General features: G+C 67.3%; 51 protein-coding genes, 1 tRNA gene and 1 riboswitch (2 of these 53 only partly in view). Of the genes, 26 read left to right on the top strand and 26 right to left on the bottom strand.

Annotated features, from left to right (window positions below; all coding sequences use genetic code 11):
• Positions 1 to 282, top strand: the 3' portion of a protein-coding gene (locus O2K97_RS03520; RefSeq protein WP_269220470.1) for a TadE/TadG family type IV pilus assembly protein. Its footprint begins 270 nt before the window's first position; 282 of the gene's 552 nt are visible here — the last part of the coding sequence; its start codon lies off the left edge, out of view; its stop codon occupies positions 280 to 282.
• On the opposite strand, the gene O2K97_RS03515 is transcribed toward O2K97_RS03520, so the two are convergent.
• The 7 genes from O2K97_RS03515 to O2K97_RS03485 form a co-directional block, all read right to left on the bottom strand.
• Positions 279 to 1,592, bottom strand: coding sequence for an anthranilate synthase component I family protein (locus O2K97_RS03515; RefSeq protein ID WP_269220469.1), 1,314 nt, complete (start codon positions 1,590 to 1,592; stop codon positions 279 to 281). The genes O2K97_RS03520 and O2K97_RS03515 overlap by 4 nt on opposite strands.
• The gene (locus O2K97_RS03510) at positions 1,589 to 2,368 is read right to left on the bottom strand and encodes a tyrosine-protein phosphatase (RefSeq protein ID WP_269220468.1); all 780 of its coding nucleotides are present in this window, start codon (positions 2,366 to 2,368) and stop codon (positions 1,589 to 1,591) included. Before O2K97_RS03510 ends, O2K97_RS03515 begins: the two co-directional genes overlap by 4 nt.
• A 21-nt stretch (positions 2,369 to 2,389) precedes the next feature.
• Complete coding sequence (locus O2K97_RS03505) at positions 2,390 to 2,692, bottom strand: winged helix-turn-helix domain-containing protein (RefSeq protein ID WP_017506148.1); 303 nt, start codon at positions 2,690 to 2,692, stop codon at positions 2,390 to 2,392.
• Between the two features lies 1 nt (position 2,693).
• Positions 2,694 to 3,317, bottom strand: coding sequence for a hypothetical protein (locus tag O2K97_RS03500; RefSeq protein ID WP_269220467.1), 624 nt, complete (start codon positions 3,315 to 3,317; stop codon positions 2,694 to 2,696).
• Between the two features lie 140 nt (positions 3,318 to 3,457).
• Positions 3,458 to 3,637: a DUF1328 domain-containing protein gene (locus tag O2K97_RS03495; RefSeq protein WP_017506146.1), complete on the bottom strand. Its 180-nt coding sequence runs from the start codon at positions 3,635 to 3,637 to the stop codon at positions 3,458 to 3,460.
• Positions 3,638 to 3,734: 97 nt separating this feature from the next.
• Positions 3,735 to 4,145 (bottom strand): hypothetical protein, encoded by a 411-nt coding sequence (locus O2K97_RS03490; protein WP_269220466.1) that lies wholly within the window; start codon positions 4,143 to 4,145, stop codon positions 3,735 to 3,737.
• Positions 4,145 to 4,489: a DUF883 family protein gene (locus O2K97_RS03485; RefSeq protein WP_112863379.1), complete on the bottom strand. Its 345-nt coding sequence runs from the start codon at positions 4,487 to 4,489 to the stop codon at positions 4,145 to 4,147. Before O2K97_RS03485 ends, O2K97_RS03490 begins: the two co-directional genes overlap by 1 nt.
• A 137-nt stretch (positions 4,490 to 4,626) precedes the next feature.
• Between O2K97_RS03485 and O2K97_RS03480 the strand changes: the two genes are divergently transcribed.
• From O2K97_RS03480 to O2K97_RS03470, 3 genes are all read left to right on the top strand, one after another.
• Complete coding sequence (locus tag O2K97_RS03480; protein WP_269220465.1) at positions 4,627 to 5,295, top strand: fumarylacetoacetate hydrolase family protein; 669 nt, start codon at positions 4,627 to 4,629, stop codon at positions 5,293 to 5,295.
• Positions 5,292 to 5,927, top strand: coding sequence for a maleylacetoacetate isomerase (gene maiA / locus O2K97_RS03475; protein ID WP_269220464.1), 636 nt, complete (start codon positions 5,292 to 5,294; stop codon positions 5,925 to 5,927). The genes O2K97_RS03480 and maiA overlap by 4 nt, the downstream gene beginning before the upstream one ends.
• 95 nt (positions 5,928 to 6,022) lie before the next feature.
• Positions 6,023 to 6,943, top strand: a complete 921-nt coding sequence (locus O2K97_RS03470; protein ID WP_269220463.1) for an aldo/keto reductase — start codon at positions 6,023 to 6,025, stop codon at positions 6,941 to 6,943.
• Here the strand turns inward: O2K97_RS03470 and O2K97_RS03465 are convergent.
• On the bottom strand, positions 6,927 to 8,750 hold the full coding sequence (locus tag O2K97_RS03465) for a TonB-dependent receptor plug domain-containing protein (RefSeq protein WP_269220462.1): 1,824 nt from the start codon (positions 8,748 to 8,750) through the stop codon (positions 6,927 to 6,929). The two genes, O2K97_RS03470 and O2K97_RS03465, sit on opposite strands and share 17 nt — an antisense overlap.
• Before the next feature lie 145 nt (positions 8,751 to 8,895).
• A riboswitch (cobalamin riboswitch) is annotated at positions 8,896 to 9,105 on the bottom strand.
• 128 nt (positions 9,106 to 9,233) lie between these two features.
• On the opposite strand from O2K97_RS03465, the gene mutS reads away from it, so the two are divergent.
• On the top strand, positions 9,234 to 11,852 hold the full coding sequence (mutS, locus tag O2K97_RS03460; protein WP_419466103.1) for a DNA mismatch repair protein MutS: 2,619 nt from the start codon (positions 9,234 to 9,236) through the stop codon (positions 11,850 to 11,852).
• A gap of 95 nt (positions 11,853 to 11,947) precedes the next feature.
• The gene (locus O2K97_RS03455) at positions 11,948 to 13,765 is read left to right on the top strand and encodes a methyl-accepting chemotaxis protein (protein ID WP_269220460.1); all 1,818 of its coding nucleotides are present in this window, start codon (positions 11,948 to 11,950) and stop codon (positions 13,763 to 13,765) included.
• Positions 13,766 to 13,861: 96 nt separating this feature from the next.
• Here O2K97_RS03455 and lpdA read toward each other — a convergent pair whose 3' ends face one another.
• Together lpdA and O2K97_RS03445 are read right to left on the bottom strand one after the other, a co-directional pair.
• Positions 13,862 to 15,268 (bottom strand): dihydrolipoyl dehydrogenase, encoded by a 1,407-nt coding sequence (gene lpdA, locus O2K97_RS03450; protein WP_269220459.1) that lies wholly within the window; start codon positions 15,266 to 15,268, stop codon positions 13,862 to 13,864.
• Between the two features lie 178 nt (positions 15,269 to 15,446).
• On the bottom strand, positions 15,447 to 18,266 hold the full coding sequence (locus tag O2K97_RS03445; RefSeq protein ID WP_269220458.1) for a TonB-dependent receptor: 2,820 nt from the start codon (positions 18,264 to 18,266) through the stop codon (positions 15,447 to 15,449).
• Between the two features lie 241 nt (positions 18,267 to 18,507).
• Between O2K97_RS03445 and O2K97_RS03440 the strand changes: the two genes are divergently transcribed.
• Positions 18,508 to 19,608, top strand: a complete 1,101-nt coding sequence (locus tag O2K97_RS03440; RefSeq protein WP_269220457.1) for a phytase — start codon at positions 18,508 to 18,510, stop codon at positions 19,606 to 19,608.
• A gap of 180 nt (positions 19,609 to 19,788) precedes the next feature.
• Positions 19,789 to 20,583 carry a hypothetical protein gene (locus O2K97_RS03435; protein ID WP_269220456.1) on the top strand — a complete coding sequence of 265 codons (795 nt, stop codon included), beginning with the start codon at positions 19,789 to 19,791 and terminating at the stop codon, positions 20,581 to 20,583.
• Between the two features lie 84 nt (positions 20,584 to 20,667).
• Here the strand turns inward: O2K97_RS03435 and O2K97_RS03430 are convergent, their stop codons facing one another.
• The 5 genes from O2K97_RS03430 to O2K97_RS03410 all read right to left on the bottom strand — a co-directional run bounded on the left by O2K97_RS03430 (position 20,668) and on the right by O2K97_RS03410 (position 24,170).
• Positions 20,668 to 20,940: an HPr family phosphocarrier protein gene (locus O2K97_RS03430; RefSeq protein ID WP_269220455.1), complete on the bottom strand. Its 273-nt coding sequence runs from the start codon at positions 20,938 to 20,940 to the stop codon at positions 20,668 to 20,670.
• The gene (locus tag O2K97_RS03425; RefSeq protein ID WP_017506133.1) at positions 20,937 to 21,341 is read right to left on the bottom strand and encodes a PTS sugar transporter subunit IIA; all 405 of its coding nucleotides are present in this window, start codon (positions 21,339 to 21,341) and stop codon (positions 20,937 to 20,939) included. The genes O2K97_RS03430 and O2K97_RS03425 overlap by 4 nt, the downstream gene beginning before the upstream one ends.
• 120 nt (positions 21,342 to 21,461) lie before the next feature.
• Positions 21,462 to 21,890 carry a serine kinase gene (locus tag O2K97_RS03420; RefSeq protein WP_331276137.1) on the bottom strand — a complete coding sequence of 143 codons (429 nt, stop codon included), beginning with the start codon at positions 21,888 to 21,890 and terminating at the stop codon, positions 21,462 to 21,464.
• Complete coding sequence (locus O2K97_RS03415; RefSeq protein ID WP_269220454.1) at positions 21,887 to 23,497, bottom strand: ATP-binding protein; 1,611 nt, start codon at positions 23,495 to 23,497, stop codon at positions 21,887 to 21,889. The genes O2K97_RS03420 and O2K97_RS03415 overlap by 4 nt, the downstream gene beginning before the upstream one ends.
• Positions 23,466 to 24,170, bottom strand: a complete 705-nt coding sequence (locus tag O2K97_RS03410; protein WP_017506130.1) for a response regulator transcription factor — start codon at positions 24,168 to 24,170, stop codon at positions 23,466 to 23,468. Before O2K97_RS03410 ends, O2K97_RS03415 begins: the two co-directional genes overlap by 32 nt.
• Before the next feature lie 254 nt (positions 24,171 to 24,424).
• Here O2K97_RS03410 and O2K97_RS03405 point away from each other — a divergent pair, with 254 nt between their 5' ends.
• Positions 24,425 to 26,143 carry a hypothetical protein gene (locus O2K97_RS03405; RefSeq protein WP_269220453.1) on the top strand — a complete coding sequence of 573 codons (1,719 nt, stop codon included), beginning with the start codon at positions 24,425 to 24,427 and terminating at the stop codon, positions 26,141 to 26,143.
• A 6-nt stretch (positions 26,144 to 26,149) separates the two neighbouring features.
• Here O2K97_RS03405 and O2K97_RS03400 read toward each other — a convergent pair whose 3' ends face one another.
• The 3 genes from O2K97_RS03400 to ahcY all read right to left on the bottom strand — a co-directional run bounded on the left by O2K97_RS03400 (position 26,150) and on the right by ahcY (position 29,633).
• Positions 26,150 to 26,521: a zf-TFIIB domain-containing protein gene (locus tag O2K97_RS03400; protein ID WP_269220452.1), complete on the bottom strand. Its 372-nt coding sequence runs from the start codon at positions 26,519 to 26,521 to the stop codon at positions 26,150 to 26,152.
• A 454-nt stretch (positions 26,522 to 26,975) separates the two neighbouring features.
• Positions 26,976 to 28,145 (bottom strand): NAD(P)/FAD-dependent oxidoreductase, encoded by a 1,170-nt coding sequence (locus tag O2K97_RS03395; protein WP_419466102.1) that lies wholly within the window; start codon positions 28,143 to 28,145, stop codon positions 26,976 to 26,978.
• Between the two features lie 96 nt (positions 28,146 to 28,241).
• Positions 28,242 to 29,633, bottom strand: a complete 1,392-nt coding sequence (gene ahcY, locus O2K97_RS03390; protein WP_017506126.1) for an adenosylhomocysteinase — start codon at positions 29,631 to 29,633, stop codon at positions 28,242 to 28,244.
• 195 nt (positions 29,634 to 29,828) lie between these two features.
• Between ahcY and O2K97_RS03385 the strand changes: the two genes are divergently transcribed.
• Genes O2K97_RS03385 through O2K97_RS03375 form a run of 3 tightly spaced genes read left to right on the top strand, consistent with a single transcriptional unit; the run spans position 29,829 to position 32,811 of the window.
• Positions 29,829 to 31,313, top strand: a complete 1,485-nt coding sequence (locus tag O2K97_RS03385) for a methyl-accepting chemotaxis protein (protein WP_269220450.1) — start codon at positions 29,829 to 29,831, stop codon at positions 31,311 to 31,313.
• Between the two features lie 43 nt (positions 31,314 to 31,356).
• A complete protein-coding gene (gene bioB, locus O2K97_RS03380; protein ID WP_269220449.1) occupies positions 31,357 to 32,388 on the top strand; it encodes a biotin synthase BioB in 1,032 nt (343 codons plus the stop codon).
• Positions 32,389 to 32,412: 24 nt separating this feature from the next.
• A complete protein-coding gene (locus O2K97_RS03375) occupies positions 32,413 to 32,811 on the top strand; it encodes a Tat pathway signal protein (RefSeq protein WP_269220448.1) in 399 nt (132 codons plus the stop codon).
• A 9-nt stretch (positions 32,812 to 32,820) separates the two neighbouring features.
• Here O2K97_RS03375 and O2K97_RS03370 read toward each other — a convergent pair whose 3' ends face one another.
• On the bottom strand, positions 32,821 to 34,998 hold the full coding sequence (locus O2K97_RS03370; RefSeq protein WP_269220447.1) for a primosomal protein N': 2,178 nt from the start codon (positions 34,996 to 34,998) through the stop codon (positions 32,821 to 32,823).
• 30 nt (positions 34,999 to 35,028) lie between these two features.
• On the opposite strand from O2K97_RS03370, the gene fsa reads away from it, so the two are divergent.
• The 3 genes from fsa to O2K97_RS03355 are packed head-to-tail and all read left to right on the top strand — an operon-like array spanning position 35,029 to position 37,344.
• Positions 35,029 to 35,682, top strand: a complete 654-nt coding sequence (gene fsa / locus O2K97_RS03365; protein ID WP_269220446.1) for a fructose-6-phosphate aldolase — start codon at positions 35,029 to 35,031, stop codon at positions 35,680 to 35,682.
• Between the two features lie 37 nt (positions 35,683 to 35,719).
• A complete protein-coding gene (locus tag O2K97_RS03360) occupies positions 35,720 to 36,433 on the top strand; it encodes a DUF484 family protein (RefSeq protein ID WP_269220445.1) in 714 nt (237 codons plus the stop codon).
• Positions 36,415 to 37,344 carry a tyrosine recombinase XerC gene (locus O2K97_RS03355; RefSeq protein ID WP_269220444.1) on the top strand — a complete coding sequence of 310 codons (930 nt, stop codon included), beginning with the start codon at positions 36,415 to 36,417 and terminating at the stop codon, positions 37,342 to 37,344. The genes O2K97_RS03360 and O2K97_RS03355 overlap by 19 nt, the downstream gene beginning before the upstream one ends.
• Here O2K97_RS03355 and O2K97_RS03350 read toward each other — a convergent pair.
• On the bottom strand, positions 37,341 to 37,685 hold the full coding sequence (locus O2K97_RS03350; protein WP_269220443.1) for a hypothetical protein: 345 nt from the start codon (positions 37,683 to 37,685) through the stop codon (positions 37,341 to 37,343). The two genes, O2K97_RS03355 and O2K97_RS03350, sit on opposite strands and share 4 nt — an antisense overlap.
• Before the next feature lie 211 nt (positions 37,686 to 37,896).
• On the opposite strand from O2K97_RS03350, the gene O2K97_RS03345 reads away from it, so the two are divergent.
• Positions 37,897 to 38,844 (top strand): aspartyl protease family protein, encoded by a 948-nt coding sequence (locus O2K97_RS03345; RefSeq protein ID WP_269220442.1) that lies wholly within the window; start codon positions 37,897 to 37,899, stop codon positions 38,842 to 38,844.
• Here the strand turns inward: O2K97_RS03345 and O2K97_RS03340 are convergent, their stop codons facing one another.
• Positions 38,845 to 39,636, bottom strand: a complete 792-nt coding sequence (locus O2K97_RS03340) for an SDR family oxidoreductase (protein WP_269220441.1) — start codon at positions 39,634 to 39,636, stop codon at positions 38,845 to 38,847. It abuts the gene before it with no gap.
• 135 nt (positions 39,637 to 39,771) lie between these two features.
• Between O2K97_RS03340 and O2K97_RS03335 the strand changes: the two genes are divergently transcribed.
• The gene (locus O2K97_RS03335; protein ID WP_055754368.1) at positions 39,772 to 40,149 is read left to right on the top strand and encodes a hypothetical protein; all 378 of its coding nucleotides are present in this window, start codon (positions 39,772 to 39,774) and stop codon (positions 40,147 to 40,149) included.
• Between the two features lie 900 nt (positions 40,150 to 41,049).
• Here O2K97_RS03335 and O2K97_RS03330 read toward each other — a convergent pair.
• The gene (locus tag O2K97_RS03330) at positions 41,050 to 41,964 is read right to left on the bottom strand and encodes a DUF6538 domain-containing protein (RefSeq protein ID WP_269220440.1); all 915 of its coding nucleotides are present in this window, start codon (positions 41,962 to 41,964) and stop codon (positions 41,050 to 41,052) included.
• A 92-nt stretch (positions 41,965 to 42,056) separates the two neighbouring features.
• Positions 42,057 to 42,132 (bottom strand) — tRNA-Ala (locus tag O2K97_RS03325).
• 160 nt (positions 42,133 to 42,292) lie between these two features.
• Here O2K97_RS03325 and O2K97_RS03320 point away from each other — a divergent pair.
• The 6 genes from O2K97_RS03320 (at position 42,293) to O2K97_RS03295 (ending at position 48,337) form a co-directional block, all read left to right on the top strand.
• Complete coding sequence (locus O2K97_RS03320; protein ID WP_269220439.1) at positions 42,293 to 42,598, top strand: YggT family protein; 306 nt, start codon at positions 42,293 to 42,295, stop codon at positions 42,596 to 42,598.
• Between the two features lie 104 nt (positions 42,599 to 42,702).
• A complete protein-coding gene (locus O2K97_RS03315; RefSeq protein WP_017504976.1) occupies positions 42,703 to 43,584 on the top strand; it encodes a 3-hydroxybutyryl-CoA dehydrogenase in 882 nt (293 codons plus the stop codon).
• A complete protein-coding gene (locus tag O2K97_RS03310; RefSeq protein WP_269220438.1) occupies positions 43,581 to 44,138 on the top strand; it encodes a phthalate transporter in 558 nt (185 codons plus the stop codon). Before O2K97_RS03315 ends, O2K97_RS03310 begins: the two co-directional genes overlap by 4 nt.
• Positions 44,139 to 44,196: 58 nt before the next feature.
• Positions 44,197 to 45,441 (top strand): DUF418 domain-containing protein, encoded by a 1,245-nt coding sequence (locus tag O2K97_RS03305; RefSeq protein ID WP_269220437.1) that lies wholly within the window; start codon positions 44,197 to 44,199, stop codon positions 45,439 to 45,441.
• A gap of 41 nt (positions 45,442 to 45,482) precedes the next feature.
• Positions 45,483 to 47,366 (top strand): cobaltochelatase subunit CobT, encoded by a 1,884-nt coding sequence (cobT, locus tag O2K97_RS03300; protein WP_269220436.1) that lies wholly within the window; start codon positions 45,483 to 45,485, stop codon positions 47,364 to 47,366.
• The gene (locus O2K97_RS03295; protein ID WP_269220435.1) at positions 47,363 to 48,337 is read left to right on the top strand and encodes an esterase-like activity of phytase family protein; all 975 of its coding nucleotides are present in this window, start codon (positions 47,363 to 47,365) and stop codon (positions 48,335 to 48,337) included. The genes cobT and O2K97_RS03295 overlap by 4 nt, the downstream gene beginning before the upstream one ends.
• Before the next feature lie 3 nt (positions 48,338 to 48,340).
• Here O2K97_RS03295 and O2K97_RS03290 read toward each other — a convergent pair whose 3' ends face one another.
• Genes O2K97_RS03290 through otsB form a run of 3 tightly spaced genes read right to left on the bottom strand, consistent with a single transcriptional unit; the run spans position 48,341 to position 52,343 of the window.
• Complete coding sequence (locus tag O2K97_RS03290; protein ID WP_269220434.1) at positions 48,341 to 49,753, bottom strand: alpha,alpha-trehalose-phosphate synthase (UDP-forming); 1,413 nt, start codon at positions 49,751 to 49,753, stop codon at positions 48,341 to 48,343.
• Between the two features lie 42 nt (positions 49,754 to 49,795).
• On the bottom strand, positions 49,796 to 51,580 hold the full coding sequence (locus tag O2K97_RS03285) for a glycoside hydrolase family 15 protein (protein WP_066628012.1): 1,785 nt from the start codon (positions 51,578 to 51,580) through the stop codon (positions 49,796 to 49,798).
• 4 nt (positions 51,581 to 51,584) lie between these two features.
• Entirely contained in the window at positions 51,585 to 52,343 is a 759-nt protein-coding gene (gene otsB / locus O2K97_RS03280) for a trehalose-phosphatase (protein WP_269220433.1), read from the bottom strand.
• A 168-nt stretch (positions 52,344 to 52,511) separates the two neighbouring features.
• On the opposite strand from otsB, the gene O2K97_RS03275 reads away from it, so the two are divergent.
• The 3 genes in view from O2K97_RS03275 to O2K97_RS03265 are tightly spaced (at most 30 nt apart) and all read left to right on the top strand, a layout consistent with a single transcriptional unit that may run on beyond the window.
• Positions 52,512 to 53,504 (top strand): KpsF/GutQ family sugar-phosphate isomerase, encoded by a 993-nt coding sequence (locus O2K97_RS03275; protein ID WP_269220432.1) that lies wholly within the window; start codon positions 52,512 to 52,514, stop codon positions 53,502 to 53,504.
• A gap of 2 nt (positions 53,505 to 53,506) precedes the next feature.
• Complete coding sequence (locus O2K97_RS03270; protein ID WP_269220431.1) at positions 53,507 to 54,790, top strand: glycosyltransferase family 4 protein; 1,284 nt, start codon at positions 53,507 to 53,509, stop codon at positions 54,788 to 54,790.
• Between the two features lie 30 nt (positions 54,791 to 54,820).
• Positions 54,821 to 55,793, top strand: partial view of a polysaccharide biosynthesis/export family protein gene (locus O2K97_RS03265; RefSeq protein WP_269220430.1) — the 5' portion only. The gene runs 197 nt beyond the window's last position; the window shows 973 of its 1,170 coding nt (coding positions 1–973); the start codon lies at positions 54,821 to 54,823; the stop codon falls past the right edge of the window.

Here is a 55,793-nt window from a genome sequence, read left to right as displayed (position 1 = left end):
ACCACCACCCTGACGCAGAGGGTCAGCAGCGTCACCCGCGTCAACGCCACCACCTATCGGGTGGACTGGAGCATCGGGAAAGGCATCGCAAGCAAGCTCACGGTAGCGGAAGCCAAGGTGCCCGACGACATGTTGGCCGAAGGGGAGTCGGTCATCATCGCCGAGGCCAACTACGACTTCGACTCGCCCTTCGATCAGATCGCGCCCGCCGCCACGCGGTTCAAGCGCATGGCTTATCTTCGTCCCCGCACGACAGATTTGATCGTCTGTTCCGATTGCTAGGCTGACGGCCCAACCAGCGCCTGCCGCAGCGCCGAGATCTTCGCGTCCGTTTCGGCCTCCTCGGCGGCCGGATCGCTGTCCGCGACGATGCCGGCGCCGGCCAGGGTGCGGTAACGCCAGACGTCGTGTGTCAGCTCAAAACCGGCCGTGCGGATAAGGACGGAAGCCATCATCGCGCCGTCATCGCCGATCAGGAACAGCGACCCGCACCAAGGACCGCGCGGCGCCTCGTGCGCCGCGATCACCTTCATCGCCTGATGCTTCGGCGCGCCGGTGATCGATCCCGGCGGAAAGGTCGCCTCCAGCAGCTCGGCCGGGCCGACGCCGGGCCGCGCCGTCGAGGTGACGGTGGAGACCAGATGATGCACCGTGGGATGGCGTTCGACTTCGAAAAGTGCCTCGACCTTGACCGACCCGGGCTGCGACACGCGGGCCAGGTCGTTACGCATCAGGTCCACGATCATCAGGTTCTCGGCGCGATCCTTGGCGCTGACGCTCAGTTCGTCCGCCATAGCCGCATCCTGTTGCGGCTCGTCTGCACGCGGTCGGGTGCCCTTGATCGGGCGGGCCTCGATGCGGCGGCTGGCGGGATCGAAGGCGAGGAACAGTTCGGGCGAGTTCGACACCAGCGCCCGATCACCGATCCGCCAATAGGCCCCGAACGGCGACGACCGCTCTTTTTGCAGCCGCAGGAAGACCTCGAACGGATCGCGGCCGAGCCTCAGCACGCCGGACCAGGCTCGGGCGATATTGGCCTGAAACAGCTCCCCCGCCGCGATGCGCTCCACCACATCCGCGACCGCATCGCGATAGGCGCTCGCCGGCGCCTCGGCCTCGAACCGGTCGGCCGGCGCGGAGGGGGTCACGACCGGTGCGGCTGTCGCCAGCCAGGTCAGAGCCCGCTCGGCCGCCGCCGTCGCCTTCTCCGCCGTCGCGCCTCGCCCTGTGGCGCACACTGAGCGCCGTTGATGATCGAAGCTCAGCATGGCGGGATAGCGCGCCAGCATCAGATCGGGCCAGACCGTCTCGCGCTGTCCGGTGGCCGGCCGGGCGCCTGCGTCATAGGCCGCCAGACCGACGACGCCCGCGGCAAACACCGGATCCCGCAGCGCCTGAAACGGCGCGGCGTCAGCCACCGGGCCGACCCGCACAACGTCTGGCGCCTGGGCGACATGGCTCCAGCGACCGCCCGGCCCGCCGTCCGACAGCAGGGCCAAGGCGCCGTCGCCGCCGCCCAGACCCGCCGCCACCGCGACCGGATCGACCCATGGCGCGTCGCGCGCGACGGTGTGGCTGAAAACCTCGCTCACGCGGTCAGCCGCTCCACGATCCGGTCCCGCCGCGCCGCATCGACGCCCAGCGCCTCCTTCAGATAGGCGTCCACCGATCCGTGCCGCGCCTCGACCTCGGCGAAGGCGGCTTCCAGATAGGCGGCCTCAACCCCTAAGAAGGCCACGATCGCATCGTCCGACGCGACCCGACCCGTCATCTTGTGCAGCTGTCTGGCGATGCCGGGCGCCCGACCCGCCAGATCGACGGCGGTATTGGTCAGCAGATAGTCCCCGACCATGTCGTGGCGCGACACGCCCAGCAGATGGTGGGTCAGGGCGGCGAGAAAACCCGTCCGATCCTTCCCCGCCGCGCAATGGATCACCACCGGCCGATCTTGATCCGCCAGGGCCTGAAAATAGCGGCCGAACACGTCCTGATGCGACGGGTCGAACGGCAGGGCGCGATAGGTCTGGGTCATGAAGCGCCGCCCGGAGTCCGGCGTCAGGTCGGCGGTCTTCAGAAAGGTGATGTGCGGCGCCTCGGCGCCGTCATCCACGCCGCCTTCGATGACCTGCCCGCTGAAGCCTTCAGGCCGACGCGACGGCTGGTCGCGGCGCTCGCCGGGTCGGCGCAGATCGACCACGGTCCCGATGTCCAGCGCCTTCAGCCGCTCCAGATCGGCCTCGCTGGCGCGGGCGTGGTGGGCCGAACGCAGCAGACGGCCGGGCTTCACGCGCCGCCCGGCCGCCGTGGCGTAGTCGCCATAGTCCCGAAAGTTGTCGATGGCCTCGAAGGCGTGATGGCGGTCGGTCATGACCGCGTTTCTAGCCCATGTTCACCGCTCTGGCAGCAGGCCCGCCATCGCATCCAGATAGGCGACGAAGGCGTCGCGTCCCTGATCGGTCAGACTGGCCTCCGTCAGCGGCTTGCGACCGTTGAAACGCTTGGAGACGGCGACGAACCCTGCCTCTTCCAGCTTTCGCAGATGGACGGACAGATTGCCGTCCGTCGTCTGCAACCGGGTTTTCAGGGTGGTGAAGTCGGCCGACCCCGCCCCGGACAGAAAGGCCATGATCCCCAGCCGGATGCGCCCGTGAATGACGTCGTCGATCCGGCTGATGTCGAAGTCGTCGGCCATGCTAGACCACCTCCGACGGTTCCTGACGCATCAGGATGATCCCTGGGATCAGCGCGATGGCGACGAGGACAATCGTGAAGACCAAATAGATCATGGGGCTGTCGATGAACCAAGCCACGGCAACCGCGCCGGCATAGGCCGCAAGGGCCGTGAACGACATCCAGCGCGTTTTGGTCATCGCTGCGCCAATCATCCAGGCCGAGCCATAGGCAACCAGCACCGTCGTCGGCATCACGGCCATCCACGACCAGTTTCCGGTCTTTAGGGACAGGGCGACCAGCGCCAGCCAGGTTACGAAGATACCGTAGCCTACGCCGGACCAGGCCGCTCCCACTGCCTTGTTTCCCGCTGAGTTGATGCCGGGCTTTCCCTTCATACGCCCGATCAGGAGACTCAGGGCGACTGCGAAGACGACGCCTGCGCCCATCCACAACCACAACTGAGCCCACGGATTCACTTGAACGGCACCCGATTGAATCGCCCACTGCCCGAGACTAGCGCCACCGAAAACCACGGCCGCGGCTATAAGGATCGGACCGGCCAGAAGGGGTGCGTGCCGCCCCTCGTGCGCCAGGCTGCGCATATAGGCGATGTCGTCCTGAATGGCTTGGGTCTCGCGGGTCATGATGCTCTCCTCCTCGAACCGTTGAGACAGGATAGCCCATTTGCTTTGTATTGTAAAGTTCTTTCTTCCGAGTCCACGCTGCGCATGGAAAAGGGGCGAAGCCTCCGGCTCCGCCCCTCGTTCGACTTTGTGTTTTCAGCCTACAGTCGCGGCGAACCCCGTCCACGCAGTCCGCCGGCCACCAGGGCGATGACGAACAGGATAATGGCCACGACGGCGACGAACTTTGCGATCTCGAACGAGAAGTTCGCAATGCCGCCGAAGCCCAGCACGGCCGCGACCAAGGCCACGACGAGGAAGATAATTGCCCAGCGCATCATGGGTTTAGCTCTCCTGAGTTGATGTTGCCGTCGGCGACCCGGGAGCCGTTCGTCGGTCTGCATCATCAACGCCAGGGTCGCCTGGCCGTTCCATCGCCTATCGACGGCGACGACGCGAATAGCCGCCCTGATCCATCTTGCGATCCGCGACCATGCTTGCGACGATCGCCGCCAGAGCCGGGTTGCGCAGCAGCAGGAAGGCCGCGCCCAGACCGCCCACGGCGCCGACGATCGGCCGCTCGCGAACGATGTGGATCACCTTGCCCAGCAGGCCATCAGGCTCATCGTCCTCTTCGGCGTCGTCATGCTTGTCGCCCTTCAGGAAGACCAAGGTCACGATCAGGGCGACCAGGGCGAACAGACCGAAGGTCACGGCCGCCGCACCGAGCGGCGTCAGCGTCAGGCTGAGCGCATAGAAGATGGCCACGCCCAGGAAGACGACGGCCAGGAACGCGCTGGCGGCGACGACAGCCGTCGCCACCAGTTTTTTGACGATGCCCTTGAACATCAGCGACGGCGGCCGGCCAGCAGCATGCCGAGGATGACGCCGACGCCGAGCGCCACGGCGGTCGATTGCAGCGGGCGCTCCTGCACGCGCTCGACGACATAGCGTTGCGCCTCATCGAAGCGTTCGGCCGCGTCGTCGTAATATTCGCGACCCTTTACGCGGGCCTCGTCGTAATAGCTGCGGGCCTGCTCGCGGACTTCGTCGCTCTTGGCGCGCAGCTTGGCCTCGGCCTCGGCGGCCTTTTCGCGCAGGCGTTGGGTCTCTTCGCGGGCGCCGGTCTTCAGATCCTCCTTGAGAGTCTTCAGGTCGGCCTTGATGTCTTCTCGAGCCTTGGTGGTGGCCATGGTGCGCGCTCCGTTGAAAGCTTGGCGGTAGAATAGAGAACCCCGTGCTGCAACGCCACATGCGCAACGAGGTTCCTTTAGGCAGGTCGGACGTACGCCTCTCGCCACGGACTTTTCGCCGCATTAGAACGGTCGCCATGACCCAATGGCTGTTTGCGCCCCGCCCCGCCCCGTCCCTGCCGATCGTCGGATCGGACCAGCGGTTCCCCGTTCGACGCATCCTGTGCGTGGGCCAGAACTACGCCGCCCATGCCCGCGAAATGGGTTCGGACCCCGACAAGCAGACGCCCTTCTTCTTCACCAAGCCGGGCGACGCCATCGTTTCGGACGGCGCAAACCCATCCTATCCGTCGGCCACCGCAAACCTGCACTACGAGGCCGAACTGGTCGCCGCGATCGGGCCGGGTCAGGATGGCGGCGTCGCCATCGTCGGCTGGGCCGTCGGCTGCGACCTGACCCGCCGTGATCTTCAGGCCGAGGCCAAAACCGCCGGCCGCCCCTGGGACGCCGCCAAGGGGTTCGATCAGTCCGCGCCCTGCGGCCCCATAACCTTGGGCGACCTGCCTTCGCCCGACGGTGCCATCCGCCTGAGCGTCAATGGCGAAACCAGACAGGACAGCGTCCTGAGCGACATGATCCTGAACCCCGACCGGATCGTCGCGGCGGCCGCCGGCCTGTGGTCGCTGCAACCCGGGGACCTGATCTTCACCGGCACCCCGTCCGGCGTCGGCCCGGTCAAGCCGGGCGACCGTGTGGTCGTGACCATCGACGGGCTGGAGACACTCAGTTTCGAGGTGCAGCCATGATCCTGCACGGCTATTGGCGCTCGGGGGCCAGCTACCGCGTTCGCATCGCCCTGAACCTAAAGGGGCTGGCCTACGACAACGCCGCGCACGACCTGCGCAAGGGCGAACAGAAGACGCCCGACTATGTGGCGCTGAACCCGCAGGGCATGGTCCCCGCCCTCCAGGATGGCGACCTTGTACTGACCCAGAGCCCGGCCATTCTGGAATGGCTGGAGGAAACCCGCCCCGAACCGGCCCTGCTGCCGAAGGGGGCAAACGACCGGGCGACCGTGCGCGCCATGGCCGCGCTGATCGGCTGCGACATTCATCCGCTGAACAATCTGCGCGTGTTGAAGGTCATCCGGTCCGAGTTCAACGCCGACCAAGCCGCCGTGGACGCCTGGGCCGCAGGATGGATCGCGCCGGGCTTCGACGCGCTGGAGGCTCTGATCGCCCGCCACGGCGCCGGATGGAGCTTCGGCGACGCCCCGACCCTGGTCGATTGTTATTTGATTCCACAGATGTATTCGGCGCGGCGCTTCAACATGGACCTGTCGCCCTGGCCGCGTCTGCTGGCGGTCGAACAGACCGCCTTGGCCCATCCCGCCTTCGCCTCGGCCCACCCGGACTTGCAGCCTGACGCTGACGCCTGATTTTCGCCTCAGTGCGCATATCAGCGGTGGATAAGTAGGGTTCGCTTAAGGTCTCGCTCAGCGTCCCTTAAGCATTGGCGATCATAGTGTCGGGCGTGTCGTATTCCCCCGCCACACCTTCGGCGTCGTCGCCCATCCATCGCCTGGCCCTCGCCGTGGTGACCGAGCCCGAGCGCGCGCCCGGCGCCTTCATGAGCGCGCCGTCCGGCGCTCGCGAAGACGCCATGCGTTTTCTGCTGCAGACCGGAGCCGACGCCGGGGTCAAGCTGATCGCCACCCGGCCCGAGGGCGACGGCGAACGCCTGCTGGGTCAGGCCTGGCCCTTCCCCTCGCCTTTCCAGGTCACGGTCCGCACCGTGCCGCTCAGCGAAGGTCTGGACAGGGTCGAGGCCCGCGCTCGCCGTTCGCTGGAGCGGATGGGCCTGCCGCGCGGCGATGTTCTGCTGATTTCCAACGCCGCCGATCTGGCCGGCGCCGAGGGCCGCGCCCTGTGGGACCGCGCCCGCAGCCTGAAGGACCGCGGCCTGTTCCGCCGTATTGGTTTCTGCGCCACGATCGAGGACGGCCCCGCGCTCCTGGCCCGCCGTCTGGAAGCCGACGTGGTCCAGGTGCCCTGCAGCCTCTTGGACCAGCGCGCGGCGCAGGACGGGACGCTGGAGGCCATCGCGGACGCGGGGGCCTGCGTTCATCTGTCGGCCGTCTTCGCCGACGGCCTGCTGTTCGCAGGCGGCGATGATCTGCCGCCCGAAATGGCCAGCCACGCCCAGGCCCTGTCGCGCACCCGCCGGCGCCTGGCCGAACAGCGCTGCGACCCCATGCAGGCCGCCCTGGCATACGCGCTGTCGCTGCCGGGCGTGGACAAGGTGGTGGCCAGCGTCGCCTCCGCCGCCGAACTGCGCGCCATCGTCGCCGCCGCCCACGCCCCCTGCCCCAACCTGGATTGGTCGGCGCTTGCGCTTGCGGCGCCGGCGGCCTTCACCGCCGACGCCCGCGCCCGGATCAGTAGCGCAGCCTGATGCCGACATAGCCGGACCGTCCCGGCTCGCCGTATCCGAACACCTGCTGATAGTGTTCGTCGCCCAGGTTCTCGATCCGCGCCGTCAGGGTGACCTGGTCGGTCAGTTCATACGCCGCGTTCAGATTGGCGGTGATGAAGCCGTCGCGCGCCACCGTCGAGAAGCCGCCCGAGTCGTCCTGATCGCCTTCCGCCCGCACGGTCAGCGCGCCGGACAGACGATCGCCCGTCCAGCCCAGGGTCGCTGAACCGGCGTGTTCCGGCACGCGCAGCAGGCGCGCGCCCGTCGTGCGATCCGTCGCGTCGGTCCAGGCATAGGCCAGCGTCAGGTCGAACCCGCCGCCCAGCAGGGCGCGGCCTTCCAGCTCGAACCCGTCCGAACGCGTCTTGGCGACATTGATGTAGCGACCGGCCGAATAGGTGATCTGGTCCTCGACGTTCAGGCGATAAAGGGTCGCCCGCCCGTCGAACCGACCGTCGGCCGAGGCCCAGCCCAAGGCGATCTCGACGCTGTCGGCCGTTTCCGGCTTCAGCTCGGGATAGGGCCGCGGCGCAAAGCAGAAGTCGCAGACCGCCTGGCTGACCGTCGGCGACTTGAAGCCCGTGCCGTAGGCGCCCGACAGGATGAAGCCCCCGGCCAGATCATAGGCCGCCGACACCCGCCCCGTCGTCTTGGAGCCGAAATCGTCGGTGTCGTCATACCGCAGCCCGCCGGTCAGGTTCAGCGCGCCGACATCGTACTGGGCCACGCCGAACACCGAGGTGATCGACAGGTCGCGCGACAGGCCCGACGACAGGGCCGCCGAAGCCTCGTTCCGCTCCACGCCGAACGCATAGTCGATGTCCTGCGCCTGGCCATTCGCCTGCCAGCGATAGGCCTGACGGTCGCCGGTGAAGGTCGAGCCGAAACCGCCGCTGACCGAGCTGCGATCCAGGTCCGACGCCGAGACGCTGAACTGATGCGTCAGGCCGAACGCCTTGGCCGTCACCCGGCCAAAGCCCGACCACTGCTCGCTTTCCTGGGTGTCGGCGGTGTCGGCCAGCGCATAGTTCGGCGCCGGGAAACCATCGATATCGGCCTTGGATTTGTTCCAGCGCACCGATCCATCGACCTTGACCGCATCGGACAGGACATACCGCCCCTTGGCGCCGAGCGTCGTGCTGCGGAAGCCGTCGGCCTCCGTGTTGCCATTGGCCTCGTCCGCCGCCGAAATGCCGTCGGTGTCGAAGCGCGACGCATAGGCGCTGATGGCGTAGGTGTCGTTGGCGACCCCGGCGGACACGCGGCCGCGCACGGTGTCGAAGCTGCCGGCCTCGGCCTCGGCGCGCAAACCGTCGATCTCTTGCGTAGTGAACGAAATCACCCCGCCGATGGCGTCGGATCCCCATAGCGACGACTGGGGGCCGCTCAGCACTTCGATCCGCGCGATATCGGCCAGTTCGAAGCTGGAGAAGTCATAGGCCCCGTTCGGCTCGGCTGCATCGTTGACCGGCGCGCCGTCGACCAGGACCAGGGTCTTGCCGGGCGTCGCGCCGCGCATCCGCACCTGGGCCACGCCGCCGAAAGCGCCCGAGCGCGTCACCGACAGACCCGGCACATCGGCCAGGATGTCGGCGGCGAAGATCGCGCCGCGCTGCTCGATGGTCTTGCCGTCGATGACGCGGGCGCCGGGCGTGTCGGCGACGATGGCCGGGATGCGGGTGGCGGTGACGATCACCTCGTCCAGCTGGGTCGCGTCCTCTGCAAAGGCAGGCGCTGCGAAGGCGGCCGCGATCGCGGCCGTCGAAAGAAGAATGGAACGCTTCATTGAGCGATACCCCCGTGTTCGGTCCCGCGAATGCGCGCGAGAGACCGTCATGAGCGAACCGACCCGCCAGACCGCTTAGGGGTCTGGACGGCGCAAGGTCGGGTCGCTTCCACGGAGAAACCGCGCTGCTGTCTGGTCCCGGACAGGAGCGAGCGACGTCGGCGGCCAGGTCTCCTGGCTTGCGGGTCGTAAACCGCCGTCCTCGCCTTCCCAGTTGCCCAGTGGCGCCGGGATCGAAACCCCGGACGGACGACGCTCTCGCCGCCTACAGTTGCGGGCACAGCCACGGCATCACACCGTGTTCCCTTAACCGCCTGACGCGGCCTATCGCAGGGCCGACAAGCCTGTGCAAGAGCCGGTCAACGGCCTTGAGCCGCCGGGCGTGATCCGTCACCCTGTGGCCACATGAACGCGCCTGCCAAATTCCCCGAAAATGGGCATCCCCCGGAAATCGCCGCCTCGCTGGAAGGCGCGACGCCGTTCATGGCTCAATATCTGACGGCCAAGGCGGGCCAGCCGGACGCCATCGTGTTCTTCCGCATGGGCGACTTCTACGAGCTGTTCTTCAAGGACGCCGAGGTCGCGGCGGCGGCGCTCGGCATCACCCTGACCAAGCGCGGCAAGCATCAGGGCGAGGACATCCCTATGGCCGGCGTGCCGGTCCATGCGATGGAGGGCTATCTCGCCCGCCTGATCCGCATCGGCCACAAGGTCGCCATCTGCGAACAGCTGGAAGACCCCGCCGAAGCCAAGAAGCGCGGCGGCAAGGCCGTGGTGCATCGCGGCGTGGTCCGGGTCGTCACCCCCGGCACCCTGACCGAAGACAGCCTACTCGACGCGCGCGGCGCCAACCGTCTGGCGGCGGTCACGGTGCGTAAAGGCAGGGCGGCGGTCGCCGTGGTCGAACTGTCGTCCGGCGCGGTCGACAGCGTCGCCTGCGCCATCGAGGACCTGGGCGCGGCGCTGGCCGCCTTCCGTCCGTCCGAAGTCCTCGTCACCGACCGGATGTATTCTGACGAGACGACCCGCGACGCCCTGAACGGCTCGGGCGGGGTGGTGCAGGCCCTGGCCAGCGCCATCGCCGAACCCCAGGCCGCGCGGGCGCGGGTCGAACGGCTGTACGGCGTCTCGGCGCTCGACGGTTTCGGCGCCTTCGAGGAGGCCGAGGTCTCGGCCCTGGGTCTGATCGCCGCCTATCTGGAGACGACCCAGGCCGGCAAGGTCCCCGCCCTGGCCCCGCCGCGCCGCCTGGGCGAAAGCGGCTTCCTGGCCATCGACCCGGCGACCCGCGCCAGCCTTGAGATCGACCGCACCCAGCGCGGCGAGCGCGAGGGCAGCTTGCTCGCCTGCATCGACCGCACCGTCACCTCGGGCGGCGCCCGGGCCCTGGCCGAGCGCATCGCCCGGCCCCTGCGCGATCCGCTGGCCATCAACGAGCAGCTCGACGCCGTCGAATGGCTCTTGGAGCGCCGCGACCTGCGCCGCGACCTGCGTGACGCGCTGAAGGCCTCGTCGGACATCGCCCGCGCCGTCGGACGATTGGCGCTGGGTCGCGGCGGCCCGCGCGATCTGGCGGCCGTGCGCATCGGCCTGTCGATCGCGGAGGGCGTCGCCGGTCTGTTCGTGGGTCAGGTCGATCCCCTGACCGGCCAGCCGCGCCGCATCGCCTCGGCGCTCGACCGGCTGACCCTGTCGCCCGACGTGTCGCGACTGAAGGCTGATCTGATCGACGGTCTGGTGGACGAGCCGTCACACTTGGCCCGCGATGGCGGCTATGTGCGCCCCGACTATCGTCCCGAACTGGACGCGGCCCGCACCCTGCGCGACGACAGCCGCCGCGTGGTCGCCGATCTGGAGGCCCGCGCCGTCGCCGAGTCCGGCGTGCCGTTCAAGATCAAGCACAACGCCGTCCTGGGCTATTTCCTCGAAACCAGCGCCAAGGCGGCCGAATCCTTGCTCCGCGCCGGGCCCGACAGCCCCTTCATCCACCGCCAGACCCTGGCGAACCAGGTCCGCTTCACCACCGTCGAACTGTCGGAGCTGGACGCCAAGATCAGCCAGGCCGGCCACCGGGCCTTGGCCATCGAAGGCGAGACCTTCGAGGGCTGGCGACGCGAGGCCGCCCGCCTGGCTCAGCCGCTGCAGGCCGTCGCCGAGGCGCTCGCCGAACTGGACGCCCACGCCGCCCTGTCCGAATGGGCCCAGGAAGTCGGCGCGATCCGGCCCGTGGTGGACGACACCCTGATCTTCTGCGTCGAGGCCGGCCGCCACCCCGTCGTCGAGGCGGCGGTCAAGGCGGGCGGCGATCCCTACACCCCCAACAACGCCCGTTTGGACGGGTCGGGTCAGGACGGATCGCGCCTGGCCATCGTCACCGGCCCGAACATGGCGGGTAAGTCGACCTTCCTGCGCCAGAACGCGCTTCTGGTGATCCTGGCCCAGGCCGGCGCCTTCGTGCCGGCCCGCTCGATGCGGCTGGGCGTGGTGGACCGGTTATTCAGCCGCGTCGGCGCCGGCGACGACCTGGCCCGCGGCCGCTCCACCTTCATGATGGAGATGGTCGAGACCGCCGCCATCCTGACCCAGGCCACGCCGAAGAGCTTCGTCGTTCTGGACGAGATCGGGCGCGGGACCGCCACCTATGACGGTCTGGCCATCGCCTGGGCCACGGCCGAGGCGCTGCACGAGACCAACCGCGCCCGCACCCTGTTCGCCACCCACTATCACGAACTGGCCCAGCTGGAGACGCGGCTGGACCACGTCTGCAACCTGTCCATGGTCGCGCGGGAATGGAACGGCGAACTGGTCTTCCTACACGAGGCGGCGCCCGGCGCGGCCGACCGTTCCTACGGCGTCCAGGTCGCGAAACTGGCCGGCGTCCCCGCCTCCGTCGTCGCCCGCGCCCGCTCGGTGCTGAACCGGCTGGAAGGCGAAAAGGCCGCCGCCGCCCGCCTGGACGACCTGCCCCTGTTCGCCGTCGCCGAGCCGGAACCGATACGCGGCCCCTCGCCGCTGGAAACGGCCATGCAGGACGTCGACCCGGACGCCCTCAGCCCGCGCGAGGCGCTGGAAATCCTGTATCGGCTCAAGGGACTGACCTAAGCCGAATACGCAAAAACCCTTATAGATTGAGAATCTTAACCTCGTTCGACCAGTCTGGAGGCTCGCCCTCCCGTCCGCTCTAACCGAACGAGACCATGAAGATCAGCGCCCTTTCCCTGTCCGCCAAGACAGCCCTGATGGTCATCGCCGCGCTCGGCGCCCTGACCCTGACCCTGCTGACGGTCGCCGCCGGCCTTCTGACCCGGGACGCCGAGGCCCGCGCGGCCGAGCGTCAGGAGACCAATATGCGGGTCGCCTGGGACGTGCTGGCAGACTATGGCGACGGCTTCTCGACCCGCGACGGCAAGCTCTACGTCGGCTCGACGCCGATGAACGACTTCACCGCCCCGGTCGATCGGATCAAGACGCTGGTCGGCGGCACGGCGACCGTCTTCATGGGCGACCTGCGTGTGACGACGAACGTGGTCAAGGACGACGGTTCGCGCGCGGTCGGCACCAAGCTCAAGCCCGGTCCGGTCTTCGACGCCGTGCTGAAGAACGGCAAACCCTACCGCGGCCAGGCGGACATCCTGGGCAAGCCCTATTTCGTCGCCTACGACCCGATCAAGACCGCCGCTGGCGAGACCATCGGCGTGCTCTACGTCGGCATCCCCAAGGCCGACTTCATGGCCTCGGTGAACCAGATGATGCTCGCCCTGTTCGTCTGCGGCCTGGTCGTGGCCCTGCTGACGGTCGGCGCCTGCTTGTATGTGTCGCGCCGTATGTTCTCGCCGTTGAAGGGGCTGTGCGACCGGATGGAGGCCCTGCGTCAGGGCCGCACCGACTTCGACGCCCCCTGGATTTCGCGCGGCGACGACATCGGCCAGATCTCGCGCGCCGTCATCGCCTTCCGCGACGCCGCCGTGCGACAGAAGGAAATCGAGACCGAGGCCGAAACCATGCGCGAGACCGCGCGCGCCACCCGCATCGCCGGCGAGGCCGACCGTAAACGGCTCGCCGCCGAAGACGCCGTCGTGGTTCAGGCCCTCGGCGACGGCTTGGCGGCCCTGGCCAACGGCGACCTGACCTACCGCATCACCACGCCCTTCGCCGAGCGCAGCAGGAAGCTGAAGGACGACTACAACGCCGCCGCCGACACCCTGACGGCCACGATGAGCGAGATCATCGAACTGGTCGGCGCCATGCGTTCCGGCACGACCGAGGTCACCACTGCGACCAACGACCTGTCGCGTCGCACCGAACAGCAGGCCGCCGCCCTGGAAGAGACCGCCGCCGCGCTGGATCAGATCACCGTCACGGTGAAAAAGACGGCCGAGGGCGCCCAGTCCGCCGCCGGCATCACCGCCAAGGCCCGTGACGGCGCCGAGGACCGCGAGCGGATCATCGCCGACACCACCGCCGCCATGGCCCAGATCGAAAGCACCTCGGGCCGGATCGGCGAGATCATCGGCGTGATCGACGAGATCGCCTTCCAGACCAACCTTCTGGCCTTGAACGCCGGGGTCGAGGCGGCGCGCGCGGGCGAGGCGGGTCGCGGCTTCGCCATCGTCGCCTCCGAGGTTCGCGCCCTGGCCCAGCGTTCGGCAGAGGCCGCGCGCGAGATCAAGGCCCTGATCGCCGCCTCCAGCGCCAGCGTCGGCGACGGCGCCCGTCTGGTGGCCCAGACCGGCGGCGCCCTGACCGCCCTGATCGGCCAGGTGGCGGAGATCAACCTTCTGGCCGGCGAGATCGCCGCGTCGGCTCGCGAACAGGCCGTGGGGCTGGCCGAGGTCAATGTCGCCGTGAACCAGATGGACCAGACGACCCAGCAGAACGCCGCCATGGTCGAACAGACCACCGCCGCCAACCAGGCCCTCAGCCACGAGGCCGAGACGTTGGCCGAACTGGTGTCGCGCTTCCGCATCGAGGCGGGTCGCCAATCGCATGGCCGCGAGACCGCCTGGGCCGCCTGAGGCCTTTCCCGCTGAACGACAAAAGGCCCGGCCGCTGCGACGCGACCGGGCCTTTTTCTTGTCCTGAAAGCCCGCGTCTTTCGACGCGGCTTAGGATCAGGCCTGCATCATCCAGCCTTCGACATCCATGGCCGCCTGACGGACAGCTTCCGAACGGGTCGGGTGGGCGTGGCAGGTGCGGGCGATGTCTTCCGACGCGCCGCCGAAGCTCATGGTGATGGCGGCCTCGTGGATCATTTCGCCGGCTTGCGGGCCCATGATGTGGACGCCCAGCACCTTGTCGGTCGCGGCGTCGGCCAAAACCTTCACGAAGCCATCGGTCTCGTGATTGATCTTGGCGCGGCTGTTGGCGGTGAAGGGGAATTTGCCCTTCTTGTACTGAACGCCGGCCGCCTTCAGCTGGTCCTCGGTCTGACCGACCCAGGCCACTTCGGGGAAGGTGTAGACGACGCTGGGCACCAGCGCATAGTCGACGTGGCCGTATTTGCCGGCGATGGTGTCGATCACGGCGACCGCGTCTTCTTCCGCCTTGTGGGCCAGCATCGGACCATGGGTCACGTCGCCGATCACCCAGACGCCGTCCGCGACCTTGAAGTGATCATGGTCGATGAAGCCGCGCTTGTCCGGCGTCACGCCGACGCTCTCCAGGCCCAGACCATCCGTGTACGGACGACGGCCGATCGCGACCAGCACCACGTCGCCCTTGATCGTCTCGGCGACGCCGCCGGCCGACGGCTCGACGGTCAGTTCGACCCCGTCCTTGCCCGACTTGGCGGCCGTGACCTTGGCGCCCAGTTTGAAGCTCATGCCCTGTTTGGTCAGGGTGCGCTGGAAGGCGGTGGCGACCTCGGTGTCCATGCCGGGCGTGATCCGGTCCAGGAACTCGACCACCGTCACCTCGGCGCCCAGACGGCGCCAGACCGAACCCAGCTCCAGGCCGATGATGCCGGCGCCGACCACGATCAGCTTCTTTGGCACGGCCGGCAGCGACAGGGCGCCGGTGGAATCGATGACCTTGCCGTCTTCGAAGGCGACGCCCGGCAGCGGGGTCGGCTCCGAGCCGGTGGCGATGACGATGTTCTTGGCGTCCAGCGTCTGGACCGAGCCGTCGGCGGCGGTGACTTCCACCTTGCCCTTGCCGACGATCTTGCCCTTGCCCTTGATCCAGTCGGCCTTGTTCTTCTTGAACAGGAACTCGATCCCCTTGGTCAGGGCGGTGACGCTGTCGTCCTTGGCCTTGTGCATCTGGTCCAGGTGCAGCTTGGGCTGGACCTCGATGCCGATCTTGGCGAACTCGGTATTGGCGGCGTTCCACAGTTCCGACGCATGCAGCAGGGCCTTGGATGGCATGCAGCCGACGTTCAGGCAGGTGCCGCCGAGCGTCGAACGCATCTCCACGCAGGCGACCTTCAGGCCCAGCTGGCCCGCCCGGATCGCGGCGTTATAGCCGCCAGGGCCTCCGCCGATGATGACGACGTCGTAGGCGGCGGTGGCTTCGGCCATGGTATCCTCTGGTCTTCTGGCGCGCGGGGAAAGGCGCGCGGACACTAGCGCCGACCCCGCACGGGTCAACCGCTGGACCCCATATGGGGCCGCGTTTCGACCAATTGCAGAGGGTCAGACGACGAAAAAGGGCCGTGCGTCGCCGCCCGGCCCCTTCGATCATGTCTGACCGGCGCGCTCAGAGCTTGAAGCGTACGCCCAGGAAGACGTTGTAGCCGAACTTCTCGTACTCGTAGGTCCGCTCCTTGACGCCGTAGTAGCGCACGCCCGCGCTGTCGGTCAGGTTCTTGGCCTCGCCGAACACCTCCACCCCATTGCCGAAGTCATAGCTGGCGGTGAAGTCCAGCTGCTCGCGCCCTTCGACATAGAGGTCCAGATCGGCGTCGTCGGCATTGATCTCTTCCAGATAGTCCCCGCGCTTGGTGTAGGACAGGCGCGCGCTGAACCCGGCCATTTCGTAGAAGAGGGCGGCGTTGTAGTTCGTGTCCGACTGGCCCGGCAGGGCGAAGGTGTCGCGACCGCCGTAGGATTGGGCTGTTTTGATCTCGGCGTCGGTCCAGGTGTAGTTGGCGAAGACGCCGAAGCCCGACAGCAGGCCCGGCAGGAAATCGAACTTGCGCTGCAGGTTCAGCTCCAGGCCCGCCAGATGGCCCTCGGGCGCATTGATCGGGGTCTCGAAGTCGGCGTCGTAGACCGTGCCGTCGATGGTCACCTGCTCGCTGTATTTCAGGGTGTAGCGATAGTCGGTCAGGTCCTTGTAGAAGGCGTTCGCCGACACCACGCCCAGCGAGGCGAAGTAATATTCCAGGCCCAGGTCGATATTGTTCGACAGGGCCGGCTGCAGATCCGGGTTGCCGATCTCGTAGGAGATGTCGGACCCATCGGTTTCCTCGATGCGACGCGGCACGATCTCGCTGAACTCCGGACGCGAGATCGAGCGCGTCAGGGCGAAACGGCCGATCAGATTGTCCGAAAAGGCGTGGCGCACCGTCAGGTTCGGGAAGAACTCGGTGTCGTCCCGGCTGACCTTGGCCATCTGGAACGGAGCGCTGCCGTCGTTGTCGATCAGGGCCGCCGCTTCACCGTCGAACCTGGTGTTTTCCACACGAAGGCCGACGATGACGTTCGTCGCGCCGATGTCGAAGCGCGCCTGGGCATAGCCCGCCAGAATGTCTTCCTGGGCGCTGTAATCGGCCGCGATCGAATCCGGCAACCGAATGGGCGAGGCGGCGCGCACCCGCGCGAAATAGTCGTCGGCCTTTCCAGCGTCGAACTTGAAGCCGAGGTCGTAGTCATAGTTGCGCGACTGACGGTCGCTTAGCATCGAAGCCAGCGTGCCAGGGCTCGCGGCGGCGGCGCGGTTGCGATAGCGCTGCTCGTCGGCGTTGATCTCGCGGGTGTTGAACTTGGCGCCGAACTTCCAGGTCACGTCACGGCCGCCGAACTGGCTGGGCAGCTCGAAGTTGGTCTTGAAGGCGACGTCTTCCTGCTTGGTCGTATTCTCGCGGAAGGCGTTCTCGCGGAAGCTGAACCGTGTCGGGTCACGATAGAAGCCGGTCGGATCGCTGAACACCGAATAGGTCGGACTATAGTGATCGCCGGTGTCGTAGCTCAGCGTCGTGCCGCTGGAACGGTACAGCAGCTCGTTGCGGTTCGGATAGGATTGCTCGCTGTCGGCCCATGACAGGCTGGCGTCCCAGACCGCGCCGTTTGCAAACGTCTTCTCGCCGCCCGCGACGAGGGTGGTGATGTCGTTCTTCTGCGTGCGGTGGCGCAGCTGGCGGGTGATGCGCGCACCGGTGTAGGTCGCCGTCGTATTGGTCGCACCCGGCTGCAGCGTGCCGTCCGAATAGATCAGCCCCAGCGTGTTTCGGTATTCGTCGTCCTCGAACTGGGCGAACGACCCCCGCAGATAGGCGCGGACATCATCGGCAGGCCGCCATTCCAGAGCGCCGGTCACGGCCTGGCGGGTGCGCTTGGTCTCGTAGTCCTTGAACAGGGTCTCTTCGAGCACGAAGACATCGGCGCCGTTCTGCTCTTCCTTCACCCAGGCGTTCTCGACGTTGTCGGGCCGGCGGTTGGTTTCGGAATAGCTGACGGACAGCAGGGCGCCGAACGTCTCGTTTGCGAAGACGTTGGACGCGGTGGCGCCGGCGCGCACGTCCTCGCCGCCATAGTCGTTATAGCTCCCACCAGCATAGCCGCTGATGGCCAGGCGACGACGGTCAAACGGGGAACGGGTCTTGATGTTGACGGCGCCGGCGATGGAATCGGCTTCCTGGCTGGGCAGCAGCGTCTTGGAGACTTCGATGTTCGCGACGATGTCGCTGGGCAGGGTGTCCAGATCGACCGCACGGGTGCCGGGATCGACCGCGGGAACCTGCACCCCGTCCACCGACACGGCGGTGAAGGCGGCAGGCGCGCCGCGCACATTGATGTAGCGGCCTTCGCCCTGGTCGCGCTGGATGGCGATGCCCTGAACGCGTTGCAGCGATTCCGCCACGTTGGGGTCGGGGTAGCGGCCGATGGCGTCGGCCGACAGGACGTTGACCGTGCCGTCGGCGTTCTTCTGCTGGTTCAGCGAGCGAGCCACGCCGTCGGTGATGACGCCGGTCACGATCACGTCGGCCACGTCCGTGGCGGATTGCGCGCCCAGGACGATGGCGACATTGGCGTCTTCACCCGGCGTCGTGACGACCGTCTGGCTGGTCGAGGGCAGGCCCAGATAGTTGACCTCCAGCACCATGGAGCCGCTGGCGGTCGGCAGGGTGAACTCGCCCTGGGTGTTGGTCACGGCCCGCTGGCCCGTCCCGCGCACCAGAACCTCGGCGCCCGGCAGGGGCGCGCCGGCGGCGTTGGTCACCCGGCCGTAGATCACGTCGCCGGCGACCGCAGTTGAGACCGAGGCCACGGCGTCGACATCAGCATGGGCGGGCATGGCCAGCGGCGCCAGGATCATCGGCGCGATCGCGGCGCCCATCAGCAGGTTCAGTTTCATGTCAGGTCCCCTTCGGCGAGCGACGTTTCGCTTCAGCCGATGGAGGGGCCGCTTAACCTTTGGCGGCGACGCGACCGCGACGATTCCACGACGCCTCGTTCGCGGTTTTCCGACGGAACGGCGACGCTTGATCCCTTGACGGACCATCAGTCATCAAACCGACGCCGAACCGTCACGCCCGCGCCGTTGACGCGCAGACGGCTTGCCGACAGGGACGCCTCCAGATCGTCCGGAGACCGACATGCGCCCTTCCCTCGCCCGCTCGCTGAGCGCCTGCGCCGCCCTGGCCCTGCTCGCCGCCTGCGCCACGCACGCGGTCGATTACCAGGGCGAGGGCGCGGGCCTGGTCGGTCCGGGCGCCCCCGTCATGGCCGCGCTGGAAACCCCGTCGGTCGGCACGGCCGGTCTGGACGCGGCCGACGATCCCGCCGTCTGGGCCTCAGCGAACCCGGTCACGATCATGGGCCAATCCACGCCCGGCTTCGTCGCCGGCACGGACAAGAAGTCCGGCCTCTACATCTACGGCTTCGACGGCCAGATCCTGCAATTCCTGCCCGAGGGTCTGCTGAACAATGTCGATGTGGTCGAGGGCCTGTCGGTCGGCGGCCGTCCGCAGGTGGTGCTGGGCGCCAGCGACCGCACGCCGGGCAAGACCGGCATCTCCCTCTACACCTTCGACCCGGCCGGTACCGGCCAGAACGGCGTGCGCTATTGGGGCGCGGTCGCCACCGACGTGGTCGAACCCTACGGCTTCTGCTTTGCGCGTCGCGGGGCCGAGGTTCACGCCATCCTGGTCGGACACGAGGGCGAGCTGCGCCAGTTCGTCCTGGGCGTGGACGCCGCCGGCCAGCCCACGGCGCGTCTGGTCCGCACCGCCGAGATCGGAACCATCTCCGAAGGCTGCGCCGCCGACGAAGCTGCCGACGCCCTCTATATCAACGAGGAGAACGTCGGCCTGTGGCGCTACGGCCTGAACCCGGCCTCGGGCGCGGCCCGCACCCTGATCCAACCCATCGCCAAGGACATCCTGGTCGCCGACGCCGAAGGCCTGACGACGATCGCCGACGCCTCGGGCCGCTACTTGATCGCCTCCAGCCAGGGCGACTCCACCTTCCCCGTCTGGCGCATCGACGGCCCGGCGCCCGAATACAAGGGCCGCTTCAAGATCGTGGACGGCGCGGTCGACGGCGTCACCGGCACCGACGGCCTGGCGGCCGCCAGCGGTCAAGTCGGCCCCTTCCCCGGCGGCCTTGTCGTTATCCAGGACGACGTCAACGACGTGGGCACACAGAACTTCAAATACGTCGACTGGCGCGACATCCGCCGGGCGCTGGGGCTTTAGACGCCGTCTCCTTCCATCCGCGAGCGCGGTTCGTGCAGGCCGGCATCGCCTTGCAGCTTCGATTTGAGGCCGGAAGTCGAGCTCGGGTGTGCAGCTTGTCGTCATCATCCCCGGCAAAGGCGTCAGTGGTCAGTCGACCGATTGAAGCTATACTGACGGAAACTCACGACGGTGTGCGCCATGATGGAACTCCTTTTTGCGATGGCCCTCGCCGTGCAACGACCCGAGCGAACACTGCAGCTGGCGGAGGTCAAACAAGCCGATCCTATGGTGCTGGCTCCGAAGATGTTGCCGCCTGAGACGTCGGAGCAGATCACCGGCGGCTGGGTGCGCCGCTACTGGGCGCCCGGGCAGATGTACCAGGCGCTATTCTGGGAAAAGTCTCTGCCTGAGCGAGACGGAATCTGCGCGCGGCGGGTTCATTTGGTCTCGGCCGGCAATCCAACCGCGCCCGGAAATCCGGACGATCCTGAAACCGTGTTGACAGTAAGCGACCTGGGCTCGGGAGTGCAGTATGGACCGTCCTATCCCGAGCCGGCGACAGAGGCGCGGTGCGCCGAGTTGACCGGCTATATTGGCGCGTCTCAGGGCCAGGTGGACAACCAGTTGGCGGCGCTCGACCGGCTGACAGAGACGATGCGGCTGGCGGCTGGGACAGCTGATCTGCCGTTCGCCCTAGAGTGTGATCCGCAGGAGTCGGCCACGGCCTGCAACGATCCAAGGCGGGCCTTGGCGGAGCTGCCCTTGGATAAGCTGTTGCGAGTTCAGCCAAGCCGTCCGTTGCCGCCGCGTAACGCTTCGACGCCGCCGGGGCCGAGGCTCTTCGTGCAGACGGACGCGCCGAAGAACTGGAACGCCGCCGAGGTCGAGTTCGACACCTCGGGACCCGGCGCCAGGTCTTGGATCGTGACCCTAACTGGTGACGAGCGCGTCGAAACCGTGCGGCTTCGGTCGGCGATGATAATCCGTCACTGACTTGGTCAATCGCCTCATTTGAGTCGGGTGCCACACCGCTGAAGCCTCCGCCATCGGATCAAATCCGAGGGTGATGATCGCCGCCTACTGATCCTCGTCGAACTTGCGCCCAACAAGGTCGGTAAGGGCTTCCATCGCCTCTTCCGCGTCAGGGCCTTCGGCGGAGACGTCGATGCTGCAGCCGATGCCGGCGCCCAGCATCAGCAGGCCCATGATCGAGCGGGCGTCCACCGTCACGCCGTCTCGGGTGACATGGATCTCGCTTTCGAAGCTGGAGGCCAGTTTGACGAACTTGGCCGAGGCGCGGGCGTGCAGGCCGCGCGTATTGCAGATGTTCAGGGTCGCGGTGACGGTCATTTTTCGCCTGCGAGCACCCAGGACGCGACGGAGATGTATTTGCGGCCCGCGTCCTGTGCATGGGCGACGCAGGATTCCAGCGTTTCGCGCCCACGCACGCTGGCCAGTTTGATCAGCATGGGCAGGTTCAGGCCTGCGATGACCTCGGCGCGCGTCTGTTCCATCACCGAGATGGCCAGGTTCGACGGCGTGCCGCCGAACATGTCGGTCAGCAGGATGACCCCTTCGCCATCGTCCACGGCCGCGGCCGCGTCCACGATGTCGCGACGCCGACGCTCCATATCGTCGTCGGGCCCAATGCAGATGGCCGCGACCCCGCGCTGCGGGCCGACCACATGCTCCATGGCGGAGAGAAACTCGGACGCCAACCCGCCGTGGGTGACGATCACCAGACCGATCATGAGGACTTCACTCGCATCCCGCCCCGAACCGTCCCAGGCATTCCCCCGCCCGGCAAGGGAGGCCGGACGCCGCCCTCTATGGACCGCAAGGGGCGTGTCATAGACCCGTCTTTCGGGGTTTCAAAGCGTCCCCAACGCCGCTGCGACCACATCGACGGCCGAAGCCGGTCGGGGATCCAGCGCCAGCAGGGGCAGATCGACCCCCGCGAAAGCCCGTGTCTGCGGCTCCGGAAGCCGTTCAACCCCTTCCGCCACACAGGCCACGGCCAGCGCCACGCGACAGACCGGGCGTGTTCTGGCGGCCACGATTCCGAGGCCGCGCACCTCGATCCGACCGGCGATGGAGGTCGGCGCCGACGCATGAACGGTCCCGTCGGAGGCCCAGACCTGGGTGTAGTCGTCGCTGACCAGTCGCCAGCCGCGCCCGATCAGCCGCAGCGCCAGATCGCTCTTGCCCGCGCCCGACGGTCCCAGGATCATCACCCCCTGCCAGGCCCCGCGCCGGCGCACCGCGACGGTGGTGGCGTGGATCGGCTGGCCCGGGATCACGACCAGCGGCCGACCGACGGGAAGACGATCTCGAACCGCGCCCCGCCTTCGGACTTGTTTTCGGCGTGGACGCGACCGCCATGCGCCTCGACGATCTGACGCACGATGGATAGGCCCAGGCCCGAGTTGGAGCCGAACACCGCGCCTTTGGGCCGCGAGGTGTAGAACCGCTCGAACACCGTCTCCAGATTCTCGGCCGGAATGCCCGGCCCCTGGTCCTCGACCCGGACCCGGATCGGCAGGTCGTCCCCGATGTCCTCCAGCGTCACCCGCACCACGCCGCCTGGGGGGCTGAACGAGCGGGCGTTGTCGATCAGGTTGCGGAAGACCTGCCCCAGCGGCCCATCGCGCCCCATGACCCGCAAGGCCTGTTCGGGCGCCGTGAGCACGACCGGAATGTCGCCGGGCTTGGCGGTCGTCTCATAGACGCCGACGATATCGACCAGCAGCCGGTTCAGATCGACCGGCCGCGGACGATCCCGCGACAACTCCGCATCCAGCCGCGAGGCGTTGGAGATGTCGGTGATCAGCCGGTCCAGCCGACGCACGTCCTGCTGCAACAACGCCGTCAGCTTCTCACGGTGCGCATCGGTCTTGACCAGCGGCAGGGTCTCCAGCGCCGAACGGATCGAGGTCAGGGGGTTCTTGATCTCGTGCGACACATCGGCCGCGAACCGTTCGATGGCGTCCATCCGCGTCGACAGGGTGTCGGTCATGGACTCCAAGGACCGCGCCAGATCGCCGATCTCGTCCTTGCGATCCTCGAGGTCCGGCAAGGAGATGGCCCGGGCGCGTTGCAGCTTGACCTGATCCGCCGCCGCCGACAGCCGCATGATCGGCCGCGCCACGAACAGATGCAGCAGCAGCGATCCCAAGAGATTGACCCCCAGCGCCACCAGGGCGAACGGGAACAGCGCCTGCCGCTGGGCGCCCAGGATTTCGTCCACGTCCCCGGATTCGACGGTCAGCACGCCCAGCACCTGACGCACATGGCGCACGGGGATGGAGACGGAGACGACGCGGTCGCCGGATTCGTTGCGGCGCAGGGTCGATTGGGGCGAGCCGTCCAGCGCGGCCGCCACCTCGGCCGCCAGTTCGCTGTCGGCGCGCGCGACGCGGCGCTCTGACAGCAGATTGGCCTTGTCGGCGTCCTCGGTCGCCGTTCCAGCCGGCTGCGCGTCGGGCAGGGGCCGCCCGCCGATGGCTTCCGTCACCTGATAGCTGTCGACCAGCAACAGGCCGTTCACATCATACAGCCGCACCCGCTGGCCCGCCGGAATGAAGCGATCGGTCAGCCAGATCGATGCACGGATGGGGTCCAGTTCGGGCGTCGGCTCACCTCGCGTCACGCCTTCTTCTCGCAACACATTGGCCAGCAGCTCGGCCTGGACCGTCAGCGATTCCTGACGCGCCTCGATCAGGCCGGGACGCCATTCGTTGATCGCCAACGCCCCGCCGAACAGGATCAGCAGGCTGAGCAGATTGAGCACCAAGATGAAGCCGCCCAGCCGCGACCCGCCGAAGCGGAACAACGGCCGGCGCTGGGGCTCCTCGCCGGGCTCGCGCCCGCCCGGTTCAGCTCTCGCGGTAGCGGTAGCCGACGCCATACAGGGTCTCGATCGCGTCGAACTCATTGTCCACGGCGCGGAACTTCTTGCGCATCCGCTTTACGTGGCTGTCGATGGTGCGGTCGTCGACATAGACCTGGTCGTCGTAGGCGGCGTCCATCAGGTTGTCGCGGCTCTTCACGAAGCCGGGACGCTGGGCCAGGGCCTGCAACAGCAGGAACTCGGTGACCGTCAGCTTGACGGGCTTGCCGTCCCAGGTCGACTCGTGGCGCGCCGGGTCCATCGACAGCTTGCCGCGCTTGATCGCCCGGCCCGACACCTCGGCCGCGGCTTCAGGCTCGCCGCCGTCGGCGCCCGTGCGGCGCAGAAGCGCCTTCACCCGTTCGATCAGCAGACGCTGGCTGAAGGGTTTGTGGATATAGTCGTCGGCGCCCAGGTTGAAGCCCAGGATTTCGTCGATCTCCTCGTCCTTGGACGTCAGCATGATGACCGGAATCTGCGAGGTCTGGCGCAGGCGACGCAACACCTCCATCCCGTCCATGCGCGGCATCTTCACGTCCAGGATCGCCAGATCGGGCGGCGAGGATTCCAGCGCGGCCAGACCCGAGGCCCCGTCATGATAGGCGGTGATCTTGTGGCCATGGCTTTCCAGCGCCAGCGAAACGGACGCCACGATGTTCTCGTCGTCATCGACCAGAGTGATGTTGGCCAAGGTTGTCTTCTCCTGAACTTTACGTTCCCGCGAGCGAGAACGCACAGCAAGCGTAACCGTTCGATCTCGGTCACATTAGGGCTAGAGCGTTTCGGGTCGAATGAAAATCGCTTGCAACCCGAAAGCGGTTCGGTGACAGCCAGATGGTCACGGCGCCGCCTCGTTTCAACGCGCGCGCACCGTTGATCCGGCGCGCCCAGAAACATTCCGGCGTGAAAACCTCGCCTTAAAGGCTTGGGATGCAGGATCGGCCCATGGCGGGTCCGATCCATTACGAAGTCTATGTCCGCAAGAGCGCCCCGTCGTCTTGGACGCTGCTGATCGCGACCGAAGACCGCAAACACGCCATCGAGACCGCCGAGGAGCAGCTTCGGGACCGTCTCGCCATCGCCTCGCGCGTGACCAAGGAGACGCTGGACCCCGAGACGATGGAGTTCAGCTCCCTGACCATCCTGACGCTCGGCGCGCCGGAGGAGCGTAAGAAGAAGGTCGCCGACCCGGCCACGCCGCCGGCCTGCAGCAGTCCGGCCGAACTCTATTCGCCCCACGCCCGCGCCCTGATTGGCCGGGTGCTGGAGGACTGGCTGAAACGCGAGGGCGTGACCGCCTTCGAACTGCTGCACCGGCCCGATGTCGCCGAACGGCTGGAGGCGGCCGGGGTCGAACTTCAGCACGCCATCCAGAAGGTCGCGGTCCCCGAAAGCCAGGCCACGGGCCAGGACGTGCACGGGGTCGTGCGCCACTATCAAAAGCTGGTCGAGCAGGCGATGGCGCGGCTGCGCAAGGCCGGGCGCGACAGCGCCTTTCCATCGCTGGAGGACCGCTCCATCGCCGATCTGGCCCATCGGCTGGCTGGCGCGCCGGATCGCGCCTTCGTCATGGGCGGCGTCGTCGCCGGCGCGCTGAAGGATCTGCGCGGCGCCCGCACGCGGCTGGGCGCCCTGATGGACCTGATGGACGCAGCGCCCGCCGAGGGCCCGCCGCGCGCCCTCGTCGTGGTGGCGGTCGAGCAGATCGCCGCCGAAATGCTGGCGGTGCGAACCAATCTGACCGAAGTGCTCGGACCGTCGCTGGACCAGGGCGCCAATCTGGCGGCCATCGTCCGCATGGTCGCGCCGGCCGAGATGGATACGCTTTTACGCATGGACCCGCGTCTGGCGCTGATGATGCCGCAGGTGGAGGGGCCGGCCGCCCGCCTGGGGCTGCATCTGGCGTCCGGCGACTTCCCGCTGCTCGGCGCCTCGCTGGCGCGGCTCGTCACGCTGGAGCTGACCAGCCCGCGTCGGCTGCGCCCCGCCGACCCCGCAGGCGAGATCGACATCCTGCGCCTTCTCGCCATGGCCCTGACCGCCTCGGCGGGGCGCCTGCTGACGCTGGAAGAGGTCCAGACCGCCTTCATCGAACGCTCCAAGAGCCTGGTCACGGCCGATTTCGTCGGCGCCTACGTCAATCCCTGCGAGACGGTGCTGGCCGAGGCCGAGCATCTGACGCGGTTGTGCGAAAACGTGACGGGCGGCGCCAACAAGCGCGCCGCCGCCCGCTGGCTCAGCGCCTGCATCGGCTCGCTGCGTTTCGAAACCGAAATCCGCCAGTCCGTCCCCGGCGGTCCCAGCGCCTCGCACAAGCTGGCGACGCTGGCGCGCCTGCAGCGCTCGGTCCAATCCGCCAAACTGGGCGAGCACGATGAACATCAGATCATCGAGGCCATCGGCGCCGTCGGCGGCAATCTGGAAGCCGACGCCAAACTGGTCGCCCAGATCATCCGCGCCCAGGTGACGGCGCCCCAGAAGCTGACGGCCCTTCTCAAACTGGCCACCGGCGAAGCCGGCCCCTTGGGGCCTGTCGCCGACCGCGCCCGCGCCGAAGCCATCAAACTGCTGCGTTCGCCCGATGTCCGCACGGCCCTGGCGGCGGCGCCGGAAGGCGTCACGGCGATCAAGGGACTGATGCAGCAGGCCGGGCTGGCGGCCTAACCGACCTCAGTCGAAGATGTCGAAGATGCTGTCGCGCTTCTTTTTCTTGTAGCGATAGTCGTCGTCGCGATGCCGGTCGTCGCGATATTTGTCGCTCCGGTAGCCTCGATCGTCGCCGCGATACGGCTGTGACGCCCCGCCGCCCCACGGTTGGGACTGGGGCTGTGCATAGGGCTGCGGCGGCGGCGCATAGGCCTGCGGGGCGGGCGCGACCGGGGCTGTGGCGCGGCCCTCCTCGACGGCGGCGGCCATCAGCTTTTCCAGCTCGCCGCGATCCAGCCAGACGCCCCGGCAGTCGGGGCACATGTCGAACTGGACGCCATTGCGCTCCAGCGTCTGCATGGCGGCGTTGTCGTTGGGGCACATCAGAAGAGGCATGTCGGGCTCCGATCGAAAAAGAATGGGCGGTCGATGCGACAGGCCAGGAGGGGAAAGCTTCGCCGCATCGACACGCCCGTGCGGTCCGACATCGCGTCGCACGATCCGGCGCAAGGAAGGGGGACGCCAGACCGCGAGAACGCCAGAGGGGCCCGTTCCGCCCCTTCAAGCTAGGCGCCGTCGCCGCCCGCCGCCATGCGTCGCGGGGCCGCAGGGGGGCGTCGGCCGTCCCTGCCATCCTATCAGCGACGACGATCGCGAGATTTTACCACGGCTTACGAACGACCAACGACCCTTCGCCTGTCATGGTCCTGAACCGTGTTAGAATCGAGCCCCGGTCTTTGACATCCTCGCGCGCCGCCAGAACGCGCGCCGAAATAGACAGATTAGACGAATTAGACGGTGTTTTTGTCAGCGGACCCGCCGACCAAAGTGCACAGATTGCACTCAAATTCTAGCAGACCTGCCCAGCGGCCCAGCTCGACGACCAGGCCCACTGGAAATTATAGCCGCCCAGCCAGCCGGTCACGTCCACCGCCTCGCCGATGAAATACAGACCCGGGACCGTTTTGGCCTGCATCGTCTGCTGGTCCAGCGCGGCCGTATCCACCCCGCCCAGCGTCACCTCGGCGGTTCTGTAACCCTCAGACCCCACGGGCTTGACCGCCCAGGCGTTGACCGCCTGATCCAGCCGCCGCAGCACCTTGTCCGACAGGTCCGCCAGATTGCCCGACACCCCTTCGCGCTGGCACAGGCTCTCGGCTAAACGCCGCGGTACGATATGGCCCAGCGCCGTATGCACGGCCTGTCTGCCGTTCAACGCCTTGGCCGCCTTCAACTCCTCGAAGACGTCGTGGCCTGGCGCCATCGAGGCCACCACCGCCTCGCCCTCGCGCCAGTAGGAGCTGATTTGCAGAATGGCCGGACCCGACAGACCGCGGTGGGTGAACAGCATCGCCTCATCAAAGCTGGCCTTGCGCGCCTTGTCCGTCGGAGCCGAAGACACGCGCGCCTCCACCGCCACCCCCGCCAGCGGTGTCAGCGTCTCCAGCAGTCCCGCCTCGAACGTCAGCGGGACCAGCGCCGGTCGGGTCTCGGTGACGCGAATGTCGAACTGGCGCGCGACCTCATAGGCCCAGCCGGTCGCCCCCATCTTGGGGATCGATTTGCCGCCGGTCGCCACGACCAGCGACGCCGCCGTGACCTGTGATCCGTCCGACAGTATCGCCGTAAAGCCGTCGCCGGATCGTTCGATCCGCGTCACGCCGGTCTTCAGGCTCAGGGTCACGCCGGCCGCCGCCATGTCGTCGGTCAGCATACGGACGATCTGCTTGGCGCTGTCGTCGCAGAACAGCTGGCCCAGAGAGCGCCCGTTTTGGGTCTTCTCGTGCCAGGCGATCCCGGCCCTATCGATGCGCTTGACGAAGTCGTGCTGGGTGTAGCGGCGCAGGGCCGAGGTCGCGAACCGTGGGTTCTCGCCCAGGAAGTTCGCCGGTCCGCAGCCCAGATTGGTGAAGTTGCAGCGTCCGCCGCCCGAGATGCGGATCTTCTCGCCCGGCCGATCGGCATGGTCCACGACCCTGACCCGCCGCCCGCGTCGCCCGGCCTCGATGGCCGCCATCATCCCGGCCGCGCCGGCCCCGACCACAAGGACGTCGACGAGGGCGTCCGAAGACGCCCTCGTCACTTGGAACCTCGCGGTTCCAGCCTCGGGGAGAGCTTAGTAACGGTAGTGATCCGCCTTGAACGGGCCTTCGACCGGCACGTTGATGTAGTCGGCCTGGTCCTTGGTCAGGACGGTCAGCTTGGCGCCCAGCTTGGCCAGGTGCAGCATGGCGACCTTCTCGTCCAGGTGCTTGGGCAGGGTGTAGACCTTGTTCTCGTACTTGTCGGCGTTGGTCCACAGTTCGATCTGGGCCAGCGTCTGGTTGGTGAAGGACGCCGACATCACGAAGGACGGGTGGCCCGTGGCGTTGCCCAGGTTCACCAGGCGGCCTTCCGACAGCAGGATGATCTTCTTGCCGTCCGGGAACTCGACGTGGTGGACCTGCGGCTTGATCTCGTCCCACTTGAAGTTCTTCAGACCGGCAACCTGAATCTCCGAGTCGAAGTGGCCGATGTTGCAGACGATGGCGTTGTTCTTCATCTGCCGCATGTGGTCGACGGTGATGACGTCCTTGTTGCCGGTCGTCGTCACATAGATGTCGGCGCGGCCGGCGGTGTCGTCCAGCGTCTGGACCTCATAGCCTTCCATCGCGGCCTGCAGGGCGCAGATCGGGTCGATCTCGGTCACGATCACGCGGGCGCCGCCCTGACGCAGCGAGGCGGCCGAGCCCTTGCCCACGTCGCCGTAGCCGCAGACCACCGCGACCTTGCCCGACAGCATGACGTCGGTGCCGCGACGGATGGCGTCGACCAGCGATTCCCGGCAGCCGTACAGGTTGTCGAACTTGGACTTGGTGACGCTGTCGTTGACGTTGATGGCGGGGAAGGGCAGCTCGCCCTTTTCGGCCATCTGATACAGGCGGTGCACGCCCGTGGTCGTCTCTTCCGACACGCCGCCGATGGCGTCGCGGATGGCCGAGTAGAAGCCGGGCTTCTCGGCCAGATAGCGCTTCATGACCTTGAAGAGGGCCTCTTCCTCTTCGTTCTGGGGATTGGCCAGAACCGAGATGTCCTTCTCGGCCTTCGGACCGAGGACGCACAGCAGGGTGGCGTCGCCGCCGTCGTCCAGGATCAGGTTCGGATAGCCGCCGTCGGCCCATTCGAAGATCTTGTGGGCGTAGTCCCAGTATTCTTCCAGCGTCTCGCCCTTGGTGGCGAACACCGGCGTGCCGTTGGCGGCGATGGCGGCGGCGGCGTGGTCCTGGGTCGAGAAGATGTTGCACGAGGCCCAGCGCACTTCGGCGCCCAGGGCTTCCAGCGTCTGGATCAGGACCGCCGTCTGGATGGTCATGTGCAGGCTGCCGGCGATGCGGGCGCCCTTCAGCGGCTGGCTGGCGCCAAACTCGTCGCGCAGGGACATCAGGCCCGGCATTTCGGTTTCCGCGATCTCGATTTCCTTGTTGCCCCAATCGGCCAGGGTGATGTCGCGAACGATGTAGTCGGTCATGGCTTGGGCTCCCGGCCGAAGGATGGATTTGGCGCCTCATAGCCTGAGCGGCGCTTCGGGGCAATGATCGCATAAAGATATCCTTATACGATCCGCCAAAACCCAAGCTCTGCGTTAACGGCTGCAAAAGCCTTACTGGCTACAGGGGTATCGCCGTGACGGGGGCGTCCGGCCAGTTCGTGAGAGTACAAGCCGATGTCCGAAGTCCAGATTCAGCAACGCACGACCTTCGCCGGCCTGTCGCAGCCCACGCCAGCCTATCGCGCCATGCAGGACATTCTGCGAGCCGCAGCGCCGGGCGCCCTCGACGCCTTCTACGACCGCATCCGCGCCACCCCCGAGACGCGGCGTTTCTTCCGCGACGAAGCCCATATCAACCGGGCCAAATCCGCTCAGGTGGGTCATTGGGACGCCATCATCGAGGGTCGGGTCGATGATGACTACGGCCGCGCCGTCACCGCCATCGGCCGCGCCCACGCCCGGATCGGGCTGGAACCGCGCTGGTATATCGGCGGCTACGGCGTGCTGCTGGCCGAACTGATCAAGGCGGTGGCGACCCGCCCGCGCAAGCCCCTCGCCGGCGCCGCCCACGACCGCACGACCGGCGAGGCCGTCGCCGAACTGAGCCAGCGCGCCCTGTTGGACATGGACCTGGCGATCTCCACCTATCTGGACGCCCTGCAGACCGAGCGGGATCAGGTCGCCGCCGCCAAGGCCAAGGCGGACGCCGAGCAGGCGCAAGTGGTCGCCGCCTTGGGCCAGGCGCTGAAGATGCTGGCCGGCGGCGATTTGGCCGTGGAGGTTCAGGCCGATTTCCCGCCTGAGTATGAAACGCTCAAGACCGACTTCAACGCAGCCACAGCCAGCCTGCGCCAGGCCTTTGGCGCTGTGGCCGAAGGCGCCCAGGCGGTTCGCACGGGTTCGGACGAACTCGCCACGGCCTCCAACGACCTGGCCAACCGCACCGAACGCCAGGCGGCCGGGCTTGAGCGCACCGCCGCCACGACTGAGGAGATCGCCGAAGGCGTCGAACAGGCGGCGATGGGGGCCCAGAATACCGCCCAGGCCGTCGTCGCCGTTCGTCGCGACGTCGAACATGGCGAGGCCGTCGTCGACGAGACGACCCAGGCCATGACCGCCATTCGCGACTCGTCCGTCGAGATCGCGCGCTTCACCTCCCTGATCGACGAGATCGCCTTCCAGACCAATCTGCTGGCCCTGAACGCCGGCGTGGAGGCGGCTCGCGCGGGCGAGGCCGGTCGCGGCTTCGCCGTCGTGGCGACCGAGGTCCGCGCCCTGGCTCAGCGCTCCGCTGAGGCCTCCGGCGAAATCCGCACCCTGATCGCCACCTCGGCCGCCCAGGTGGCGCGTGGCGTCGAGCTGGTTGAACGCGCGGGCCAGTCCTTGCACAGCATCGGCCAGCGGGTCGCGGCGGTCGACGATCTGGCCGGCGGCATGGCGGCGGCGTCACGGCATCAGGCCGACCGCTTGTCGGAGGTGCGCCAGGCCCTCGGCCAACTGGACGAAATCACCCAGCAGAACGCCGCCATGACCGAACAGGCCACCGCCGCCAGCCGCCAGCTGGCCAACGAGGCCGAGACCCTCTCCCGCCAGATCGCCAGCTTCCGCTTCAACGAAACGGACGCGCCTTACCGGCCTCAGGCGCGTCACGCGGCCTAGCGACAGCTTTCCTCGAACGGTCGGCGAATGCTAGTCGTGGGATATGGCCGATGATCTGTCCCGCCCCGTTCAAGCCCGCCTCGACGCGGCGCAACCCCGCCACGACTGGACGCTGGAGGAGGTGGAGGCGTTGTTCGCTCGCCCCTTCATGGAACTGGTGTTCGACGCCGCCACCGTCCACCGCCGCTGGTTCGACCCCAACCAAGTTCAGAAGTCGCAACTGCTGTCGATCAAGACCGGCGGCTGCGCCGAGAACTGCGGCTACTGCTCGCAATCGGCCAGCTTCAAGACCGGGCTGAAGGCCGAGAAGCTGATGGAGCCGAGCGCGGTCATCGCCGAGGCCATGGCCGCCAAGGCCGGGGGCGCCAGTCGCTTCTGCATGGGCGCAGCCTGGCGAGACCTGAAGGATCGCGACACACCCAAGCTGGCGGCGATGATCTCGGGCGTGAAGGCCCTGGGGCTAGAAACCTGCGCCACCCTGGGGATGCTGACCGCCGATCAGGCCAAACAGCTCAAGGACGCGGGGCTCGACTACTACAATCACAACCTCGACACCGGCCCCGACTACTATGCCGAGGTCGTCACCACCCGCAGCTATCAGGACCGACTGGACACGCTGGAGCACGTTCGCGACGCGGGGATGAGCACCTGCTGCGGCGGCATCGTGGGCATGGGCGAGGCGCGGCGGGATCGCGCCGGCCTGCTGCACGCCCTGGCGACCCTGCCGGTCCATCCCGACAGCCTGCCGGTCAACGCACTGGTCCCCGTCACGGGAACGCCGCTGGGCGAACGCGTCCTGAAAACCGGCGAGATCGATCCGATCGAGTTCGTCCGCACCGTCGCCGTCGCCCGACTGGTCTGCCCCAAGGCGATGGTGCGCCTCTCGGCCGGGCGCGAGACCATGAGCCCGGAGCTGCAGGCCCTGTGCTTCCTGGCCGGCGCCAACTCCATCTTCGTCGGCGGCAAGCTGCTGACCACCCCCAATCCCGACCAGGACGAGGACGCGCGACTGTTCGCGCTGCTGGACCTGCAACCCATGCCGGTGGGCGCTCCCGATCAAGCAACTGCGAGTTAAGGGATTGGCGCTAGGGCTGTCGGCATGGAACGCCGCGCTCTTCTCGGTCTCGCCGTCGTCGCGACGGCCGCCGCTTCGACACCCGCCCGCGCTTCGAGCGGCGGCGCGGCGCCGTCGGCCGACACCTATGTCCGTCTGCCGGTCATCACCGCCTCGATCATCCAGGCCAGCGGCCGGCGGGGCGTGCTGACCATCGAAACCGGGGTCGACGTGCCCGATGCGACCCTTCGCACCCGCGCCCAGCAGTCCGCGCCGCGCCTGCGCGCCGCCTACAACACCGCCGCTCAGCGCTTCGCCAACGGGCTGCGTCCCGGCGTGGTGCCCGACATCGACCAGCTGTCGGCCGCGCTTCAGGCGGCGACCAACGCCACCCTGGGCCGCCCCGGCGCCCGCCTTCTGCTTGGGACCGTTATGGCGGTCTGACTTCCGCCTCTAGAGGAAGGAATAGGGATCCACGTCCACCGTCAGGCGGACGGAGCCCGGCACCTTCACCCGCTGAAGCCACGCGCGCAGGAAGGCCTGGAGGTTCACGTCCCGATCGGCTCGCACCAGCAGCCGTTTGCGCCGGCGTCCCCGCACCAGGGCGAGCGGCGCGTCAGCGGGGCCATAGACCTCCAGCCGCTCGGCGTTGGGAATGGCCTGGGCCAAGTTGTTCGCCGTCTTCTCGACGGCGGCCGCATTCTCACTGGACAGGATGATCGCCGCCAGCCGGCCATAGGGCGGCAGGGACGCGGCTTCGCGCTCGGCCATTTCCGCCTCGACGAAGGCGTCGCGATCGCCGGCCGCTAGCGCCATCAGCACCGGATGCTCGGGCGTCCAGGTCTGAAGCAGCGCCCGCCCCGGCCGGTCCGCCCGACCCGCCCGGCCCGTCGCCTGGGCCAAAAGCTGATACGTCCGCTCGGCCGCGCGCAGGTCGCCGCCCCGCAGGCCCAGGTCCGCATCCACCACGCCCACCAGCGTCAGGCGCGGGAAGTTGTGGCCCTTGGCCGCAGCCTGCGTCGCCACCAGAATGTCGATCTCCCCGTCCGTCATCTTCTGGATCAGGGCGCGGGCCGATCGGGCGTCCGGCGCGGTGTCGGAGCTGAAGACCGCGGTGCGCGCCTCGGGGAACAGCTGGCGCACCTCTTCCTCGACCCGCTCGACCCCTGGCCCGACCGAGACCAGCGAATCCTCGGCCCCGCACGAGGGGCACAGCTTGGGCCGAGCCATCGAAAAGCCGGTCAGGTGACAGACCAGCCGCCCGGTATAGCGATGCTCGACCAGCCAGCTGTCGGTGTCCGGCGCCGTCAGCCGATGGCCGCAGGCGCGGCACAGGACCACAGGAGCATAGCCGCGCCGGTTCAGGAAGAGCAGGGTCTGCTCACCCCGTAGCAGGGTTTCGCCGATGGCCAGGCGCAGCGGCTGCGACAGCCAGGTCTGCGGGTCGGGCGTGTTCTGCCTCAGGTCCAGCAGGGCGATGTCCGGCAGGACCGCCGTCCCGTGCCGCGCGCCAAGCTTCAGCCAGTCGTAGCGCCCGCTCTGCGCGTTCCACAGCGTCTCCAGCGACGGCGTCGCAGAGGCCAGGACCACCGCCGCCCCCTCGATCCGCGCCCGCGCCACGGCCAGGTCGCGGCCGTGATAGACCAGACCCTCCTCCTGCTTGAACGAGCCGTCGTGCTCCTCGTCCACGACGATCAGGCGCAGATTGATGAAGGGCAGAAACAGGGCCGAACGCGCCCCGACCACGATGTTGCAGCGCCCGGCGACAACCGCCTCCCACACCTGACGACGGCGCGGCGGGGCGACGCCGGAATGCCATTCGGCGGGGGCGGCGCCGAACCGGGCCGTGATCCGCTCGATCAGGGCCTGGGTCAGAGCGATCTCGGGCAGCAGGATGAGGATTTGCGCGGCCGGATCGGCCCGCAGCACCCGCGCGATCGCCTCCAGATAGGCCTCGGTCTTGCCCGATCCCGTCACCCCATCCAGGAGGAAGGGGCGGAAGTCGCCACCCGCTACGCCCTCCGCCATCGCCGTCGCCGACGCCGCCTGGTCGCCGTTCAACGCGGCGGGCGCATGGTCGGGGTCGGGCCGGTCGAACGCCGCCTCGGCCGCGATCTCGATGATCTCCAGCACGCCCTCATCGATCAGGCCCTTAACCACGCCCGATGACACGCCCGCCGCCCGCGCCAGGTCGGCCGGCGGCATGGCGCGATCGCCCAGGGCCTCCAGCACGCCCGTCCGGGCCGGGGTGGCGCGCGACGGTGACCGCTCGCCTAGGCGTCGCACCCGGCGTTCCGGCCGGGGTCGAGGCGCGCGCAAGCCCTTCAACGCCGTCGCCGCCATCTCGCCCGGCGCCGACAGGGTCCAGCGTCCGGCCCATTCCACGAAATCCATCACGCCCGCAGGTAGCGGCGGATCGTCCAGGCGGCTGTCGATCGCCTTCAGTCGCCGGTTTGAGCCTGTGGTTTCGAACACCTCGGACACCACGCCCCGGATCAGGCGCGGCCCCAGCGGCACGGCGACCTGATCGCCCCGCGCCAAGTCTCCGTGGGCCAGGCTCAGCGCCTCGGGAACCTCGTAGTCGAAGGCCTCCGGCACCGGCAGGGGAATGAGGACCGAGGCGACTTTCACCGAACTGCGCCCTCGGCTATGAAGCCGCCCATGAAACTCTTTCTCGATACCGCCGACGTCGCCGTCATCAAGGACATGGTCCCCACCGGAATGGTGGATGGCGTCACCACCAATCCGTCGCTGATCGCCAAGTCGGGTCGGAACATCGCCGAGGTCATCGCCGAAATCTGCGCCCTGGTCGAGGGGCCTATTTCCGCCGAGGCCGTCTCGCTCGATTTCGAGACCATGGTCAAGGAAGGCGACAAGCTGGCCGCCATCGCCCCGAACGTGGTGGTGAAACTGCCCCTGACCTGGGACGGCCTGCGCGCCTGCCGCGTCTTCACCGACAAGGGCATCAAGACCAACGTCACCCTGTGCTTCTCGGTCGCCCAGGCGCTGCTGGCCGCCAAGGCCGGCGCCACCTTCGTCTCGCCGTTCGTCGGACGTCTGGAAGACAACGGCGCCGACGGCATCGGCCTGCTGGAAGAAATCCGCGTCCTGTATGACGTCCATGGTTTCGAGACCCAGATCCTGGCCGCGTCCCTGCGCAATGTGGGCCATGTCGCCGCGGCCGCCGTCGCAGGATCGGACGCCGCCACCTTCGGCGCCGACACATTTAAGGCCTTGGTGAACCACCCGTTAACCGACAAGGGTCTTGATGCCTTCGTGGCGGACTGGGCCAAGACGGGTCAGTCTATTCTGTAGCATCGCGGTTCCCGGAGAGGTCTGTTTGAGCGGCTCGTTGGACCTTTTCGAAACGTCGGAATCGGACGCGACGCCCCATATCGGCGACGGCTTGCATTGGCCCGACGTGCGCGGCTGGCTGCAGACCCATCCCCAGACCCTGCTGGACGACCGCTCCCTGCTGGAAGAGATCGGTCTGCGGCCGCACGGCCGCAACGTGGTCGAGTTTGGCGCCGCCGCCCTGACACGACTGGAGGCCGTGGTCGAGCGCGAGACCGGCGCCCGGCGCGAGATCGAACTGATCGCCCGCGCCAACTTCGCCGCCCAGACCCAGACGCACGTCGCGACCCTGGATCTGATGGAGGCCCGGAACCATTCCGACCTAGCCCGGCGTCTGGACGCGGCGGCGCAGGGGCGGTTCGGCTTGGCCGGCGCCGCCATCGCTCTGGAAAAACCGGGCGGCGTACCCTTCGGCTGGCGCGCCCTGGAAGAGGGCGATGTCGACAACCTTCTGAGCGAGCACGGCCTGACCTGGCTGGGCCCGATGATACAAGGACTGAATTTCTTCGGCGCGGCCGAGGAACAGGTGCGGTCCATCGCCCTGGTCCGCATGGCCCCGCACCTGACGCCGGGCGGACCGCCCCGCCCCTGCATCTGCGCCTTCGGCTCGCCGGAGCCCGAAGGCTTCACCCCCAACATGGGCTGCGAACTGGCAGCCTTCCTGGCGCGGGTGACGGAGCGGATGGCCGAGCGATGGCCGGTTCTCAACTAGCCGCCTCCGACGCCCTGCGCGCTTGGCTGGATCATCTGGCGCACGAGCGTCGGCTGTCGCCGCGCACGCTGGAGGCCTATGGCCACATCGGACGCCTCTATGTCGCCTTCCTCGAACACCATCGCGGCGAGACCCTGTCGCTAAAGGACATGGGGACGATCACCGCCGCCGAGGTCCGCGCCCACATGGCCGAGCGGCGCTCAGGCGATCACCCGCTGGCAGCCCGGTCGCTTAGCCAGAGCCTGTCGGCCATTCGCGGTTTTCACGCTTTCCTCGACCGGCGGCTGGACACGCCCGCCCCGCAGCTGGCCCTGGTGCGCGGTCCCAAGGTCAAGCCGTCCCTGCCCCGGCCGGTGACCGAAGATCAGGCGCGCGGCCTGCTGGCCGAACCGGACGCCGATCCCGGCGCCGAACCGTGGGAGGCCGCGCGTGATAGAGCTGTCCTGACCCTGCTCTACGGCTGCGGCCTGCGGATCTCCGAGGCCATTTCCCTGACCCGCACCGATGCGCCGCTGGGCGAGACGCTGCGCATCGTGGGCAAGGGGTCAAAGACGCGGATCGCGCCGATCCTGCCCGCCGTGCGCACCGCAGTGGACGTCTATCTGGCTCTACTGCCCTTCCCGCTCCAGCCCGCCGACGCCCTGTTCCGCGCGCGCCGCGGCGGCCCCTTGAGCCCCCGTCACGTCCAGGCCTCGGTCCAGAAGCTGCGCGGCCGGCTAGGTCTGCCGGAGCGCACTACGCCTCACGCCCTACGCCACAGTTTCGCGACCCACCTGCTGGGCGCCGGGGCCGATCTGCGGTCGATCCAGGAACTGCTGGGCCACGCGAGCCTGTCGACGACCCAGAAATACACCGGCGTCGATGCGGATCGCCTCTTGAACGCCTATGCGGCCGCCCATCCCCGCGCCTAGCGACGCGGCGCGGGCGGAGCCGGCGGCACGCCGACATCGGGCTGCGCCGGCATCAGGTTTCGACCCAAGGCTCCCTGATCCGGCACGGCGTAGCTGATCGGCAGGGGGCAGTTGTTCTGGTCGCGCCGGTCCAGCAGCAGATAGCGCCGGACCTGTCCGTCATCGAGCGATCGATCCAGCGTCATGGCGCCTGCGCCGCCTTGCCGAGCCTGCATCAGCGGATCGCCGCAACGCTGCGTGTTCTCCCTTGGTGCGGAAACAACGACAGGATCCCGGCCGGTGATTGCGCTGGAAGACGCCGCCGCAGGGTCGGACAAGGCCAGCATAAGCAAGGTCAGCATCGCATCCTCCTGTTTTGGCTGGGACGATACGCCGACAACCCTCGATTGGCCAGACGGCGCCGAACGCCGGGCGGGAAGGCGCAGCCTCGCTGAGACACGACGGACAAGAATATGTCTCAGGCTCTTCGCCAAAAGCGCGTAGCCTGCCCTGCCCTGGCGAAAGCCCGAGGAGGACAGGCGGGTGCGGCCAGCGGTTGGCGAAGGATCGAGCATGAGAGCGTCTCGGCGCGAGGCGCTGGGCCTGCTGGCGGCTGCGCCGTTTGTGTCCGCCGAGACCGTCGTCCCAGCAGACCCGCCCGATCAGGTCCGGCTCTTGCAAAACCTGTTGACGCGAATGGGCGTCGGCGTGCGTCTGAACGGAAGCGTCGAGCAGGTCTTCGTCATCGACACCGGCGCCGAGCGCAGCGCGGTCTCGGCCGAGCTGGCCCAGGCCCTGGCCCTGCCGCCCGGCCGCCCGGTCGTGGTGCACGGAATCACGGCGGCCGAGGTCACGCCGACCGTCGAACTGGCGCAGATCGAGATCGGGCGCCGACGCTTCACCGATCTGACCCTGCCGGTCTTTCCGCGCGACGCCTTGGGCGCGGACGGCCTGCTGGGGCTGGACCTGCTGTCGCGCTTTCGCCTGACGCTGGACGTAAACGCCCGCCAGGTCGCCCTGTCGCCGTCGGGCTCGACCAGCATCGCGTTGACGACCAGCCCCGACGCCACCCGACCCCAGCAACAGGACGTCCTGGTCGCCGGTCGTCGCGGTCGCTTTAATCAGCTGATCCTGACCCGGATCGAGGTCGCCGGCGTGGAGGTCGCGGCCTTCATCGACAGCGGCGCCCAATATTCGATCGGCAATCTGGCCCTGATGCAGGCGATCGACATCGGTCAGGCCGCCGCCCCGTCCGAGCCCGTGCGCATGGTCGGCATCGTCGGCGGCGCGGTGACGGCCCGCACAGGCACGACGCCCGCCCTGCACATCGCGGGACGATCTCTGGGGCCGACCCCGCTGCTGTTCGCCGACCTGCATGTGTTTCAGGTCATGGACCTGATCGACAAGCCGGCCCTGCTGCTGGGCGCCGATATCCTGAGCCGGTTCAGCCGCATCACTCTGGATTACGGGCGCAGCCGCGTGGCCTTCGGCGGCGTGCTGCGCCGTCGTGCGCCCGGCTGATCAGATCGCCTTGATCGCCCCGCCGTCCAGTCGGATCAGCGAGCCGGTGACATAGGCCGCCAGCGGACTGGCCAGGAAGGCGGCGGTGGCGCCGAACTCCTCGGTCGTGCCGATGCGGCCGACGGGGATGGATTTGACGGATTCGGCCCGCGCCTCTTGCGGCGTCGTGCCGGTGCGCTCGGCGGTCGCCTGGTCCAGCCTTTCAATCCGCGGCGTATCGATCCGCCCCGGCAGCAGGGTGTTGACCGTCACTCCGTCCGGTCCGACCTCATTTGCGAGGGTCTTGGCCCAGGCCGCGACCGAGGCTCGCAGGGTGTTGGACACGCCCAACGCCGCCGACGGTTCGACCACAGTGATCGAGGCGACGTTCAGGATTCGCCCCCAGCCAGCCGCCCGCATGGCCGGCAGCACCCGGTCCGTCAGGCGGAAGATCGACAGCACCATCGATTCGAAATGATCGCGCCACACCGCCGGCTCCAGCCCCGACACGCCCGACGGCGGCGGCCCCCCGGTGTTGTTCAGCAGGATTTCGATAGGCCCGCCCAACAGATCCTCTGCCCGATCCACCGCCCTCAGCAGCGCCTCATGATCCGCCAAGTCCGCCGCTGCCACGACTGCCTTGCCCGGCCCGGATGCGTTCAGCGCATCCGCCACGGCCTGAAGCTTGCCTTCATCGCGCGACAGCAGGGCGACGTGCGCGCCCTCCGCAACCAGGGCCGTCGCCACGGCGCGGCCAAGGCCGGATGAGCCGCCGCAGATCAGGGCGCGCTTGCCGTTCAGTTTCAGGTCCATGGTTTTCTCCGATCCTGTGTGGCCCCGATATCGGATGCGTGGGTCCCAAGCGCAACGCGGCGTTAACCGAGACGGCGCACCTTCTTTGTCGCGCGGCCGCCCAGACCGCCAGGACAGGCCGGGGAGGGCTCGCCCATGTCGACCAAGATGACGTCCAGCACCCGCCGCCACAGCGACCATTTCGAGCCGCAGGACACCGATCCGCACGAACAGCGCCGCCTGCGCGGGCAGCTGGAGCAGATCGACTACGCCGCCTACGTCGCCAACAAGGAGGTGATCGGGCACGCCCTGACCGGCGTGGACGCCGGCTCGCTGCAAAAGCTGGCGGTCATGACCGCCACGGCCCGCGCCAAATGGGTCGCGGAATCGCTGCGCCTCGCTCACTCCGGCTCGGCCGTCACGCCGGACCAGGTCGCCCGCCTGACCGCCGCCCGCACAGCCTACGACGAACTGGCCGAAGCCTATGAGGCGCTGCGCCGCGTCATCGAGCGGGGTTACGTCGCGCTGCGGTGACGCGAAGCGCATCCGATTTGAGAGCGAGCAAAACCTACCTGAGCCTTCAGGCCAAAGGTGAACGTCTGTGTTGCAGCCTAGGGCGGGCTAGGGACGCGAAAGTGAAGCCTCAATATCCGCGCGGCGGGATCGGCAGCCAACCTTGTTCATTCAGCCGAATCTCAACCCCACGTTCCTTTAGGTGCTCAATTAGGCGCGGGTGCTGTTCCGGCACCAATCCGTCCCAGTTCGACGATATGCAGATATCACAGGCAATGATGTCCCACGTTTTGATGGGTCGGCCGGCATAAACGTGGGGACCGAACCGGATAGTATCTATCGGGAGATGCGCAGGCCACCAACGTTTGCCAGATCGGCTCGAACGAACTCCTGACGCGTTCCAAGCCTGAGCTGCCGCCGAGCCTGACGTTCTTCTGTAAGCTTTCGTAGTCCGACAAAACGTCCGAAAGTTGTATGTGTGGCCAGAGCGCTAAGGTGCGACCTATGGCGAAGCTGCGCGTAGCTAAGCACGCGGCAACCTTAACTTGACTAAGCGGGCGGCCTGAAAGGATTGCTGCTTCCGCGATTGCAAGGCCTGACCAAGCTGCTTCGAATGACCCCAGGTCCGCACGGCGCATTGGCGCGTCTAGGACATCGAAGGCTCTTGGACTTAGGACATGGCACCAAGCGCTCAGCGGCGATAAATCGGAGCGGACCTGTGAAAATCGAACGTACAGCCGCCGATGCGCTCTTGGCTCCGCGATTATGGCTACCGGCTTGACGGGCCGGAACTCGTCCCGAGCTTCTTCATAAAGAAGACCGAAATGCCCCTCGGGAACGCGAGGTTGGCCATAGGCTAGCGGCCAGCGCTGTCCTGTTGGCCGCGATAAACCGGAAACTAAGTCATTCAACTCAGCCTCATCAACAACCGAGAATGATAGATCGCTCTCGAACATCACCAGATGTCTTTATCCTCAGGTGCGTATCCCTGTCCGCCGCAAAGCTAAGAAGAGGGCTTAGGCGAGAGAGCTTAACCTTAGCGTTAGCCGGAGAGGTTCCTCCCTCGTCAAGCTTGGCAAGGAACGAGCGAACGTCTGCTTTTGTGATGCGCTGTATAGGAAGCGCGCCACACCGCGCCACGAACCATTGGGCGACAGCAGTGTGGGCTCGCACAGACCTCGGTGTGGGCTGGCGTGCATTAGCCCACTGCTCCACCAGAGCAAGCAGGGAAAGCTCTGAAGTAGCGTGCGTTGCGAGCTTGGCTGGCGGTTTGGCTATCACAGCGGGAGAGCGGACTTCTTCTCGGACTTTCACGTCCGCTTGATCGGCGCGCCATTGTGCCGCTCTAACTGCGGCTTGGGCGTCTTCAATGATGTCTCGAAGAGCTTGCTCCTCTCTACTCAGACTGTCCCCCTCCACATTCAGCACGGCTAGAAGCTTCTGGCGCTCGAACGCTCTGCCCTCATACTCGATCTCTTCCTGAAGCTCTTGAGCGCTGTCCTCTGCCATTTTAGCGAGGGCGTATTCGACCTCCTCACCAGTGGTGGATTGAGGCGGCGACGGAAAACGAGCGCGCGCTTCCTCGATCTGTCTTAATTTTGCGAGGATGTGGGCGTTGGGGTCTTCGAAATGGTGTTGCCGAGCGGCAGCGAATTCCTGATCCAACGCGACCCAAGCGAGCGCGTGGAGGCGTTTGGCTTCCTCGCGGTCCTTCGTTCCAAGCGCCCGCACGATCTCCTTTCTGCCCTCGTAAGCAGGCAAAAGGTCTTTCGGAACTCGGCGTCTGAGGCTGTACGCGCCGCCTCGCCGGATCAGTCCTGTAGGCATGTCGGTCATTGCTCCGTGTGTAGCAGACACAGGGCGCTTCGGCATATCTAAGTGGCTGATTTCGCTACATTCATAAGCAGATCAAATGCTTATGTAACGCCTGGTGGAGCCGAGGGGAGTCGAACCCCTGACCTCGTCATTGCGAACGACGCGCTCTACCAACTGAGCTACGGCCCCGTTTCCAGCGTGGGATCGGGTTTCACAGGCGTGGCGGACATAGAAGGCGGGCGGGCGTGGTGTCAACGGGCTTGTGCGCGCAAAGCGCGCAGGTCGGATACGGCCGTTGTCGGAGCAGGGGCGAACAGGCTAGAAGCGCCCTCGCTGAATGGAGAATGAGATGGGCACTGCGCTTGCTTGGCTAATCGAAACGATCATCGGTCTGATGATCTGGTTCATCATCGCCCAAGCGATCCTGAGTTGGCTGGTGGCGTTCGACGTCGTCAACTATCGGAACCGCTTCGTCTATTCGGTCGGCACCTTCCTGGACCGGGTCACCGCGCCCCTGCTGGAGCCGTTCCGCCGCATCATTCCGAACCTGGGCGGCATCGATATCTCACCCATCGTGGTGATCTTGCTGCTGCAATTTATTCGGATTGCGTTTGTAGCAACAGCTAAGCCGGCTTTGATCCAGTTGCTAGGCTGAGGCGACACGGCGGGTGGAAATCTGATGCGAGAGGGTTGATCCGCTCTTGCGCCGCGCGCCGTCCTTTCTAAAGGTGCCCGCCCGACCACTTTCGACCACGGTTCATGACCTCGATCACCACAGTCGCCATTCTGGGCGCCGGACAGATGGGCGCAGGCATCGCGCAGGCGGTTGCGCTCGGGGGCTATTCGGTTCGCCTTTATGACGTCGTCGCCGACCGGCTGCCGCTGGCGCAGGGCGAGATCGCAGCCAGCCTGGCGCGCCATGTCGGACGCGGCCTGGTCGATCAGGCCGCCGCCGATGCGGCCCTGGCCCGCATCACGACAAGCGACGTGATGGCCGAGGCCGTCGCCGGCGCCGATCTGGTCATCGAGGCGGCGCTGGAAGACGAGGCCGTCAAGAAGGCCATCTATGCCGAGGTCGTGCCGCACCTGGGGCCGCAGACGCTGTTGGCGTCCAACACCTCTTCCATCTCGATCACCCGGCTGGCGTCTTCGACGGACCGGCCGGACCGGTTCGTCGGCCTGCACTTCATGAAGCCGGCGCCGGTGATGAAGCTGGTGGAGATCATCCGCGGCATCGCCACCTCGGCCGAGACCCATTCCGCCGCCGTCGCCTTCGCCGAAAGCCTGGGCAAGACCACCACGGACGCCGAGGATTTTCCCGCCTTCATCGTCAACCGCATCCTGGTGCCGATGATGAACGAGGCGATCTTCGCCCTGTATGAAGGCGTCGGCAACGTCGCCTCGATCGACAAGGCCCTGCGCCTGGGCGCCAATCATCCGATGGGCCCGCTGGAACTGGCCGACTTCATGGGTCTGGACGTCGTCCTGGCCATCATGAACGTGCTGTATGACGGCCTGGCCGACAGCAAATACCGCCCCTGCCCCCTGCTGGTGAAATATGTCGAGGCCGGCTGGCTGGGCAGAAAGAGCGGACGCGGCTTCTACGACTATTCCGGCGCTGCGCCGGCGCCGACGCGATGAGCCGGTTCGAGAGCTATTCCGACCTGCCCGGTCAGGCGACCATCGCCGCGCGGCCCGGGCGGACGCCTCGGATTCTGGCCTGTTTGGCCGGCGCGGCCTGGCCGCCCCTGTGGTTGACCCTGCCCTTCTGGCGGCCGCACGCCTATCTGCCGGGTCGCGACATGGACTGGCGGCTGGTGGTGATGCTGATCGGCCTGATCACCGTGCCGTTGGCCCTGTATCGCGTGCTGAACGAGCGCAAGCGCGACGGCCGGCCCGGCACGCGGCTGGGCGTCGTCTGGCGCTTCATGATGTACGGCGGCCTGGCGGCGGCCCTGGTTCAGATCGTCGTCGCCCTGGGCATGAGCGTGACGGGATGGTTCGAGGCTGGCGATGTGATGCAGGCCCTGGGCGCGACCGAGACAACCCTGCTGATCTTCGGTGTCGGCGGCCTGCCCATCGCCATGATCGTGGGCGTCAGCTACGCCCTTTGGGCCGGGCTGTGCGCCGCCTTCATCGCCTTCGAGGCGCGGCCGGCGGTCAAGGATCGACTGGGCTTGATGCCCAAAAGCTGAAATGCATGGGCTGACATTCAGGCCTGACGCCTGAGTTCGAGGGTTGGGGGATCCGAGAATGACCATGGACGACACGGACAAGGATGCGGCGGAGATCCTGTCGCCCGTCGCGGCGATCTCGCGCATCGCCAGCCTGGACGTCATGCGGGGGCTGGCGGTGCTGGGCATCCTGGCGGTCAATGTCGTTTCGTTCGGCCTGCCTGTCATGGTCTATCAGGACGCCAGCCTGAGCCCGTTCCCGGTCACCGGCGCCAACGCCGTGGCGCGCTGGACAATGGACGTCTTCTTCCACCAGAAGTTCATCACCCTGTTTTCGATGCTGTTCGGGGCCTCGATCTATCTGGTCGGGGGCGAGCGGGGCGATGCGGCGCGCGGTAAACTGCTGCGACGCCGCCTGTTCTGGCTGGCGGTCATCGCCCTGATCCACGGCCTGGCCTTCTGGTATGGCGACGTGCTGCTGCTCTACGCTTGGTCGGGCCTGTTTGTGATGCTCATGCGGTCGATGCGGGCCGGGACGCTGATCGGGATCGGCCTGGCGGTGACCCTGTTGCTGGGCGCAATGCAGGCGGGCGCGACCTGGCTGATGGTCGCCGGGCCGCCGGCGATCACCGAGGCGATGAACCAGGGCGGGCCGCATTACACCGCCGTCATGGTGACGGAGTCGATCGCCGCCTATCGCAGCGGCTGGGCCGGGGCGATGGGCCAGAATCTGCAGAACTGGCTGCTGCTGCAGGGCGCCAGCCTGACGATGTTCGTCTTCTCGACCGTGGCCCTGATGATGCTGGGACTGGGTCTGTTCAAGGCCGGCGTGTTCAGCGGCCGGGCGCCCAACGGGGTCTATGTCGCCTTGATCGGCGTCGGCGTCGCCGTGCTGGCCCTACTGGGCGTGCTGGAATGGCGCGAGGCGATGGCGCCGGGCGGAACCCACCCGACGCGCGGCCTGGCGGAGGTCGTCGCCTCCTTCCCCGTCTTCGTCACCCTGGCCTACGTCAGCCTGATCGTGCTGGCGACGACGCGAGGGGCGGCCTGGATCACGGCGGCGCTGCGGCCGGTGGGACAGATGGCCTTCACCAACTATCTGACCCAGACCCTGATCATGACCTCCATCTTCTACATGCCCTGGGGACCGCGCCTGTTCGGACGCGCCGACTATGTGCAGATGTGGGGCCTGGTCCTTGCGGTCTGGGCGTTGCAGCTGATCTGGTCGCCGCTGTGGTTGTCGCGGTTCAGCATGGGGCCGCTGGAGTGGGTTTGGCGCTGTCTGACCTACGGCCGTCGGGTGCCGATTTCAAAAGGCGGCTGACGGCGCTTTTATCGCAGGCGCGAAGCGATTAACTGAGGGCCATGGCCGCCCCGGATACTCCCGCCGAAACCTTCAAGCGCGCGCTGGGTCATGCCGCGCGGGCGCTGGCGGAGCAGCCCGAGCTGGAGGTGGTGTTCGGGTCCGACGGGCCCAAGCTGTCGAACGGCGTCCTGACCCTGCCCCATCCGCCGCGCGATCCGTCCGGGCCCGAGAGCGCGTCCCTGCGCGGCCAGGCCGACCGGCTGGCGCTGCGTCTGGCCAATCACGATGCGGCGGTGAACAGCCGGATGCGGCCGGCGGACGCCAAGGCGGCCGAGGTGTTCGACGCGGTCGAACAGGCGCGGGTCGAGGCGTTCGGGTCGGAACATCTGGCCGGGGTGCGCGACAATCTGGGCGCCGCCCTGATCACGCGGCTGGAAAAGACCGGCGCCCTGCGCATCAACGACGCCGACCGCGTGCCCGTGTCCGAGGCCGTGGCGCTTCTGGTGCGCGAGCGGCTGACCGGGCGCCCCGCCCCCGACGGCGCCCGGGCCATGCTGGATCTGGTCCGCGACAACATCGAAGCCAAGGCCGGGGCTAAGTTGGACGCCCTGGCCGGCACGGCGGGCGATCAGGAGGGCTTCGCGCTGAAGATGCGCGAGGTGCTGCGCGCGCTGGACCTCGACCCCGGCGACGGACGCGGCGAAGACACGTCCGAAAATCCCGGCGACGAGGAACCGGACCCCCAGGACCCTGCGGCCGACGACAATCAGGACGAGGAGGAAGAGCAGGACGGCGGCGAAGGCTCCCAGTCGATGGAGGGCGACGCCGACGATCAGTCTTCCGAGCAAGAGCGCGAAAGTCGCCCCGAAGGCGCGCCCGCCGATCCCGACGGCGAAGGCGCCGACGATGGCCCGGAGTTGCAGGAAGGTCAGCAGCCGAACCGTCAGCAGACGGCCGACGACGGCCGAACGGTCGATTTCTACCGCGTATTCACCACCGCCTTCGACGAGGTGGTGGACGCCGCCGACTTGTGCGACCCGGTCGAGCTGGACCGGCTGCGCGCCCTGCTGGACGGCCAGCTGGCCATCCTGTCCAGCGTCGTGTCGCGCCTGGCCAACAAGCTGCAACGCCGCCTGCTGGCCCAGCAGAACCGCTCCTGGGTGTTCGATCTGGAAGAGGGGATGCTGGACACGGCGCGGCTGACCCGGATCGTCACCGACCCGACCGCCCCCCTGTCGTTCAAGGCCGAGAGCGAAAGCCCGTTCCGCGATACGGTCGTGACCCTGCTGCTGGACAACTCCGGCTCGATGCGCGGGCGGCCGATCATGGTGGCGGCGGTCTGCGCCGACATCCTGGCGCGGACGCTGGAGCGGTGCGGCGTCAAGGTCGAAATCCTGGGCTTCACCACCCGCGCCTGGAAGGGCGGACAGAGCCGCGAAGCCTGGATCACCGCCGGCAAGCCGCAAAATCCAGGCCGCCTGAACGACCTGCGCCACATCATCTACAAGGCCGCCGACGCGCCATGGCGCCGGGCCAAGAAGAACCTGGGCCTGATGATGCGCGAAGGTCTGCTGAAGGAGAATATCGACGGCGAGGCCCTGCAATGGGCCCACGGCCGCCTGCTGGCCCGCACCGAACAGCGCCGCATCCTGATGGTCATTTCCGACGGTTCGCCGGTCGACGATTCGACCCAGTCGGCGAATGCGGCCCTCTATCTGGACAAGCACCTGCGCCAGGTGATCGCCGAGATCGAGGATCGCTCGCCGGTCGAACTGCTGGCGATTGGCATCGGCCACGACGTGACCCGCTGGTATCGCAAGGCCCTGACCATCGTCGATGTGGAACAGCTGGCGGGGGCCATGACCGAAAAGCTGGCCGAACTGTTCGAGAACGAGGGCGCGGCCGGTCCCACCCGTCGCACCAGGCGAAAGCTGGCGGCATGAGCCGTTTCGGTCGGCTGGCCAGTGTCTGGATCGCCCTGTCGCTGTCGGCCTGCGCCGCCTCGCTGGGCGCGCCGCGTCCCTATCCGTTATCGTCGGACGGCTGGACGCCCCAGGTCGCGGAACTGCGAAGCGTCAGCCTGGGCCTGCCAGGCGGGACGCAGTTGGCCGACGGCGTGACGTTCGCCGGCGGCCTGCAGATCAGCGCGGCCCCGACATCGCCGCTGCACAGCCTGTCGGACCTGAAGCTGACCGGCGACGGCGGTTTCGTCACGGTATCGGACACCGGCGATCTGGTGCGCGGCGACATTCGCCTGGACGCCCGGGGACGGCTGGTCGGCCTGGACCACTTCCGCTCGCGCCGGCTGACGCTTCAGGACGGTGCCGCGATTTCCGACAAGTCGGACGGCGACGCCGAGGGCCTGGCCATCACGCCCTCCGGCGATCTGCTCGTCAGTTTCGAGCGGCGTCACCGAATCTGGAACTACGGCCCATTGTCGGCGCTGAAGACCCAGCCGACGCCGGTGCGGTCGCCCGACTTCGCCTTCACGGAGAACGATGGGATGGAGGGTCTGGCGACGTCGCCCGGCGGCTGGCGCGTCTCTGCCGAGGCGGGCGGCGTCTGGGACTGCGCGGCGGCGAGATGCACGGTCGTCAGCGCGCCGCCTGCAACCCCCATCCCCGACAGCGAATACCGCATCACCGGTCTGGATCGCGATCCGTCCGGCGCCGGATGGTTCGTGGTCCAGCGCCTGTATCGGGTGCCCATCGACATGCGCGCGCGCGTGCGCCGCATGGCCCCCGACGGAACGCTGGGGCCGGTGTTGATCGAGCTGAAACTGCCGGGCACGACAGACAATTTCGAGGGGGTCGCCGCAGAGACGCGCAACGGCAGGACCCGCCTCTACATCCTGTCCGACGACAACTTCAATCCGGCCCAGCGCACCCTGATGCTGGCCTTCGACCTACGCTAGGCGTCAGGCCGCGCCGGCCCACTGCGTCGGTTGCGAGGTCGATTCATCGGCTTGCAGGGCGCGCACGAAATCATCGCGCCAGATGCCGACATCGGTGGCGCGCACCACATCCATCAGGGCTTCCCATTTTCGGATCCGCTCGGCCAGCGGCATGGTCAGCGCCTTCTGGATGGCGTCGGACAGCTCTTCGCGACTGTAGGGATTGACCAGCAGCGCCTCGCCCATCTGTTCGGCCGCCCCGGCGAAGCGCGACAAGATCAGAACGCCGGGATCGTCCGGGTTCTGGGCGCAGACATATTCCTTGGCCACCAGGTTCATGCCGTCACGCAGCGGCGTCACTAGACCGACCCGCGCCGCGCGATAGATGCCCGCCAGCTGATCCCGGCGATAGGTGCGGTTCAGATACCGGATCGGCTGCCAATCCATGTCGGCGAAGGCGCCGTTGATCCGTCCGGCCAGGGCGTCCAGCCGCGAACGAATGTCCTGATAGCTGTCCACGTCGTCGCGCGAGATCGGCGTGACCTGCAACAGGAAGACCTCGCCCCGCATCGAGGCGTTGTCGTGCAGGAACTGTTCGTAACCCAGCAGCCGCTCTTCCAGCCCCTTGGAATAGTCCAGCCGGTCCACCCCCACGATCATCGAGCGGAAGGCCGAAGACGCCGCCATTCGGTCATAGGTTCGCGCCCCCAGGGTGGAGTTCCGCGCCGCCAGGAAGCCGTCCACGTCGATGCCGATGGGGAAGACGCCGGTCTGGACCTTGCGCCCGAAACACTCCAGCCCGCCGACACCGTCCAGTTCGCCCTGGGCCTCTGACACCACATAGTCGGTGAACAGATCGCTCCATTCCTGGGTGTGGAAACCGATCAGGTCGAAGTCGAACATCGACTCCACCAGCCGCCGGTGATGCGGCAGGGTCACCAGCAACTGTCGCGCCGGCCAGGGCGTATGCAGGAAGAAGCCGATCCGGTTGCGCACGCCCAGTCGGCGCAGATCCCGCGCCATCGGGATCATGTGATAGTCGTGGATCCAGATCATGTCGTCCGGCTGGATCAACGGAGCCAGGGCTTCGGCGAAACGCCGGTTCACCCGCTCATAGCCCTCGCCGTAGGACCGCTCGTACTGGGCCAAGTCGATGCGGTGGTGGAACAGCGGCCACAGCGTCTTGTTGGCGTAGCCGTTGTAGTATTCGTCAACGTCCTGCCCCTCCAGATCGACAAGCCCTACGGTGACGCCGGCCCGGTCCTCGATCTTCACCTCGCCGGTGTACTGGTCCACCCGCTCGCCCGACCAACCGAACCACAGGCCGTCGTATTTTCTGAGGGCGGCGGACAGGGCCATGGCCAGGCCGCCGGCAGACCCGGCGGCGGGGTCGGTCGGGGCCGAAACCCGGTTCGAAACAACGATCAGGCGGCTCATGACTTCACTTCACTCAGCGACCCCAGCCCCGGGGTCCAGACATTAACGCACATCGGTCCAGGAACGGCTCAACAGCACGGCGCAATTGATGATGCCGACCAGGGAATAGGTCTGCGGATAGTTGCCCCACAGCTCGCCATCGTCGATCGAGATGTCCTCGCTCAACAACCCTGCAGCCGTCCGCCGGCTCAGCATCTCCTGGAAGATGGTGCGGGCTTCCTCGATGCGGCCGTTCTGGTGCAGGGCTTCGATGAACCAGAAGGTGCAGAAGTTGAAGGCGGTCTCCGGCTCGCCGAAGTCGTCCGGCTCCACATAGCGGAACAGGTGGCTGCCCTTCTTCAGATCGCGCTCGATGGCGTCGAAGGTGGCGACCTGACGCGGATCGTGCGCCTCCAGGAAGCCCAGGTCGGTCATCTGCAGCAGGGAGGCGTCCAGCTCGCGGCCGCCGAAGCTGGCGGCGAATCGACCCTCGTCGGGCAGATAGGCCTCGGCTTCGATCCGCTGACGGATGATCTGCGCGCGCTCACGCCAGAAGGCGGCCCGATCCGGCAGGTTCAGGTGGTCCGCCGCCTTGGCCAGACGATCGCAGGCGGCCCAGCACATGACGGACGAATAGGTGTGGACCCTCGCAATGGTGCGAAACTCCCACAGCCCCGCGTCGGTCTGATCGTGCATGGCGAAGGCTCGCTCGCCGATCGCCTCCAGCGCGTGGAAATCCTCCAGCGTGCCGGGACGCAGCAGCCGTGCGTCATAGAAGGCCTGAACCAGAGGCAGCACGATCTGTCCGTAGACGTCGTGTTGCAGATGTTCGTGCGCCTGATTGCCGATCCGCACCGGCTTCATGCCGCGGTAGCCCTCGACGCTGTCGATGATGCTCTCGCCGATTCCAGGCTCCAGACCCACGCCATAGACCGGCTGGACATGACCGCCGGCGGAATCGTCGACCAGATTCCTCAGATAGACGAGGTAGTTCTCGAGGATGTCGACCGCACCCAACCGGTTCAGCGCCCGCACCGTGTAATAGGCGTCGCGGATCCAGCAGTAGCGATAGTCCCAGTTGCGCCCGCTCTCCTTGAACTCAGGCACCGACGTCGTCATGGCGGCGACGATGGCGCCGGTCTCTTCATAGGCGCACAGCTTCAGCGTGATCGCCGCGCGGATCACAGCTTCCTGATAGTCGAGCGGCAGATAGAGTTTGCGCACCCAGTCCTGCCAATAGGCCACCGTGCGATCCAGCGCGCCCTGAACGCCGTGGCCGACATCCTGGTCGTAGCCCTCGTCCGGACCCAGGAAGAAGGCGTGCGACCGCTCCAGCCGGAACACGCGCTCCTCCAGCACATGCGACACGGGACAATCGGTCGTCAGGCGGAAGGTGACGTCGGCGCACATATAGCGGATGTGGTTGGATCCGGAGGTGTGCGGCGCCCGGCGCGCGCCCCAGTCCGTCGATGGCCGCAACCGCACACGGATGCGCGGCGTGCCCGACAGCGGCCGCACGATGCGGGCGAAAGCCAGCGGCCGATAGGTGCGCGAGTGCTTCGGATGACGCGGGGCGAAATCTATGATCTCGGCTGACGATCCGTCTTCGGCCGTCATCACCGTGCGCAGAACCGGCGTGTTGCGGACATAGGCCTGATCGATCGACTTCACGTCCTCCATCTCGATGGCCCAGAAGCCATGCTCGGGCGCCATGCCATCCATCAGGGCGGAAAACACCGGGTCGCCGTCCACCCGCGGCGCGCAGGCCCAGACGAAACGCCCCTGACGGTCGATCAGGGCGCTGACGCCGCAGTTGCCGATGGGAAACAGATCCAGATTGGGCTTCATCGGTTCAGGCCTTCGCTACGGCTTCAAGCCAGGTGAGCACAGCATCCACATCGTCCAGCCGGTAACGCGCCGCTGTTTCGCGCTCGGGGCCGACCAGTACGCCGTATCCGCCCAGCGCCGACGCAGCCTCGAACCCGTATTCGTCGGTCAGGTCGTCGCCCAGCATGACCGGGACCGCACCCTTGAACGGCGCCTCCTGCATAAAGGCCGTGACGGCCGTGCCCTTATCGGCGCCGGGCGTCTTCAGCTCCAGCACCATATGACCGGGTTGGAGCGTCAGTCCCGTTTCGGCCTGCAGCTCGGCGGCCAGTCCCTTGGCGGCGCCGGCTTCATCCGGCGCCTGACGATAGTGCAGACCGACGGAGACGCCCTTGTCCTCGACGATCACGCCGGGGCGATCGGCGGCAAATTCTTCGAACGCATCCAGCGCCTGGGCGACGCCGGCGTCGGGCGTCTTGCGTTCAATGGAGCCGTCCTTCAGACGCCGCTCCAGGCCATGCACGCCCGAGCCCGAGACAAGGGCATGATCGGAAATGCGGTCGATCTCGGCGAGGGTGCGGCCGCTGACGATGGCGACGCGGCCCGCAAGTCGCGTCTCGACAGCCTTCAGCGCCGCCGTACGACGCGCGGTCGGCACAACAGCGTCGGGCGTTGGGGCCATCGGCGCCAGCACGCCGTCCATGTCTAGGAACAGGGCGATCCCGTCGGCGACGACGGGCGGCGTCGGGAGCAATAGCGAGGCGGCTCCGGCATGAGACGGCATTGACGATCAAACTCTTTGTTTTAGTTCCCCGGTCGGCGTAACGCGCCAGAGCGGCAAAGGTTGACCAGAAACCGACAAAGTCGTCTGAAAGGGAGGCGGCGCGCGAAACGCACTCATGGCGCATCGCGCTCGTCAAAGAAGGAGAGCCCGGTTGCGGGCCAGGAAACAATGACCGAGATCGCTCACTCGTCCCCCGACGACATCGCCGTGATGACCGACCGCGCCCGCGAGGTCATGCGACTGAACATCGAAGCGCTGGAGGCTTTGGAACGCTCGATCGACGTTTCGCTGGCGCGCGCGGTCGATGTCATTATGAGCCGACCGGGCTATGTCGTCGTCACCGGCATGGGCAAGTCGGGCCATATCGGCGGCAAGATCGCCGCCACCCTGGCCTCCACCGGCACCAACGCCTTCTTCGTTCACCCCGCCGAAATGAGCCACGGCGATCTGGGGATGTTGCGTCCCGACGTGACGGTGCTGGCCATTTCCAATTCGGGCGAGAGTCGCGAGCTCCGTGATCCCCTGATCTATTGCCAGCGCAACGGCATCCCGGTGATCGCCATCACCCAGCGGCCGACCAGCTTCCTGGGCCGCAACGCGGCGGTCTGCCTGACCATGCCGAAGGTCGCCGAGGCCTGCCCCAACGGCTTGGCGCCCACCACCTCGACCCTGATGACCCTGGCCCTTGGCGACGCCTTGGCCATGGTGCTGATGGATCGTCGCAAGTTCACGGCCATGGACTTCGGCCTGCACCACCCCGGCGGCGCCCTGGGCATGAGCCTGCAGAGCGTGCGCGAATGGATGGGCGACAATGCTGCGGCACCTGCCAGCGTGCCGTTGAACGCCAGCTTCGGCGACGTGGTCTCGGCGATCACCGAAGGTCGAAAGGGCGCGGTGGCCGTGCTCGAAGCGGATGGCGCGCTCGCAGGCATCGTCACCGACGGCGACCTGCGCCGGGCCTTCCAGCGCGACACCACCCATCTGACAGCGGCCGATATCATGGGCGCCAACCCCATCACCGTGGATCCGGATGCGCGCATGAGCGACGTCGTCGATCTGTTGACCGCCAACAAGATCGCCAATCTGTTCGTGGTCGAGGACGGCAAACCCACGGCCATCGTCCATATCGCCGAACTGATGCAGGCGGGTTACGTCGCCTGATCATGCGTGTTCTTTACGACGCCAGCCGGCTGATGAGCCGCGCCGACCGCTCGGCGCCGACGGGTGTGGACCGGGTGTGTCTGGCCTATGCCGAATGGCTGTTGGCCTCGCCTGATGTCACGACCATCCCAGTGCGTGGCCGAAAGAACCGGCTGGTCGCCGTCGAGATCGGCTGGTTCCGGCGTTTCGTGGCCGACCTGCGCGCCAAGTGGAACGGCGCCGCCAGCACGGCCGCCGATCTCGCCCACGAACAGCGGCTGCTCGCCGCCCTGACCGCGGAACGCCGGCCGGCCGCCTCGGTGTTATCCGCACCTCCTGCCGCCGCTAAGGAAAAGCCCGCAGACAAGACGCGGGTATTCAAGCAGTTCTTCCGTTTGCGCCACGCCGCCCCGCTGCCGGCGGCGGACCTATATCTGACCGTCGGTCACACGACCCTGTATGAGCCGACGGCGCTCGAAGATCTGAAAGCCGCAGGGATCGAGCGCGTCGTGCTGCTGCACGATCTGATCCCCGTCACCCATCCTGAGTTCTGCCGACTCGGCGACGGCGACAAACACCATGCGCGAGTATCAAACACCCTGCGTCTGGCCAGCCGGATCATCGTCAACTCCGCCTACACCGGCGATGAACTCCGGACGTTCGCCGAGCGCGAAGGCCTGCCACTGCCGCCGGTCCACGTCGCGCACCTCGGGCTAGAGCCGGCCTTCGTCGCCGGCGACGCCATCACGGCGCTCCGCCCCTATTTCGTCCATGTCGGCACGATCGAGGCGCGCAAGAATCTGGCTCTGCTTCTGACAGCATGGCGACGACTGGAAGAACGGATGAGCGATCAGACGCCGTCCTTGGTGCTGATTGGCCGCTATGGCTGGGAGAACGAGGCGGTGCTGGACCACCTGCAGCGCTCGCCCAATCTGCAAGGGGTCGTTCACCAGGCCTCCAATCTGTCCGACGTCATGCTGGCGCGGTTGATGCGCGGCGCGCGCGCCGTGCTTGCCCCGTCGTCCGTCGAAGGCTTCGACCTTCCGGCTGTCGAGGCCTGCGCCATGGGTCTGTCGCTGATCGCCTCCGACATCCCGCCCCACCGCGAATTGACGCCAAACGCCGAACTGATCGATCCGCTCGATGGCCTGGGTTGGCTGACCGCCGTCGAGCGCGCGACCAAGGCGGCGCCGATACCGTCGCCCCCCTACCATGCCCCGTCCTGGTCTGAGCATTTCCGCACCGTCGCCGACGCCATCGGCCTTAAGCCCGTTTCGCCACTGGCGAGCGCGGTCAAAGGCTTGTAATCAATCCGCGAACAAAGGCTATCCAGCTTCATGACGCGCACCATTCTGCCGCTTGCCATTGTCGCCATTCTCGGCGGCTGCTCCACTCTGCCGCGCGACGGGCCGTCGGGCGCCTCTGTCAACGCCGGGGCCACGACCGCCTCGGCTCTGGGCAGCTATGCGCTGGTGCCGCTGACATTCGAAGCCACCGAGCGAATGAAGCAGGTTCCGCCGCAGTTCTTCGGCAGCTTGGCTGCAGGATCGAGCGACCAACCCGCTGACGTAATTGGCGAAGGCGACAGTCTGGCTATTTCGATCTTCGATCCCTCGGGGTCGCTGTTCGGCGGAGCCCTGGGATCAGGTTCGACATCGGGTTCGAAAGCCGCGACTTTGTCTGGCGGCAACCAGGCGCTGCCGGGAGCGACGGTCGATCGATCCGGCTCAGTGACCATTCCCTTCGGCGGGCAGGTTCGCGTTCAGGGTCTGACCTCCACCCAGGCGGCGGCGGCGATCCGGCGCGCACTGGTCGGCAAGGTCGCTAATCCGCAGGTTCTGGTGTCCATCGCCGACAACGCCTCCAACACGGTCAACGTCCTGGGCGACGTGCGCCAGCCCGGTCGTGCGCCGCTGGGCGTCAACAGCGACCGCATCCTGGACGTGATCGCGGCGGCGGGCGGCTCGGCCCGCTCAACTGACGACCTGACCATCTCGATCCAACGCGAGGGCCGCACGTACACCGCGCCCCTGTCGGCGGTGACGACCGAGTTCAGCGAGAACGTGCGTCTGCAGCGCGGCGACGTGGTCAATGTTCAGTACAAGCCCCGCCGTTTCTCGACCTTTGGCGGTCTGAACGCCGTCGCGCAGGTCGATATGCCGGCCGGTCCCGTGACCCTGACCGGCGCCCTGTCAAAGGTCGGCGGTCTCAACACCGCTACGGCCAATGCACGCCGCGTTCTGATCTTCCGCTTCGAACGTCCCGAGGTGGCCCAGGCGCTGGGCATCAACCAGCCCGCCACGCCGCGCG

It is taken from the genome of Brevundimonas vesicularis (assembly GCF_027105095.1).
Lineage (GTDB): Bacteria > Pseudomonadota > Alphaproteobacteria > Caulobacterales > Caulobacteraceae > Brevundimonas > Brevundimonas vesicularis_E.
The sequence above is the reverse complement of the archived record's forward strand: the minus strand, read 5'-3'. Positions and strand labels throughout refer to the sequence as shown.

Coding starts and splice junctions, on each gene's coding strand:
- O2K97_RS03440 (WP_269220457.1), top strand. CDS start 18,508: ATGCGCCCTTCCCTCGCCCGCTCGCTGAGCGCCTGCGCCGCCCTGGCC.
- bioB (WP_269220449.1), top strand. CDS start 31,357: ATGGCCGATGATCTGTCCCGCCCCGTTCAAGCCCGCCTCGACGCGGCG.
- O2K97_RS03270 (WP_269220431.1), top strand. CDS start 53,507: ATGCGTGTTCTTTACGACGCCAGCCGGCTGATGAGCCGCGCCGACCGC.
- O2K97_RS03355 (WP_269220444.1), top strand. CDS start 36,415: ATGGCCGGTTCTCAACTAGCCGCCTCCGACGCCCTGCGCGCTTGGCTG.
- O2K97_RS03485 (WP_112863379.1), bottom strand. CDS start 4,489: ATGGCCACCACCAAGGCTCGAGAAGACATCAAGGCCGACCTGAAGACT.
- O2K97_RS03425 (WP_017506133.1), bottom strand. CDS start 21,341: ATGATCGGTCTGGTGATCGTCACCCACGGCGGGTTGGCGTCCGAGTTT.
- O2K97_RS03345 (WP_269220442.1), top strand. CDS start 37,897: ATGAGAGCGTCTCGGCGCGAGGCGCTGGGCCTGCTGGCGGCTGCGCCG.
- ahcY (WP_017506126.1), bottom strand. CDS start 29,633: ATGACCGACTACATCGTTCGCGACATCACCCTGGCCGATTGGGGCAAC.
- fsa (WP_269220446.1), top strand. CDS start 35,029: ATGAAACTCTTTCTCGATACCGCCGACGTCGCCGTCATCAAGGACATG.
- O2K97_RS03490 (WP_269220466.1), bottom strand. CDS start 4,145: ATGTTCAAGGGCATCGTCAAAAAACTGGTGGCGACGGCTGTCGTCGCC.
- O2K97_RS03295 (WP_269220435.1), top strand. CDS start 47,363: ATGAGCCGTTTCGGTCGGCTGGCCAGTGTCTGGATCGCCCTGTCGCTG.
- O2K97_RS03350 (WP_269220443.1), bottom strand. CDS start 37,685: ATGCTGACCTTGCTTATGCTGGCCTTGTCCGACCCTGCGGCGGCGTCT.
- O2K97_RS03335 (WP_055754368.1), top strand. CDS start 39,772: ATGTCGACCAAGATGACGTCCAGCACCCGCCGCCACAGCGACCATTTC.
- otsB (WP_269220433.1), bottom strand. CDS start 52,343: ATGCCGTCTCATGCCGGAGCCGCCTCGCTATTGCTCCCGACGCCGCCC.
- O2K97_RS03405 (WP_269220453.1), top strand. CDS start 24,425: ATGGCGGGTCCGATCCATTACGAAGTCTATGTCCGCAAGAGCGCCCCG.
- O2K97_RS03290 (WP_269220434.1), bottom strand. CDS start 49,753: ATGAGCCGCCTGATCGTTGTTTCGAACCGGGTTTCGGCCCCGACCGAC.
- O2K97_RS03500 (WP_269220467.1), bottom strand. CDS start 3,317: ATGACCCGCGAGACCCAAGCCATTCAGGACGACATCGCCTATATGCGC.
- O2K97_RS03465 (WP_269220462.1), bottom strand. CDS start 8,750: ATGAAGCGTTCCATTCTTCTTTCGACGGCCGCGATCGCGGCCGCCTTC.
- O2K97_RS03510 (WP_269220468.1), bottom strand. CDS start 2,368: ATGACCGACCGCCATCACGCCTTCGAGGCCATCGACAACTTTCGGGAC.
- O2K97_RS03340 (WP_269220441.1), bottom strand. CDS start 39,636: ATGGACCTGAAACTGAACGGCAAGCGCGCCCTGATCTGCGGCGGCTCA.
- maiA (WP_269220464.1), top strand. CDS start 5,292: ATGATCCTGCACGGCTATTGGCGCTCGGGGGCCAGCTACCGCGTTCGC.
- O2K97_RS03495 (WP_017506146.1), bottom strand. CDS start 3,637: ATGATGCGCTGGGCAATTATCTTCCTCGTCGTGGCCTTGGTCGCGGCC.
- O2K97_RS03330 (WP_269220440.1), bottom strand. CDS start 41,964: ATGACCGACATGCCTACAGGACTGATCCGGCGAGGCGGCGCGTACAGC.
- O2K97_RS03445 (WP_269220458.1), bottom strand. CDS start 18,266: ATGAAACTGAACCTGCTGATGGGCGCCGCGATCGCGCCGATGATCCTG.
- O2K97_RS03375 (WP_269220448.1), top strand. CDS start 32,413: ATGGAACGCCGCGCTCTTCTCGGTCTCGCCGTCGTCGCGACGGCCGCC.
- O2K97_RS03480 (WP_269220465.1), top strand. CDS start 4,627: ATGACCCAATGGCTGTTTGCGCCCCGCCCCGCCCCGTCCCTGCCGATC.
- O2K97_RS03310 (WP_269220438.1), top strand. CDS start 43,581: ATGAGCCGGTTCGAGAGCTATTCCGACCTGCCCGGTCAGGCGACCATC.
- O2K97_RS03400 (WP_269220452.1), bottom strand. CDS start 26,521: ATGCCTCTTCTGATGTGCCCCAACGACAACGCCGCCATGCAGACGCTG.
- O2K97_RS03305 (WP_269220437.1), top strand. CDS start 44,197: ATGACCATGGACGACACGGACAAGGATGCGGCGGAGATCCTGTCGCCC.
- O2K97_RS03435 (WP_269220456.1), top strand. CDS start 19,789: ATGATGGAACTCCTTTTTGCGATGGCCCTCGCCGTGCAACGACCCGAG.
- O2K97_RS03275 (WP_269220432.1), top strand. CDS start 52,512: ATGACCGAGATCGCTCACTCGTCCCCCGACGACATCGCCGTGATGACC.
- mutS (WP_419466103.1), top strand. CDS start 9,234: ATGGCTCAATATCTGACGGCCAAGGCGGGCCAGCCGGACGCCATCGTG.
- O2K97_RS03385 (WP_269220450.1), top strand. CDS start 29,829: ATGTCCGAAGTCCAGATTCAGCAACGCACGACCTTCGCCGGCCTGTCG.
- O2K97_RS03315 (WP_017504976.1), top strand. CDS start 42,703: ATGACCTCGATCACCACAGTCGCCATTCTGGGCGCCGGACAGATGGGC.
- O2K97_RS03415 (WP_269220454.1), bottom strand. CDS start 23,497: ATGGCGTCGGCTACCGCTACCGCGAGAGCTGAACCGGGCGGGCGCGAG.
- O2K97_RS03395 (WP_419466102.1), bottom strand. CDS start 28,145: ATGATGGCGGCCATCGAGGCCGGGCGACGCGGGCGGCGGGTCAGGGTC.
- O2K97_RS03430 (WP_269220455.1), bottom strand. CDS start 20,940: ATGACCGTCACCGCGACCCTGAACATCTGCAATACGCGCGGCCTGCAC.
- O2K97_RS03455 (WP_269220460.1), top strand. CDS start 11,948: ATGAAGATCAGCGCCCTTTCCCTGTCCGCCAAGACAGCCCTGATGGTC.
- lpdA (WP_269220459.1), bottom strand. CDS start 15,268: ATGGCCGAAGCCACCGCCGCCTACGACGTCGTCATCATCGGCGGAGGC.
- O2K97_RS03285 (WP_066628012.1), bottom strand. CDS start 51,580: ATGAAGCCCAATCTGGATCTGTTTCCCATCGGCAACTGCGGCGTCAGC.
- cobT (WP_269220436.1), top strand. CDS start 45,483: ATGGCCGCCCCGGATACTCCCGCCGAAACCTTCAAGCGCGCGCTGGGT.
- O2K97_RS03505 (WP_017506148.1), bottom strand. CDS start 2,692: ATGGCCGACGACTTCGACATCAGCCGGATCGACGACGTCATTCACGGG.
- O2K97_RS03320 (WP_269220439.1), top strand. CDS start 42,293: ATGGGCACTGCGCTTGCTTGGCTAATCGAAACGATCATCGGTCTGATG.